Here is a 48,922-nt window from a genome sequence, read left to right as displayed (position 1 = left end):
CGCTTTAAGTACTCTGGCGGCATCGCCAGAGAGTATTACTGAAAAAGTATAAGTATCGTAATTCCAACGAGTTACGATACTTTTGTTTTATAGACCTCTACCTCTTCAGAGTAGTTACAGAGATAGCCGAAACGCCCAAAATACTCTCCAATGGCTACAATCTGGCTACACTTTTTTCTCGCAAAAAATAATTGTAGCCAAGAGTACGTAGAGAGTCTGTTTAGAGTACTTGTACATTGCTGTAGTTCAAACAATTATGTGCAACTTTGTAGGCGAGTTGTAGAGAGTTATAGCACCATAAATGTGTAGCTTTTCTGGTCGCAAACTTTCTATGCTTGGCTACAATAAAAACAGACAATGTATGCAATCAATTTTCAGAACAGCATTCTACCTTCGTAGCAACTATGTGAACAAGGAAGGAAAAACGCCAGTCATGCTACGCATCTATCTCAACAATGAGCGGATGTCACTAGGCTCCACTGGCATCACCATCGTGCAGTCCCAATGGGATCGCGAAAAAGAGCGAGTAAAAGGGCGTCACACCGAAGCTCTGAATACGAACTTGCAATTGGATAACATCCAAAGTGGTTTACAAGCCATCTTTCGCAAGTTAGAAATGACTGATGAGCTCTCGTTAGAGCGTATCAAGTCAGAACATCTTGGCAAAAAACAAGATATAGATACCATCATGCAACTCTTCGACAAACACAATGAAGATGTTGCAGCTCGAGTTGGCATCTCAGTCTCTGCGCCCACTCTTCAAAAGTATAAGGTCTGCAAAAGACGCTTTTCTGAGTTCCTAAAAGATAAACTCAGACGTAGAGACCTCAAGCTCACGGAGCTAACCTATATGATTATACATGATTTTGACCTATACCTACGCACAGTGGTGGGGCAAAATCCTAATACAGCCACTAAGACGATGAAGACCTTCAAGACTGTAGTCATTTTGGGGCAAAAGTTAGGCGTACTACATCACGACCCTTTTGTCAACTTCCGATTTCACTTAGAGCCAGTGAATAGAGGGTTCTTGACTGATGAAGAGGTCTTACAGATTGTCAACAAGGAGTTGAATATCCAGAGATTGGAGCTGGTACGAGACATCTTCATCTTTTCCTGCTTTACAGGTTTAGCCTACATTGATGTGGCTAATCTTACACCCGACAATATCGTGATGCTTGGTGGCAAAGAGTGGATTATGACTAAGCGACAGAAGACAAGCGTGGAGACCAATGTGCTGCTCCTTGATATCCCTAAGCGCATCATCAGTAAATATAGCCACCAAACTTATCGTGATGGCAAGCTCTTCCCTATCCTCAGCAATCAGAAGACCAATTCATACCTCAAAGAGATTGCAGATATATGTGGTATCAAGAAGAACTTGACTTTCCACCTAGCTCGACATACCTTTGCGACAATGTCACTGAGCAAGGGAGTTCCGATAGAGAGTGTCTCTAAAATGCTGGGTCATACCAATATCCGAACAACGCAAATCTATGCCCGTATCACCAATAAGAAGATTGAACATGACATGGAGCAGTTTGCTGACAAGCTAGGCAAGTTCAATACGGCAATGGGTATCGGGGAGAATAGCTGGCAATAAGTGCAACCATTAAAACCAAATAAGAAGATGAAGACAACGAATAAGAAAGAACTATCCTACTTCCGCTTAAAGCTAGAGAGCTACCTTAGTGAGCATTTCCCTGAAAAGGTGGAAGACAAGCCATTTATCAAGGCACGAGCTGATGAAGCTCTTACTACCTACTGTGATGCTGTGGAAGAAGGATTCTCGTATCCCGAAGCAGAGAGTATGGCGAGTGAAGTACTATATCGTGACCTGCATTTCTCCAAATACGACACGCTTGTGTCCGTCTTGGAGAATGAGTTTGAAAAGGAGCTCCCCTCCCCACTCCCCGAACGACTCTCTCGGATACTTCTCGGGAACAAGGCGATACAGAACCTATTTGACAAGTATAACCTTACGGATGAATTTGTTGCAACACCTGAGTATGATACGCTCTACACAGAACTGACAGGAACAGTTGTACTTCTTATCGAAGCTAATCAACTTCCCGCGGTAGGCAATGTGAGTGCATTAGAGTCGACAATGTAGATTATCCCTATCTCGTGCGCCTTTTGAGCTTCAAGAGCCAAGATAGTCTCTCTGCGCCATACGTCAAGAGCATATTCTATCTCTTGTCTTTATGTCGCATAGTCTCTTGGCTCTGCTCTTGAAAACTCTAAAAGACTCCGAATATGAATAGATCTCTCGTGAACAAAGACCTGCACAGTCCAGCCTTCATACGGGCAAGTGTTCCTGCAGATAAAGAGGAACCATTACAAGTTGCGTCCAAAACAACTCCAAGCAACGAGATCAAATGGTCTCGCATCATCCGACTTACCTTACTTATAGGTATCCTATCGGGTGGAGTGTACTTACTCTCTAAGTTAGTCACAGCACAGATCGTAACAGCTCTATTGATACTGATTGGTTTTGTGGTACTACGATTCATCGTTCGTACCGTTCTGCAAATCACATTTACGCTTTTACGCTACCTCTTTTGGATTGTTGTACTAGCCGTAATACTACTTTGCGTGCTATGATATAGCACCTCTCTCTCTTCAGAGAAACAACTCTTTGGGTGACTGGCTCTCTTTCGAGTCTAGTCACCCTTTTTGCTTCTTGTGTTTAGGCATTGCACTTCTGCTTCTCAGTCATAGTTCCCCAGTTATGCAGTGGTCAAATCGGAAGCTGATTCTTTTTCATCGCAAAGGTAGTACGGGGCTTAAAGACTTTCCCAAGGTCAGGCCATTCGGTTTGTCTGGAAAATCTCCACACCTATGCTGTTCGCTTCGGGTAGTATTTTCCGCCAAAACCTTGTGTAAGTCTTGCCCCGCTACCTTGTTTTTGCTTGAAAAAAGGAATCAGCATACTCCGATCTTTGAACGCATAAAAAAAAGGTCTCTTATGAATAAGCAGAAAGTAAATATGACATCATCAACGAAAGAAAAAGGATATAGCTCCTCCTCTCATTACCGCATAAGTTCTGAGTTTGAACAAAGTGAGCAGGCGTTGGCTACCAAGTTCGTCCATTGGAACGTACCCCCATTGAAAAGCCTTTGTGACAGCTCTGTATATCTCCTGAGAGCAAAGCTTAATCGTGGCGAGCGAATGAGCCGTGAGGATAAGGATTGGCTCTGTGAAGCGGTGAATAACAATACCTACTTCCGCTCTGCCGTACCGCTACAAGGATGGCGATTTGACTTCATTGATGTATTGAAGAAGTACCTCGTCAATCAATATGGACAGTGGGCAGAGTACTATGCTCCCGACCGCACCAGCCTACGCAACTACCTCTATGGACCTATCAACCAAATCGTAGAGATACCCAAGCAGTAACAGCACTAATACCGATAAGACAATGAAAGGAACAGAACAATTTACCCGAACGATAGCCGAGTATCTTAATGAACGTGCGATGACAGACCCTTTGTTTGCGCCCAATCTACAGAAGCCCCATAAGAACATAGAGGAGTGCATTCTCTATATCTTGAGTGAGGTGCAAAGAAGTGGTTGTAATGGCTTTGCCGATGAGGAGATATACTCAATGGCAGTTCACTACTATGATGAAGATGATATAGAGGTGGATAAAGTCTCTGGTTGCAATGTTGTGGTCAATCACGTTGTAGAGCTCTCCGAAGAAGAGAAAAAGCAAGCACGGCAGGAAGCTATCAAGCAATACCAACAAGAGGAACTTGTCAAATTGCAGAAGCGAAATGAGCGACCCAAGAGAACTGAAAGAACAGAGACAACATCTTCTATACAACCGCAACCCACACTATTTGACACCCTTGCCTTATGAAACCTAGAAACAAGTTTGAGAAAGCCGTCTTGGCACGGAGTACGAGACTATGCCCGATAACAAAAGCACAGCATCAGTGGGCATTCCGAGAGTGCATAGACCACTTTGCCTTCCGCTTACCTAAAGGTCGTACGACTTGTATGGATTGTGGTTATAGTTGGACTTTAGAGCAGCCTATAGATACTTGCACTTGCCCTCAATGTAGGGCAAGGTTGCAAGTCAAGACAACAAGAGCGCGTAAGTTACAACAGAAGCAGTACTTCACGCTACTAACCACTTGTGGTGAGTATCAAGTGTTGCGGATGTTCCTCCTCGTGGCTGAAATGGAGAAAGGTTGCAGAGCACAGAGCTCTGTCATTGAGATTGGGCATTATTGGTGGAACGATGCAGGGAGACAAGCATTAGTAGCCATACAGCGAACTTTTGGACACTATATTGATAGCTTTTCTTTTTGCTCTCCGATGGCTATCCGTAACGATAGCGAAGCTTACCGATATGTAGCCTATTCGCAGATATATCCGAAGCTAAAGGTCACGAATACGCTTTATAGGAATGGCTTCAACGGAGAGTTTCACGGCATAGCACCTACTCAACTCATCCCAGCTCTACTTACTGATAGTCGTGCAGAAACAATGATGAAAGCAGGACGATACAAGGATTTAAGACACTTCCTATCAAGGGGCAAAGGGCTTGACATCTATTGGAACTCATACAAGTTGACACTGCGTCACCACTACATAATAAGCGACATTGTCTTATGGTGTGACTATGTAGATATGCTCAAACGATTGGGTAAGGACATCCACAGTCCGAAATATATCTGCCCCTCCGACCTCAGAGGGGAGCATGACAAACGAGAAGCGGAGCTCCGCAGACAGCGTGAGCGGGAGGCGATGGAGCGAAAGCGGGAAAAGGCAATGGCGGACGAGGAGCGTTTTCGTGAACTCAAGTCAAAGTTCTTCGGCATCCGTTTCACGGACGGCACAATCCAAGTACACGTCCTGGAGAGCGTGCAGGAGTATATAGACGAAGGAGCTGAATTGCATCACTGCCTATTTTCAAATGAGTACTATCTCAAAGAGAACTCGCTCATTCTGTCGGCTACCATTGAGGGCAAACGAATAGAGACGATAGAGGTCTCTCTGGACACACTCCAAGTGACACAGAGCCGTGGTGTGTGCAACCAAAACACCCCATACCACGACCAAATTGTGAGCCTTGTCAATGCCCATAGCCAACTGATACGGGAAGTTGTACGATGAAGTTCGGTAAAGGAGCTGTCGGCTCTTTTCCACTAAGTTTATTTCAAGAGTTTGATATGCTTCTTTATTTTCTTCATCGCCCAATCGTAGTGACTTGCCGTTACCGAGACACAATATGCTCCCAGTATAGATGTCCCAGTCCAAGGCAATGAGCCGTTGGCAAAAAGTTCATCATTGGAATAATTTTCTATCAAAACCATTACAGCATTATGAGACGCTTTCAAGTTTTCCTTTGCTTCCTCCAACGATGTGCTTTGGTGCTTCTTCCAAAACTCAACATTCAGTGCAGGGTAGGTTCTCCAATTGTAAGGTTCGGGAAGAAAAGGCTTAGGCACCCCATTGCTATTGGCTTGGACCCAATTCAATAGCAGATTATGCCACTCGTACAGATGTACAAGTACATCCCTCAAGTTCTTGTCTCTTCTCCAATGTGTTTCCTTACCGCTTGTAGTCATTTCCACAGCAAAAGGTGTCGCTTGTTGCTCCTCACTCATACTGTCGATGAGCTCCCACATCTTCACAAATTGTTGATTAGCAGATGTCATCAAATCCGCCTTTGTTGTAGCTCTTGCCATATCTCTTTATTCTCTGTTTGTCTCAAAGGTAAGTAAAAGGATGAAGATTCGGAACCTTGTTCGTAGATTCAATAACAAAAGCCCCCAAAAGGGTGCCGACAGACGGCAACACTTTCGGGGGCTTCTTTTCTTTGTCTTTGAGTACGAGCAGGCGACCAAAGCAAAGAAGCAAAAGAAAGTCGCAATCAAAGAAGATTACACTTCTTCCTAAGTTGGCTGTATTTCTATTGATGATTTTGGTTTATCCTCCCTTTCATTGTTGAAGTTGAAAGTCCGTTGCTGAAGCTGTCCGAAGTTATCCTCCACGTAGATGTCAATTGTTTGGCGGTCGGTAGAGCGTGAAGTGTAATAGAGCCGGAAGGCGTCTCTCGTGAGCGGATATCGGTCATTCGGTTTGAATACAGTGCCATCATCCATCTTCAAGCAGCCCTTGCCATCCGGCTGGAAGTAACGGATCGTGTATTGCGTATTGGCAAAGCGACCACTTCTTTTGAGGCTACAGCGTATTTCAGCCGTTTCCCCCTTAGCTATGGAGTTCTGCACAGGCATCACTTCGAGCGAGAAGTCATAAGCCTGCTGCACATCCAGCTCACGAGTACAAGCAGATAGACAAAAGAGGGCGAGGGCAATCGCTCCCACAGCCCATATCGTATTCACTAGGAACTTTTTCATTGTTGTTGGTAGTTAGATATTGAACTTGAGTCCTGCTGAGATAGCAGGACGAAAACGATGCAGGTCAGAGCCGAAGAGCAGTCGCCCTTGAGCTTCGAGGACGAAGAGCAGATTGTCTGTTAGGAACAGTTCCACCAAGCTATGTATCGCTCCACCATAAATAAAGCGAGACCGATCCAGGAGTGTAGCCCCATCGGGAAGCAACCGTTTATCCTCGTTCAGCTCTTCATAACCGCAGAGAGCGGATAGTCCCAAATAGCCAAAGACATTCTTCCCCCAATCCGAGAGTATCGGGTGCATATAGCCGAAATGCAGTAGCACATCACGCAGTGGAACATTGTAAGAGCGATAAGTCAACCCTTGCTGCTCATACTCCGCCAAGAGAAAAGCGTAGTTTGCCCGCTTGAAGTAGTGTGCGAATGCAAGACCTACCCCAAAGCTCTCCTTTGCGAATAGTTTCTCCCCCTTGATAATCGGCATAGAGCCGACCAGCTCAACGCTATTTTGCCTAGGGATTAGTCGCTGTGCGTACGATGGCATAGCAGCAACCATAGCCACCATCACGCAGACCATCATGGATAACCATCTCTTCATCACCACTTCAGTTTAAGGTTATCAATCTTCTTAGTGAGCAAAAGGTCTTCAGGCTCCACATAGAAAGTGAGCGTGCGACTGCCGTTTCGCTCGTAGAGCGTCACTTCAAGTTGCTTATCCTCCGATAGTGTGAACTGCTCCAAGGCAAAGACTATTCTCTCAGAGCGTCCCGCCCCAATCCACATCACCTGATGAAAGGCACGTAGTGGTTGTAGTATTCGCTCCTGTATAGCTGTATGCTTCGCCACCTTCTTGTCCACCACCTTGAACGTAATGAAGTCCACCGCATACGGCATATTAGACTCATTATCCATACGGACGTGGAAGTAAAGCAACCCATTGTGGGCATATAATCCACGAAGTAAGAAGCGCATCCCGAATTGCTTTGCTCCAACATGCTTGATGGTTCGCTTATCATTTTGGTAGATGCTCTTCATAATCAGCTTAACCAATATGGGCGACTCACTTCCCAGCTCTTTGAAGTAGATGTCCGCACGATTGCTCGGCAGTCTTCCCTCCGTAGGAGATAGAAAGTCCTTCATCTCGATGCTGAGCTTCTCTGGTTCATCCGCATACTTCACATGTAGGCTCGGCAATGGGCGCCTTGCCACCTTTCGGTGGTAGGTTTCCCATGGCCTGCCCCCGAACCGTACGTGCAAGTCTCCCTGCATACGGCTCTCCACTGGTAATATCAGTTTATTTGTCATGGGCATGAATTTTTGCATTACAATGTTTGCATACAGCCAATGTCTTACGCCACTTCTTAATCATCAGTCGGTGCCATTCAGTATCGGTATTTATACCTCTGAGCTTACGGACTTGATACATTATGGTCTTGACATTAGTTGCTCCACACAATTCACATTTGCGCTCCATAAGTCTCTCCGCAAGAGTAGGGAAAGGAAGTACAAATGTGTTAGGTAGATTATCGCAGGTTGCGTCTTTGTCCGGCTCTTGCCTCGCAAAGCCATCATTATAGAATATTCGGAACTTGGTTTCTCCTTTCTTTGCTTGATAGGGTATCGCCAAGTCATGGTCTCTTCTGTACTTTCGTATAACCTTGGCAGTTGATGAATTTAGTTTCTTTGCCAAAGTTTTGCAGAAACTATATCGCATTATGTAACCGAATTTACTTCCTGCATAAGAGATGTTGTCCGCAATCCTATAATATTGGTACAAACCTCTGATTTCAGTTGTATAGCGTGCGCAGATTGTGGCAGGGTCTTCTTTGGTCAGGTAATTGCGTGGCATGGCATACCAAATTTCCTTTCCATTGATTACCCTAAGTTCCATTGCTTTCAGTTCCAATAATTTCTTTTGGACTGTGGCAATAGGCAGAGTCAGCATTATGCGTCCGCTGAACGGTCTCTTCAACCATCCCAGCTTATTTCGCTTCATGGCCTCGGATTTTCTGATAGAGATTTCATACCCAAGAAACTTTGCAGAATCCTGTGCATTAGTGATTAAGGTCTTTTCTTCGGATAATTCAAGTTTTAGCTTGTCTCTCATGAAGTTTGTAAAGTCCTCTTTCATTCTTGCGCAATCTGCTTTACTACCAATTACACCGATTAGAAAGTCATCGGCATATCTGATATATTTAAGTCTCTTGTAGTTACTATCCATTGCCATAGATGCCGGCACTCTCCGTGTCTTTGCTTCCATCTCTTTCAGTTGTGTCAGCAATTCACGTTTCGTGTCTTCATCAGTGGCGTTTCGGATAGCCTTGCGTAATCTTACAGCCTTTCGACTATAACTTGCGTGGAGTGGGTTTTCCCGCCTTTTCTTACCCTTGTCAAAAGATTCCGCATATTCACGCATGTATTTGTCGAACTTATCAAGGTATATATTAGCCAAGATAGGACTTATTATCCCTCCTTGAGGAGTTCCCGAATACGTCTTGTGAAATGTAAAATCTTCGATATAGCCTGCCTTTAGGAATTTCCATATCAGTCGAAGAAATCTTTCATCTGATATGCGCTCACGAAGAGTTTCAATCAGGATATGGTGGTCAATATTGTCGAAGAATCCTTTGATGTCACCTTCGATAAACCAATTCGCACCAGTGAAAAGAGTTTGGATGGAACGCAAAGCCGTATGACAGCTTCTTCTTGGTCTGAATCCATGCGAGGTGTTCTCAAAATGCCCCTCATAGACAGCTTCAAGAATAAGTCTAACGACCTCTTGCACCATCTTGTCTTCAATTGATGGGATGCCCAATGGTCTTTTCTTCCCATTCTTTTTAGGTATATAGACTCTTCGGGCAGGCGTTGGCATGTAACTTTCATCCTTTAGCGCAGCTATCAGATGTCCTATTCTATCAACACTCATTCCGTCAATGGTTTTGCCGTCTGAACCAGGTGTCATGTTGCCCGGTTTCGCATAAATGCGCTGGTAGGCTACATAAAACATCTGTTCATTGAATAGGATGCGGTACAACCTTTCGTACTTGTAATGCACATCTTTGCTATGTGCAGATAAACTGTTTAATATGGTCTCTGGATTTCTCATACGTCTCACACGTTATCGTTTGACAATATTAAAATTACCGAGCTGTTCCCCTTTGCCATGTACGTGGCTTTCCCACGCTCAGACTACTACGGGAACTCCGTTGCCATGCGGAGTTTTCAGAGCCTATGCTCATAGCCTTTCGGCATCTCCGTGTAGGCAATCCCCATTTAGTGGCCTTGATAACTTGGCTTGACAGACTGTCGGATGCAACGTACATCCTTTTCCGTTCTCTGACGGATATGTCGCAGTAAATTCCTTGCCCATCACTCCATTCAATAAGCGTGGGTACTGCGAGGCAACGTATGTAACTGCTTTCCGTTGCCACCTCTACATTAGTCATAGGACTATTGTTCAACCAATCAGGCTTCATCCTTGTGTCTGTCTTTTCCCATAGCAATTCAGTCGCAGTTTAGCAATTAACTGACTTATCGCGTTACCGACATGCTTCACTCCCCGTTTGGTTTCCCATTCGGATAAGTCGGTATGGGATAGGTTTATAAATTGGAATACTAACCTAATCACTTGCCAAAGTGATAATTATCAAGCCCCTATTATGGGCGCACTGTATGCGTAGAATGAGCCATCCTCGCAGATGACGCTCATATTGGTCTCCGTCTCAAACTCACGGACGGCAGCCTTTACACGCAGCACATTCTCCGCATCGTCAGCTTTTCCAGCAATAATGTTTTGCGACCCGAGATCTACATAGCGTATAGCTGCAGGAAAGATGAGATGCACCGTCTTTTCAAACGTAACCTCCAGCCCGTAGGGCAATACGACCCGTCCATTCGGTATCGATCGGCTCATCCCTTGGTAAAGGTCTCCGCTACTCAGTAATTGATTGTTTCCCTCCACTTGTTGTGCCATAGCAGGGAGCGTTATCGTAGCACAAACTACGATAGATAAAATCCATTTCTTCATAAGTATATCAGTTGTTATTGTTAGAGTTCTAAAAGCTTACTTCGTCTGTACAAGGAATAGTCTATATCCTCCTTTGAGCGTCACCTTAATCGTGCGGAGCTTCTTCTGTAGTAGTTGTCCAGCTCCCTGCATCACCCCTCTAGTCACCTCGGAGATGATTTGGTCTTTAGCCGATGAGGAAAAGGTGAAAGAGGTACCCATCGATCCCCCGACATTTGCCCCCATCTCCTTGAGTGCTGACACCTCTTCAGAGCCAGGGATATAGACTCCCATCTGTCCGTCTGTATCATAGGCAGATAGTTTGACCGGCAGAATGCGACCATTCACCTCTATGCTCTTAATCAGCAACTGCATTCGGTTGCCATCGATCTTAGCTTGAGCCATTAAGATACTATGCTTTGGGATTGAAGTTTGCTGTACACGAGCGGTCTCCACCAGGCGAAGAGCAACGTAATCACCCTCTTTGAGGGTCGTTGTTTTGTCCACCACTACGCAAAGGGTATTGCGCTCGCCAGAGATTGCGGAGCTATTAGAGAGCGAATGAAAGCTCATGTTCCGCTCCTTGGCTCCGTACATCTCCATAAACTCCTTGTCGCTCATTGGCTGGTCCAGTGCTGAGACCAACGGCTTGCGGTCAGCTATTATCTCCATTGGAGCCTCGTCCTTGGCAGCTCCACCGCTAGGCGGAGATACCATCTGAGCCTGCTCACTCATAGGCATAGCTCCATGGGCGGGAGAGGCTCCAGCTGCGGGCAAGTACTTAGCCGCCATTTGGTAGCTCTTCTCCATAAGAGCTAGTTGCTTAGCTTCCTCGTCATCGGCTTGTTGGCTAAGCTCGTGCAGTTCACGTCTGAGGTCATCAATCTCCTGTTGCATAGCTTCTCGCTCCTCCTCATAAGGGTCAGAGCCGTAGAAGTCCGCTAGCAGACGGTTGTTCTCCTCGTATCGTTGCATCGAAGACTCAATCTTATTACCAACGACCGCCTCCTGCGGGTCGCTCTCAGACGAGGTTCCCTCCTGCTGAAAGTACTCCGCCAGTCTCCCCACCTCCTCACGAGCTTGCTCCTCTTGAGTTGTATGGTCAACTAGTTCGTAGGCTTTGAGTTTATTCTCCGTTAGCTTTTCGGTCGTAGCTTGTGGTATGTTGTCATTCAACCCCTCACCAGCGTCCGGTTGCTCCTTAGTGGCGGGTGCAAATATAAACCACATAGCAAGGGCAAAGATAATCCCTAGCCCTGCGAAGACTAACACCTTCTTCAATTGTTCTTTCTGTTTATGCTCCATAGTTACTAATCGCTAAATGTTCCATTCTCTTGATGTAGGTTGTATCCCTCTGTATCGGGCTGTCCACCAGCTCCCCCATAGGGATAGGTGGCATCTCCTCACGGTGCGGGAGGAAGAACTGTGCCACCATCCAGATTGAGCAGACTAGGTAGACGAGACTCAGTCCGTAGACAATAATCTGTCGCTGTCTGTTCGTTAGCATATTGCATCGCTCTCTTAGCCGTACCTGCCCCCTCAAATAGCTTCTTCTGAGGGTAGGTCTACTTTTCCGCTTCATAGTCTTATCGCTTGTAAGTTTGGATGTCACGATTCTCTCGTACGAGGAAGTGCTCCATCAAAAAACCTTGCGGATTGTTGTCCGAGCGAACCGAGTTTTGTAGCGAGCAACTAGTCACCAAGCTTCGCTCCGTGACATTGCTCTGTCGGATAATAAACTGCCGAGCAAAGGTGGTTACTTCATAGGGGTATGAGTCAAAGTCACACCGTATGGAGTCAATCTCTATACGTTGGTTGACATTGCCCGAGATAGCTCGATTGTAGTACCCCTTCTCCGCTAGATCCTTGTAGTAGTTAAAAGCGGACTTGTCGCACAGTTGGAAAGCACGCTCCATATTCTTCTCGATGGCATCCTTGTCGGGCGCAATCGTGAAGAAAAGCTCGTGAAAGCGTCTTACATGCTCTCGAGCCTCCACCGGGCGGTTCATCGAAGCGTCTTGGCTCAGAGCCAGCATCAGAGACTTCCCTTGGTCCAGTACGTACACCTTTTCACGCTGCTTCTTAGCAAAGCTGTACGAAGCATAGACCGCATAGCTACTGACCGCTATGCAGACTATCGCAAAGATGATGGCGTAGAGCCTAATCTGCTTGAAAGAGGTCTCTATGTTTGTGAGTGATTTGAATTCCATATTCCATTATTCTAATTGTCTTATATCTAAAAACTTCTGAGGGGTAGTCTAGTGTCAAGGCGCCTTGGCACTCCAGTGCCATACGGGTGAAACTCTAGTGCCAACCCCACTTGGCACTGCAATTTGTCGGAATATGACGTCTCATTTGTCGGAATATGACGTCTCATTTTTCAGTCTTTCGTTTCATACGAAGGAAACTGCAGTTTCATAGGTAAGAAACTCTAGTTTCATAGGCAGGAAACTCCAGTGCCATGGGTAGGAAACTGTAGTGCCACACGGCAGGCACTACGCTTACCTCCCCCAGCTGCTATATTGACGCACATAGGAGGAGCTAATCCTACCCACCTGACCGTCATACGACCGTCACGTGGTCATCGCATCCTCATCAAGCGTGTCATAGCCACCCTTCGGCTGAAGGGGCGCTATTTGCCCTTGATAAGTGCCCCTTTGATACGTCCGCCTACGTTGCCAGCTATAGACCCCGTGGCACCAGCTACCGCCTTACCTCCCGTATAGGCACCCTGAGCTCCTCGTTGCGCCGTCTGATTGACATTGCGTCCGTACGCCCCGATACCACCACCAGCCTCTATAATCCAGCCCGCTACCGTAGGAACACAGAAGTACCCCACGATACCAATCAGAAAGAAGACAATGTAGTACCAGCTACCCGAATCGGGCAGATAGTTAGGGTCACTCAATGCTGCAATATCCTTCTGCACCATCAACACCTGTATCTTTGTGAGGAGCGCCGAGAGGACAGAGCTCACGGGTAACCACAGATAGACCGATATGTAGCGTGAGAACCAAGCCGTAAGCGACCCCGACAAGCCATCCCAAACGGCAATACCAAAGACGATTGGTCCCAGTATGCTCAGCACGATAAGAAAGAAGGTGCGGAGCGTATCAATAATCAGAGCAGCCGCATGGTATAGCAACTCTATGAGGTCATGGAGTTGCTTCATAAGCCACTGCTTTGTTTGGTAAGCAGCACGCTCGGCATACATCCCAGCGATGGTCACCGCATCGCTCGGCCCGATGATCCCCATCTCCTCTATCTTTTGGTCAAAAGCTTCATTGGAAACCAAGTAAGCCGTCTCGGGGTTACGGAGATAGGCAGCCTCTTGTAGTTTGTCTCGTTTAGCAACCAACTTGTCTAGTTGTACCGTCTGCTTATTGACCATTCGCTCTGTACCTTGTACCACAGGAGAGAGAATCGTATTCATCGTACCCAGTACAATCGTTGGGAAGAACATAATACAGAAGCCCAGCACAAAAGGTCGCAGTAAGGGGAAAAGGTCAATCGGCTCGGCACGAGACAACGAAGACCACACCCTTACGGCTACATAGAAGAGCGCTCCTAAACCCGCAATCCCCTTGGCAATGCCCGTCATCTCTCCACAGAGAGGCATCATCTCCTGATAGGTGGAGCGGAGTAATTCATGTAGTGATGCAAAGTCCATAGATCCTAACGGCTATCTTTACGTAGTCAGTCTTACCAATATCGGCTCTCTGGATTTCCATAAAGCGCTTTGACCGATGCTAGATCATTCTTCTCGTGAGCACGTACATAACTCACGGAGATATTCTTTCGGGTGTAGTAAGAAACAATCGATCGATACTCACGTAGTGTCGTATAGATGCGGTCTATCATCTGCATACGCTCGCTATCATTCATTGAGAACACCTTGCTCTTAGCTACAGACTTCAGCTCCTTGAGACTCTCGCCACTCAGTTCCAAGAGTTTGGCATAGCCAGCAGCCATAGCGGCTAGCTCTGTGGGGCGGAAGTTTGGGTCCGCTAGCATCTTCTTGTAGGAGGTCACATAGATCTCTGATATGTCTCCCACCATTAGGATGCACTCCTTCACCTTGTAGGCATCGCCTATAAGGTTGTTCACCTGCTTGAGTGCATCGTAGTACTTCTTGGTGTCGTTGTACAGTTTCTCCACCTCCTTAAAACCACTTAGCGTGTTTTTGACCGTCTTCGAGGCGGTAGCAATCTCCTTAATGGAGTTAGCTATGTTGCCCGCAAAGTTCCCAGGATCGGTAACCACCCACTGAGCGTGAGCTTGAGGGATAAATAGGCTCATTGCAAAGAGAGCCATCAGCAGATACTTTTTCATTGTCACTAGGTATTTGATTGTTACTATTATTGCTTATCTCTTTTCTCTATGGCGAGTTGTCGGATGGCCGACTCAATGTCTCCTCCCAGCTGCTCCGCACGTTGCATGACCTCCAGCTTCTCTCGCTCCTCTGTCGTATAGGTGAGATACTCCTCCATACTCACCTCTGTAGCATAGACGGCACTCTGCATACCTCCCAGCCCGACCCACACCTCTTTGTAGAGTCGGTGAGGATCGTTGTTCTGATTGATTGAGAGGATTTGGCTCTTCTCCTTTTCGGAGAGACCCAGCATCGACTGGATACCATCAAACTTGGTCATGTACTTACGCTGGTCTAATAGGATCTTGCAGTCAGAGTTGTTGATGATACTCTCCTTCACTACGGGTGAAGAGATGATGTCGTCTACCTCCTGCGTCACCACAATAGCCTCTCCGAAATACTTTCTGACCGTCTTGTAGAGATACTTAATGTAGTCCGCCATATTCTCCGAAGCAATCGCCTTCCAGGCCTCCTCGATGAGGATCATCTTGCGGATACCCTTCAGTCGGCGCATCTTATTGATAAAGGCTTCCATGATGATAATGGTCACCACGGGGAAGAGGTCTTTATTGTCCTTCACTTGGTCAATCTCGAAGACGATAAACCGCTTTGAGAGCAGGTCTATGTTCTTATCCGAGTTCAGTAGGAAGTCGTAACGCCCACCTTTGTAGTACTGCTTGAGCGTAGTCAGAAGGTTATTGATATTGAAGTCTGAGAGCGTCACCTTGATATCTCGCTGCTCCATATCCTTACGATAGACATCTCTAAGGTATTCGTAGAAGCTATTGAAGTTCGGGACAATACTAGCATCTGAGCAGATGAGTTCGATATAGGTATTGACAGCAGAGCCCAGCTCTCCAGCCTCAGTCTTGGTGACCCGCTCATCGGCACTCTTCCAAAGCGTCATCAGTAGGGTGCAGATACTCTCTCGCTTCTCAACATCAAAGAACTTGTCATCCGTATAAAAAGGGTTGAAGGAGATAGGATGGTCATGGGTGTAGGTGAAGTAGACTCCATCCTCCCCCTTTGTCTTACGATGGATTAGTTCGCACAACCCTTGATACGAGTTACCCGTATCGACCAAGAGGACATGCGCCCCCTGCTCGTAATATTGTCGTACCATATGGTTCGTAAAGAAACTCTTACCACTGCCGGAAGGTCCCAAGATAAACTTGTTGCGGTTGGTAATGATTCCTTGCTTCATCGGCAGATCAGATATGTCGAGATGTATCGGCTTACCTGATAATCTGTCTGCCATCTTAATCCCAAAGGGTGAGAGTGAGTCCTTGTAGTTGGTCTCTGCCGTGAAGAAACAGAGAGCTGGCTCAATGAAGGTGTAGAAAGACTCTTCTGCGGGAAAGTCACCTGCATTACCCGGGATAGCCGCCCAATAGAGGGTCGCTGTATCGATGGTGTTATGTCTAGGACGGCACTCCATCAAGGCAAGGGCAGAGCCCACATCATTCTTGACTTGTCGAAGTTCCTCTTCGTCGTCACTCCATGCCAAAACATTAAAGTGAGCTCTGATGGAGGTGAGTCCCTGAGAGTGTGCTGTGTTGAGATACTCCTGTATCCACTCTTCGTTGATTTGATTACTACGGCTGTAGCGCGCTAGAGAGTGCATATTCCTAGCCTGCTTCTCAAAACGCTGCAAGTTAGCCTCGCTATCTTCTATGAAGAGGTATTGATTGTAGATATGGTTGCAGGGGAGCATCAGCCCCACTGGAGAGGCAAAGGAGAGGCGGCAGTCCGAGCGGTCTGTTGATAATCGCTCATAGCGACCATCGGTACTGACAGTAGCGGGTAGATCATCCGTATCAGAGAGCGTATGCAGGCAAAGCATATTGTCTCCCACACGTACGAGGTCTGCCCCTAGACGTATATCCTCCAATGTGCCGTGTCTGCTATCTGATAGAGAGAAGTAGCGATCTAATAGAGCAGCTTGCTCCCTAGAGCCGACCAGCTCAGCCTCGCTCATTCGAGCCAGCTTTATCAATTCGGAGTCATTGATAATGCGTTCGAACTGATCCACCGACTCCATAAACTTCACCATCTCCTCTTCGTTGGTAATCTCTTTAGGGAGTAGATGACCTCTACAAAGCGTTGAGAAGCTACTCTGCTGTGCCATACGCTGTCGATTGCTTTTCGTGATAAAGAGGTAGACGGTATGGTTTAGATAGGGTCGCTCATTGAAGTGTCTCTCAGAGGCACGAGCGAGAAAGCTCAAAGGCTTTTCTTGACCACACTTGCAAGTCGTATGGTAGCACTCCTTGATGAACCAATCTTGCTTGTGAACGATCGTGAAGTTGGGTAGTACCTTGATGGCTTTATGCCAAGTAGAGTGCATCGTCTCATACTCTGCGGATGTGACTGTAAAAAGCTCGGGTAGCTCCACTCGAAAAGCAACCGTCACATCAGCATCCTTACTGACAATGCACCCATGCTCTACGCTCAGCAAGGGGAACTTTGACTCCAAGGTGGTTATCTTGCTTCTGTTTCTCATCATCTAGAGCTATTGAGTTGGTGAAAAAGCTGATAGACCGAACGGCGGTTCAAGAGATACCTGGGGTGTCTTCTTATAGCTCCTCGCTTCATCAATCCATATTGACCATAATTGCGATTCATGGCGAACGTTTGCCACACCACAACGGTGGCACCCACTACGCCTATGCCCAAGCAGATGATCTGACTGATGCCACAGAGATAGAGAACCACTACAAGGATGAAGATGCCCAGTAACCCTCCTGCAAATAAGAAGAGGTAGTGAGCCTTCAATCCCTTGAACTCGACCGTCCGACCGACTCCTTTATTTACTTCCCAACTAGCCATTAGAGGAAGAAGCTACGCAGGATGGTAGCAGCTACGATGAGGAAGATACAAGCTCCGAACCAGCTTGCAGCTGTCTTGCTCGTATCGGGGTCTCCTGAGCTAAACTTATTGTACACCTTGACACCGCCTATCAAGCCCACCACTGCCCCAATGGCATAGATGAGCTTGGTGGCTGGGTCAAAATAGGAAGTGACCATCTTGGTCGCTTCGTTGATGCCCGCCATACCATTGCCTTGGGCAAAAGCTGTCGCACCTGTCATCATCAGGGTCAGGGCAAGCATCGCTAGGCGTTCCTTGCTAATCATTCGTCTGTTCATTGTCTGTCGTTATATCAAGTTGTTAAAGAATAATCTTGCTGCTCTATTATTGGGTTACAAGTAGTAAGAGAGCGGTTTTTCTTCTTCTCCCGCTTCTGCCTCTACTTGGGAAGGTGCGGGTTCCTCTTCTAGCTCTTCAGCTTTCCGCAAGACTGCAAAGAGATTGCGGTGAGCTTCCTCCACTTGTAGCGTATACTCTTTGAGCCGATCCATAAGCTCCGTTCCTCGTAAGGTGCGGAGCGTCTGGCACACCTCCTCTTCATTTTCATTAGTCAGTGAATCCTCTTGCTTACTCCATTGGCTAATCCGAGATAAATCTCTTGCTAGGATGGCGGTCGGGGAGAGTTCGGGCATCGCCTCGCTGGCAATCTGTAACTCCTCCCGCAGGATACTCTCCTCATCTAGATCCTCCATCGTGTAGGCGACTTGAATCTCGTTTTCTGCCTCAGGGATAGTTTCGCTTTCCTCTTCTAAAGGATCTGTAGCGTCATCTCTTTGCGTTGACTTATCACGATCTAACTCTGCAAATGTAGCGGGATTATCGTCCGCTTTTTCAGACGAGGAACTCTTAGGAACCTTAGGGAAAGAAGAGGAAATAAAAGGCTTGCTCTTGCCGACTAATTCGTCTCTCACTAGCTCCTTACGCTCTTGATTGGAGTCTGCCCGTTCCGTCTTCTCTTTCTTGGCTGTAGCCTTTCTTGTAGGGTCTTGCTTAGAGCTGTTCAAGAGTCTCCGCCAATAGGTGATGCCAAAGATCACCCACACAATTCCTAATAAGAGCAGTAAGCATCTCAATGTCTCTTCAATCATAGGTCAATAGTCTTATCTCGTCTCCGCTGAGAGGCGATTTGGTTCAATAGCTCCTGGTGCGTTTTTAAGTGATCCAGTATGATGTTCTCAATATAGCTTGTGATGGAGGTCTCTACACGGAGATCACTCACCACATTTCGAAGTAGCTGTAGCACTTCGGTATGAATGCTGAAGCCAGACTTGTTGCGTCCGTCTCGTACAGATGTCAGGAAACGCTCTTCGTACGCTGCAAACTCTAGTGTCGATGAGCAACTCCTAGGAGTAGACTTCTTCTCCCCCTTGTCCGAAAGCTTTCTTTTAGAGCTGTGACGCTGAGATGCTTGAGAAGAGGTGGTCGGAGTAGAGGATGTTGTCTCCTCGGTCTCTGAGACGGCATTACACTCTTCTTCAAGCGTTGGATTCTCTTCAAGCGTTGGTTCTTCATCCAAATCTATCGGCTCATCAAAGTCTGGGATATTATCTGCGGTACGCTTGGTGACCCCTATATTTGCCATCTCTCTCATCTTTGCTTGGAGCAGTCGCTCTCGCTGTTCTTTAAGTGAGCTCATACGCTTGTACCTTTTTGTAGACCTAGTTTCTGCATCACCTCTTCTACCCATTCATCCACACCTGTCTGAGGGCGTAGCGTGGTAGCTGGAGGTAGGTAAGAGCAACGAAAGACTCCCTTGACACCCCCTTGAGCTAGCTCACGACTGAAGCGAACGGAATGGTAGATACGAGCATCTAGGATCTTCAAGCCCTGCTCTTGGGCATGCTGACTGAACAGGTCGATGACCATAGTGCTGGCACTGCGATTTACTTTGTTCCAAAGCAAAAAGAGATCTTGGATTTGAGACTCTGCAAAGCCTACACCTAGCTCTTGGATTGTCTTGGCATAAGCAAAGCTTGATGCCAACGATTGCGGGTCAGCCTCTATGGGGGAGATGATATAGTCCATCATAATGGATAGCTCCATCATAGCACTGGTAGCTACATGACCAGGGAAGTCGAATATGACGAGTTGGGGAGCTGTCGGTGCTTTACTCAAGTATTGCTCTGTATTGCTTATCGCCTGCTCTAGATTACTTCGGATAATCTGGTAAGACTTCTTCCCATATTGGGCAAGTCGCTCGTGGAGTGCCTTGCCTATATCTGGAGAGGTTCCAATAAGATCTCTGTCACGCTCTCTGAGCTTGAAAAATGACTCCTGCGTGCCATCGCAGTCCACTACGACAAGAGGAATGTCCTTCTCGTAGTATAAAATAGATGCTAGCACTTCGGCTAGCGTACTCTTACCGACTCCTCCCTTTTGTGAAGCGAAGCCTAAGTAAAGCGGGCGGCTGTTTGATCTGTCCATATCGTTCTTTGGTTACTACTTGTGTTATAAGCCTATGGGGCGATTATTTCTCTCTAAATCTGACTCAAGAGTTAGGTCTCAACTTTACTTTTGACTTAACTCAAGAGCTCGGTTTTGACTCAACTCAAAATTGACTTAGTTCAAGAGTTAGGTTTTGACTTAGCTCAAAATTGACTCAACTCAAGAGTTAGGTCTTGACTCAGCTCAAAATTGACTTAGCTCAAGAGTTAGGTCTTGACTCAGCTCAAAATTGACTCAGCTCAAGAGCTAGGTTTTGACTCAACTCAAAATTGACTCAGCTCAAGAGTTAGGTCTTGACTTAACTCAAGACTGAGTTTGGTTGCAAAATAACTAGCTCTTAACCTAAGTCTCAACCTCTAGTGAAGTATGAGGAAAAGGAGTGAAATCACAGGAATATCGTTTATAGTGAATTAGTTACAAGGTCGCTGTAACTTTGCAGGCAGATAGAAGTCGTGGAGCTTTTCTCCCCGAAGTAGACACCCCCGTGGGGTGGATACTTCATCGTATCACTTCTTGATATTGGCAAGGTGTGTCTTTGTAACACAAACCGCAGTTTGTACCACAAAGACCCTTGCCCCGAAGGGGAGATGAATTACTCCAAAGTCGTAATTAACAGAAGAAACAACAGATGAATGAGCAGACAGAAAGAGATCGTAAGCGAAAAGAGCTGAATAAACCTCGTTGGGACAACTGGCACGTACGCTTGCCCAACCCGAAAGACCAGCAACGGGCGATTGACTTGTTCTATAAATCAGGGGCGGAAACGAAGTCCGACTTCGTGCGAGCAAGGATATTGGGGGAGCATTTCAAGGTGATAACGGTAGATAAGTCTGCCGTGGAGTACTATCGTAAGCTCTCCGAGTTGACTGCCCAGATACATAAGATAGGCGTGCTGTATAACCAAGCTGTACGAGCCATCAACAGCTATCATAGCGTGAAGACTGCTCAGATACTGCTTGAGAAGCTGGAGCAACTATCAGCTCAGATCATTGCTTTGCAGGAGCAGGCTATCTCTCTGACCATTGATTACCGTAAGTAATGATTGCCAAGATTTCAGCAACGGAGAACCTCGGGGGTGCACTCGGCTACAACTTCAAGAAGGTGAATAAGAAGGAAGCGACACTTCTGCTGGCACATGGCTTGTACCAAAACAGAGCGGGCGAATATACGATGTCGGAGGTACTTGCAGATATGCAGGCATTGATACCTGAAAAGTGTAGAACAAAGAAAACTGTCTTCCATTGCTCGCTCAATCCCCATCCAGACGAGAAGCTGTCCGATGAAACGCTCTCGCAGATAGCTAAGGAGTATATGGAGGCTTTGGGCTATGGCAAGCAACCCTACATTGTGTTCAAGCACAATGATATTGCCCGTGAGCATATACACATCGTATCGCTAAGGGTAGATGGTGACGGTCGAAAGATCAATGACAAGTTTGAAGGCAGAAGAAGCAAGAAAATTACGGATGCGCTGGAGAAGAAGTACCATCTAATTCCCAGCACAGAGATTACAGATAAATCGCTACAAGAGCTCTCAAAGGTGGATATGGCAAAAGGAAATATCAAAGAGCAGGTAGCATCTATAGCTCGTTCTGTCCTGAAGCATTACCGCTTCTGTTCGCTGGGAGAACTCAATGCCATTCTTTCCCACTACAATCTTGCCGTGAAAGAAGTCAAGACAGAGTTTCGAGGGAAGAAGTACGATGGAGTGGTCTATGTACCGACTGATGATAAAGGCGATAAGGTAAGTACACCCATCCATGCCTCGGAGATCGGTCGTGGTGTGGGCTATACAGCCGTGCAGAATAGGATGCAACAATCTAAGCAAGCTATCAAGCCACTGATACCAGCCGTAAGGGAGAAAGTCTTACAAGTAATGCGTACTTCTCCCCAGACGGAGGAAGCACTGCGACATCGATTGGAAGAACAAGGCTTGCGAACGGTTATCCGAAAGAATGAGAGCGGGCGTATCTATGGTATTACGTTCATAGACGATGCGAATGGCATTGCACTCAATGGCTCCCGACTAGGCAAGGGGTACTCGGCCAATACATTTAATGCCTACCTCTCCAATCCGACCTACAATCCATTTATGGATGAAACATTGTATGGCATTTCTTCCTCTCAATTGAAAGAAGAAGTCCCAACTATTCAACCGTTACAGTCAGATGCGGACGAGGGAGACAACCTTGTCGATGAGCTGGTAGATGATATTGTCGGTGACCTTCCACTCGGTAGTAGCAATGATGATTGGAAAGAGGCGGCTTGGCAACGGAAACTTCGCAGGCAGAGCAAGGTTCATCTCAGACAAAGGAAGAGGTAAGTCAAGGCAGGGTATGATAAATAAGACGGCATCGCACTCTTCACGGAGAAAATCGGAAATAGAGACGGAGAAAAGAAGAAATCTCCACGGAAGGACAGAGTAATAGTTCGGAAGAATGAAATCAAACTTCGGAAGAATGGAATGAAACTTCCGAGGAAATAGATCGCCCCTCCGTGGAAAATAGAAAATGGTCACGTAAGTATCTACTGTTTTCTCTGTTGAAGATACAGTTCAGTGAAAAGAGAAAGCAGCGAAGCCTACGCATTTGACTTTGACGAAATAGTGATTAGACAACGATTAAACAACAGATAACTATGGCACAAGAAGATGATTTGAGAGCATTGGGCAAGATTATGGACTTTATGAGAGGGATCTCTGTACTATTCCTCCTCATTAACTGCTACTGGTTTTGCTATGAAGCATTCCACACTTGGGGCTTGACGCTCTCGGTACTAGATAAAATTCTGATGAACTTTCAACGTACAGCAGGGCTCTTCTCCTCGATTCTCTGGACGAAGCTCTTTTGTGTGCTGTTCCTTGCCCTTTCTTGCTTAGGAACTCGTGGTGTAAAGGAAGAGAAGATTACTTGGGCTAAGATTTGGACGGTTCTGACTATCGGCTTTGTGCTTTTCTTTCTCAATTGGTGGCTGCTGGCACTTCCGATTGGAGTCGTTGGTGCAGCTTCGCTCTACATCTTCACAGTCTCTGTGGGGTATATCTGCCTGCTGATGGCTGGCGTATGGATGAGTCGCCTGCTGAAAAACAACCTTATGGACGATGTGTTCAATACGGAGAATGAGAGTTTCATGCAGGAGACGAGACTGATGGAGAACGAGTACTCGGTCAATCTGCCGACACGCTTTTACTACAAGAAGAAATGGAACAATGGCTGGATCAATGTGGTCAATCCGTTTCGAGCCTCAATGGTACTCGGTACGCCGGGTTCGGGAAAGTCCTACGCCATTGTGAACAACTACATCAAACAACAGATTGAGAAAGGCTTTGCAATGTACATCTATGACTACAAGTTCCCAGACCTATCGGAGATTGCCTATAACCATTTACGTACCCATTTGGATGCTTATAAGGAACAACCACAGTTCTTTGTGATAAACTTTGATGACCCTCGTAAGTCGCACCGCTGTAATCCCATCAACCCAGCCTTTATGACGGATATATCAGATGCTTACGAGAGTGCCTACACCATCATGCTCAACCTGAACCGCTCGTGGATTCAGAAGCAGGGGGACTTCTTTGTGGAGTCGCCAATCATTCTGCTTGCAGCTATCATTTGGTTTTTGAAGATATACGAGGAGGGGAAGTATTGCACCTTTCCACATGCGATCGAGTTTCTGAATCGTCCCTATGCACAGATATTCCCGATACTCACTTCTTACGATGAGCTGGCGAACTACCTTTCTCCTTTTATGGACGCTTGGGAGGGAGGAGCGCAGGATCAGTTGCAGGGACAGATAGCATCAGCGAAGATCCCGCTTTCACGAATGATTTCACCAGCATTATACTGGGTGATGACGGGCGATGACTTCTCTCTAGACATCAACAATCCTAATGAGCCGAAAGTGCTTGTGGTAGGGAACAACCCCGATCGACAGAACATCTATTCGGCTGCGCTCGGACTCTACAATAGTCGCATTGTGAAGCTCATCAATAAGAAACATCAACTTAAAAGCTCGGTGATTATAGATGAGCTACCGACCATCTACTTTCGTGGTCTGGATAACCTGATCGCCACAGCTCGTAGTAACAAGGTCGCTGTGTGTCTAGGCTTTCAGGACTTCTCGCAGCTGACCCGAGATTATGGGGATAAGGAGAGTAAGGTGATACAGAACACCGTGGGTAATGTTTTTAGCGGACAGGTCGTTGGTGAAACAGCTAAGACGCTTTCCGAGCGTTTCGGCAAAGTGCTTCAGCAACGGCAGTCCATGACCATCAACCGTAACGACAAGTCCACATCTATATCTACGCAGATGGATAGCTTGATTCCTGCAAGTAAGATTAGTAACCTTACACAAGGTATGTTTGTTGGAGCTGTCTCAGACAATTTCGATGAGCGCATCGATCAGAAAATCTTCCACGCTGAGATCGTTGTGGATGTTGCCAAGGTCTCTGCTGAAACGAAAGCTTACCAGCCTATCCCCATCATAGCGGACTTCACAAACGAAAATGGCTCCGATAGTCTCAAAGAGACTATCGAAGCCAACTACAAGCGCGTAAAACGGGAGGTTATGTCATTGATAGAATTAGAAATAGAGCGCATCAAAACAAATCCATCTTTACGTTACCTCATAAAAGAATAGCATACATCTCAAGAATCAATTCTCTCGACTGAGATGTATATACCAACCATTTTTTATAGGACGATATAACTCTATATTTGCAGAATATCTTTGGGCAACTTGATCCAAATCTTCTTCCGTAATTCTTTCTACGATATACATTTCAGTGCTGGGATCTAAGGCAACCTCTTTATCGTAGTTCTTTATATGATCCTCAAGATTTGGAGTATAGACATACTCCTTGTACCCTCCGCTGATAGAAACACCCCATGTATGAAAGAGCAAGCATACTTCTGATATCCCATCATACTGTATACTAATAATATCCAGGCTCTTGATTAAAGAGTCCAATTCCTTTTTATCTTTAGATGAAATAACATAGGCTGTACTATCTGTTTCGTCATAAGGGGGATAATGAAATCCATCGTACTTAACAGAAATTTTTCTCAATCTCTCGAATTCAGACTCGTAGAGATTGAAATGCTCTAACATTTGATGATCTGACGACACATTATTTCTTGTACACCCAAAAAGCAAAAAAATGAATGTAACTAAAAAGAATATTAAGGATTTAGGCATTTCTTGATATTTACAGGTTTGTTTTCTTGATAAGATTTATAGATTTCTTCTATCTCTCCCTGCTCATTGTGCCTCTGACTTGGTGTCCACTCGTGCAGGGGCACGTTGCCGTTCCACAGCCAGCAGGTGATGCCAATGGCATCCTTGCTCAGTCTTCTTCCGAGTGCGTCATAGGTGAACAGGGCATCAAAGGCAAAATCTCCCCCTCCGGGAGGTCTGACCTCCTTCAGCGTTTCGTTCTGATTCCAGATATACCGCCAGCGTTCGGACTTGCTGTGTGTGATACGGACTTGGAGAGATGCATTTAGGTGTTTTCTATCCGCACTTAGACCTAAATCCTTAAATTATTGCTCCTTGGAATAGCTCAAGTCCTACTTATGAAAGAGGAACTATTCAACTATGTCTATCTCAGCAAGAGCCTTTTGGATATAACTCTCAAGATTGGGTGCATATACAATCGGGCAATTACCTTCATCTGAGAATAAGAGAATCTCTCCAGATGGAGATAAGACGAAATAGCTTCCATCGTAATCCACTCCAATCACGATTCCTTGAGTATTAAACGTTTCTCGGAATTCTTGAGTTAGCTCAACTACATCATAGTCATCAAGCATAGTACTATTGTAACCTGAAATCCCAACGACTTCTATTGTGCCTATTACTGAGCCTCCAAACAAAGTTTGAAATAACTTGTACTGTTCATCTAGTTCTACACCCAGTGTTTGAGCCACTTCGTACAATTTTGAGGTGGGTGTTTCGATACCACGGGCAATAGGCTCCTCTAAAAAGAACTCCTCGAGCCTTTTAATTATATCCTTATCCATAATTACGTGTATGTTCCTTTCTTTTTTCTTGCTTCAAGCTCTACTGAGGCTCGATGCTTCCAATATTCTTTTCTCCAACTATTAAAATCTAGGCGAAGCTCTCCTCCACCAACTCCTTTGCCTTTTCTCCCTGCTCATTGCATATCTGCTTTGACATACCTCAATATGATATCTCATAATTTTGAAGATTCCATTTTTTATCTGTGAGAATATATTTTGCTGAAAGTTTAGTACCTTCTTCTACCGTCCATACTAAATCTTGAACTTTTTGCCCTTCCTCATTTTCAGAGAATAGTTTTTGTTTAGGATTTCCAAACAACTCCATTGCCCGCTCATAAGATACGGTTTCTATAATTGATAGTTTTAATTTGCCATCTTCAGCAGGTAACCAAAGATTTTCAATTAGGAATAAACGCATATCCTCGATTAAATCTTCTGCGACAGGCTTTAACGTAGGTAGTTTACTCTTATACTTTTTGATATTCTCTACAAAGAACGGAAAAAAATGCTTGCCCATAATTAGACGTTGCATAGATACATTGGTCTTATATGAATTGAACTCATTCAATGCTATTATGAGATCCATGCCTAGCCATCGATCTTCTTTATAGAATCTGACTTTTGACCTAATCCCCCGTGTAGTGTACAATGCCCTAAAGCAGAAACCAAAATCAAAATCTATTTGATTATATTTAGTTTCTATTATTGAAGAAAATTTCAAAAGTTCTTCGCTAATCTCGGAACACTTTACATAGCCGGGTGAATCAATTTGAATACTTATTCTTTCCATGTTTAATGATAGCATTTATTTCCAGCTGGTTTATAACCAAACTGCTTTTCAAATTTCTTGCCACCGGGGAGCATGCGCTCCAGCTCAAAGCTAAGGCTGTCATACTCGTGCCTGCTCTCAAAGCGACCGAGGGCTTCCGCCTGTCCTGCCGAGAAGCAGGTCAGTTCCCCGAACTCATTGTGTTCGTAGGCAAGGTCGGCGCCAAGGGAACTCGTAAGCGTGGCTATCTGTCCTGCCTTGTCATAGGTGCGCCTGATAACGTGTTCATTACTCCGCTCCTCCACGGGCAAGCTTGCAGAGCAAATAATTAGTCCTTTTATAAGGAGTAAGGAAAAGAGAAGAAGATTCTGAGATACAAGTCTCATTATCCAAAATAACTTTCTAATTTATGTTTTATTTCTTCTATTCTACTTGAGGAATTGTCATACATTCTTTTTTGTTTAGCTTTCTTTATAGTGTATTCAATCAATTCTGGTTTATTATTCAAATAACAAACTGCTAAAATATAAGCCATTGGATAGCCATAATTATCAGGATACTCGATGATATCATCAATTAAATCAATGGAATGTGATATGAAATTTTGAACTTTAGATGAATATAATGCATTTACCTTTTCAGCAATTTCCATGCACTTGCCTTCAATATTATCTTTTTCTTTAAAACTTGCAGTCCCTTGTAAATAAAATTTATGAGATTGATAATATAGTGAGGTAAAACCAAAGTAACAATTAGGCAATTTTGCCCCTGCTTTATACGATAAATTAAGATTATCTACAAGTCTTGTTATTGCTAACGAATTCTTCATTTCTTGTCCGAAACGGCAAGAAATATACATTCCCAATTGAGACCCAAACTCTGCAAATTTACTAGAAACAAACGTATATCCTAAATATCCAATTTCACTTTTTTGCGATATGAAGAATATAGAATCGTTTTTATATCTTGTTTCTATGTCATAAAAATGCATTTTCATACTATGCAATTTTAATGCCGCTTGAATCTGTTTTTTTAAACTGCCCATTTCAATTTAATTATATTTTAGAACATAAAAAGTAGTATCGTATATACTTCCTTTTCCTCCTAATTCTCTGCCAGGAGCTCCATTTGTATCAATAGTAAATGTCCCTGTTCTTCCTTTTGATATTTGGATTGTTCCACCACCTAGGTGAGTTGATTTGCCGGAACCCTTGTATTTCTCTACGAGCTGTCCGTCCCTGTCATAGACAAAGCGCCATTCCCCCGACTGCTCCAGCTTTCCTCCTCGGAGGTACTTGCGCAGCTTTCTGTTAGGGTCGTCAAAGAGGTTGCCCGCCTTGTCCGAAAGACGGTACTCCTCCCTGCCATCGGCATAGACCGCCTTTTGCAGATGCCCGGAGGGGCTGTACTCATAGGTGGTGCCAAAGCGGTTGTCCTCCGTCTTGAGCAGCCTGTCGGCTTTACCCCAATGGTATTTGCGTTCTCTGCACACCTTGGATGACTGGCGGGTCTTACTGTCGATGAGCCTGCCGATGTCGTCATAGGCAAAGCTCTGCGTTACGCCACCGGGGAGTATGCGCTCCAGCTCAAAGCCAAGGCTGTCATACTCGTGCCTGCTCTCAAAGCGACTAGGGGCTTCCGCCTGTCCTGCAGAAAAGCAGGTCAGTTCCCCGAACTCATTGCGTTCGTAGGCAAGGTCGGCGCCAAGAGAGCTCGTAAGCGTGGCTATCTGTCCAGACTTGTCATAGGTACGTTTGATAACGTGTTCATTGCTCCGCTCCTCCACGGGCAACCCCATGTTGTCGTAGCGGAAACTGACTATAGCGTGTTCATTCCTGGCTTCCGCCAGCCGTCCGGAGGCATAGTAGTCGTAAGTCTGCTCTTCCGCCTTGTCGTAATCGTGGGTAACGCGCGTAACCCGTCCGCACCTGTCGTACTCGTACTCCTTGAACTTGCCGCTGGGAAGCGTTTCCTTGATGACACGACCCGCACGGTCACGGACATATTTCCTCACGCCACCGTCGAACCCCTCCTCCTGCAGTACGTTTCCCGCGGCGTCCATGGCAAAGGCATAGTGCTCGCCCTTCTCGTTGATAATTTCGAGCAGCCTCTCCTCACGGTCATGCAGGAAACAGATGACGCCACGGGCATCCTTCCGGCGCGTGAGCTTCCACATCCCCTCATAGCCGTATTCCACCTCCTGATGGTCGTCCTTGTAGGTGAGGAGATTGTCGATGCCGTCGTAGGGCAGTACCATCCTTACATAGTAGGAATCAATGGCCTCTTTGATCAAAACGATTCCCCCAAAAACACAACCTTCATTACATAGGACGTAAATTCGAGTAAAATGTGCAAAAGCAGTCAGAGACAACATGTAAACCTTCTGGAAAATCATACTCTGTTTCAAAGAATAAAATTTTGCCCGAAAATAAATCAACCCAATATTGATTTCCTGCCGCATCATTTCCTATCGGTATATGTCTTGTTGTAAAGTCATCTGGTAGGTCAGGGTTTTTCTTTGCAATATCCCAATAACGTTCAAGCCTACCATTGACGTCGTATAAGGTTTCAACTTCCAACTCGACATCTAAATCACTTTTAAGGATTAACCCATCTGGGAAAAATAATCCATTAAATTGTAATAAAAACTCCATGTATTCATCTTTTCCCGGGAATTCCCATTCGCAAAAAAACAGAACAATGTTCTCATGCGATATTTTTTCCCCGATCACCTTCTTATTGGTAATTTTATCTATAAATGAATTATTTAGCATAACTATTTTGTTTGTATTTTTTCAGTTTACTCTTTATAATCTTTAACACATCCTCTATGTGATAATTTCTGATGGCTTTCGCTTCGAACAAGTTGCATTTCCATTGAATTTGTGTCAGGATCGTAACTAATATGATGTGCAATGTAATCTGGACTAAAAGGTTCTGATAACCCTGCTTTTGCGTACAACGCAACTTTATCATCATGATAATTTCCACTTGCAGGAATTCTATATATTCCTCCTGGATTTTTTGCAGAGATTGTTCCTGGATGAAGTTCCGACGGTAAGAAAGAAGTATTTCCAGCTCGTAAGCCAAATGTATCAGTCCAAGTATTAGAATCCTCAACATAGCTATGTAGAGCCGTTGCTCCGCTGGCGAAGCGTATAGGATCTTCCGAGATATACCTTCCAAGTTCAGGGTCATAGTATCTGAACCTGTTGTACGCCAGTTTGACTTCCCCGTCATAGTACTGTCCTTGGAAAAGGAACGGTATCTTGATGTATTCCTTGTAGGAAGTATAGAGCATGGACCGCTCCTCGATGACCTTCCCGTTCATGTCAAGCCTGCGGTACCACTCTTCTTCGCCCTGCTCGTTGTACGCCTCCACGGGCGTGCCAAGGTGGTCGGTCACGATGGAGTATGCCTTGCCGTCCTGGAACAGAGCCCAGGGCACGAAACTCTCCTCCTCAAAGAGCCATGTCCTGAGGTCTTTTTGGTTTTCTTCTATCTCCCCCTGCTCATTGCGCTCGTAGGTAAGGTTGGCGCCAAGGGAGCTCGTAAGCGTGGCTATCTGTCCAGACTTGTCATAGGTACGTTTGATAACGTGTTCATTGCTCCGCTCCTCCACGGGCAACCCCATGTTGTCGTAGCGGAAACTGACTATAGCGTGTTCATTCCTGGCTTCCGCCAGTGCCATGCCCGCCTTCATGCCCGTATCCACGGCGCTCACGTCCGCAGAGATGTCCTGTGAGGCGTTGGCGGAGGAATTGCCAGCAACACCCTCAAACGAGGAGCCCACACTCAGGGACAACTGGGTGCTGACGCTTTCAAAGTAACCGTGGGAGGTGGAAGACGAAGACATAGGCGGATTATTTATAAAGAATATTCATTTTACCTTTAAAATCAGATCTCCCTCTTGAAGTCTTATACTGCCCCCTTCCACTGTAGTTTCTATCCAAAGTGACATACTTTCGGTATCAAAGTCATCCATAAGCCTGATCTCAGAACTGCTGGTAACTGTTTTATCAATATGATAAAACTTGGCAGTTAGTATTTCTAGATGCTTACCCATTTGTTCCAAAATCAAACTATTTGCTCGTTATAAGATACTAAGAATAATTTTACTCCCATCTTTTATTCCATAAAAAATGCAACCCATTATAATTATCTAATTCATCAATCTGATATTTTTTTCTTTTGAAGATGTCTGGGTGCTCAGTTTTGTAGATATTGATGTGTTTATCTTTTTTCTTATCCCTAAAGCCATTGGCTACATAACAAAATGCACAATTAGCTTTATAGATATTTACGCTTTCTAAGTCAAGATATAGTCCATCGTAAAATATGGGTTCTTTCAACACCTCTTGTAAAAGCACCTCTGCATCAATAGGAATAAGGTTGTCTGAAAACGCAACTCTTAAAAGTTCAGGGTAATAGAAATCAAGACCTACATCCTTACAGAATTGGCATCTTAGTTCCGGATTAGGCTTCTTCTTTGATCTGCCAGCCTGATAATCTTGCAGTTCCTGCATGTATTCCGACTGGTCGAAGTATTTCATGAACTCCTCCTTACTCTTGTCCGTAGTTCCCACAAAAGTGGAGAACTCCATTCCCGCAGTAGAGAATCTGCTTTCTATCTCTCTGGTAGAATACTCGTGGATACCTATGTAGGCAACACTGGACACACTTGAAGCCTGCTCCTCTGTGATGCCCGCTCTTCGCTTATAGCATATAAGGCTGTTTGCTTTAGTCAGCCCCTTTTCCTGACATTCAGACAGAAACAGGTCCGTCTTGATAGGGACGAATTTTGCAAACTCCTCCAAATCGTCTGATTTATCAAGGTACTTTAGAATACTGAAATCCAAGTCAAAATCACCTCCATTCAGTTCATTGTAAAAGGAGGGAGCAGAAGTTGGCGTATCATACTCATCTTGTAGGTATGTGCCTTGTTCTGCAAAATCATTAAAATCTTTTTTTGTGGGAAACCAGCCCACCCAACACATCATCTTTGCCATAACTTTTATTTATTATTTTTATATCCAACTACATGTTTTTGATGTAAGTTATCAATATTTCGTGAAGATGAAGGTATATTATAGTTCCTCAGTATATGTCCTGCCTTGTCATAGGTGCGCCTGATAACATGTTCATTGCTCCGCTCCTCCACGGGCAACCCCATGTTGTCGTAGCGGAAACTGACTATAGCGTGTTCATTCCTGGCTTCCGCCAGTGCCATGCCCGCCTTCATGCCCGTATCCACGGCGCTCACGCCCGCAGAGATGCCCTGTGAGGCGTTGGCGGAGAAATTGCCGGCAACACCCTCAAACGAGGAGCCCACACTCAGGGACAACTGGGTGCTGACGCTTTCAAAGTAACCGTGGGAGGTGGAAGGCGAAGACATAGGCGGATTATTTATAATGGTAGTACAGGTAAACTAAGGTAAGAAGCAGGAGGACGGCGAGGACACCCTTCACGAACCGGACGGCATTCCTGCCAAACAGGTCAATCCACATTTGCGTAAAGTCGCTGTTCCCGCTCGGCAGCAGCGTCCATTTCCAGTCAAAAATCAACCCTATGAGATACAGGATTACAAGAAGGATTGCCACGAGAAGCCCGTATTGCGGATGTTCCCGGAGGTAGGCAAACAACTTGCCGAAAAAATCATTCAATTGTTCCATAATCTGACGGGATTTGTGGAGGGGTTTTCATTTGTTGCTGGTACATTGTCGTTCCCTGAAAATGGTTGACTTATTTTTTTTGCTGAAACTGATTTCGGTTGACATCGTTTTCGTCGTCATACTAGAATGAGTTGTCTTGACTTTTCAAAGATACTGATTTTAGTTGACTCTGGCAATGTGAGGTAGTTTGTCGGGCGAGCTCCACTCCAAATTGCAATTTGGAGCGGAAAATACGATTTTCTTTTTCATCACTTCCTTTCCTTATAATTCCCTGAGACTTAGGAGAGGTCATTTTAGCTTATATATTTGCTGTCTGAAAGGTATTATTCAAATCAAACAGAGTGATATATGGAAGCAAATAGCAATGACAACTATGTGCTGGTCTTAGAGGATCGCACCGAGGTAAAGAACCAGCAAGAAGCGGGAAAACTCACCATCGTTTCGGGCATTGATGATAAGGGCAAGCTCAAAACGACTGAGCCACTTGAAGCTAATCAGGCGGCATTTCTAAAGTTCAATAGCAAAGATGGACTGCTGAAGAACTTCATGACCAACTTTCTCAAGCAGTTCAACAACCCCTCCCACTTTGGGCTATACAAGGTGGTGGCGAACAATGTGGAGCAAGGTGTAGATAACCTGCGTACTCTGCTCCAAAACCGAGAGACTCCTGAAAGCAGACAGCAGTTGGCAAAGGTCGGTGTACCCTTTGAAGACTATCTGCCACAGCAGAAGAAGAGCACAGCCATTGATGCAGACAAGGTAGACTGGAAGATGCTCGACAGTCTCGGACTCTCCCGTGAGCGGTTAGAGCAGAGTGGTGAGCTAGAGAAGATGCTCAACTGGCAGAAGAGTAACCTCGTGACCATAGCTATCCCCATAGGAGATACGACTATCTACACAGAGGCTCGCCTTGCCTTCCGCACAGATAATGAAGGCAATATCGGGTTAGCCATACACGCTATGCGTAAAGAGCCACAGCTCGACTATCCCTATATGGGCTACAAGTTCTCCCCCGAAGAGAAAGAGCAACTGCTCACGACAGGCAATCTCGGTAAAACTATCGAAGTAACACCCAAGAGCGGAGAACCTTTTGCAGCCTATGTCTCCATCGACCCTCAGACCAATGAGATTATCGCCTTGCGTGCCGACCGTGTAAGCATTCCTCAAGAGATCAAAGGCGTCACGCTCTCTGACCAACAATACAAAGACCTTGTGGAAGGCAAAGCGGTGAAAGTAGAAGGTATGACCGCTAAGAGTGGCAAATCCTTTGATGCTATGCTTCAGGTCAATGCAGAGAAGAAAGGTATTGAGTTCATCTTCGGAGAGAACAAGAGCCTTAAAGAGCGTCAGGAACAGCGACAAGATCGTCAACAAAGCAAAGCACCTCGCAAGCTTTGTGGTCTAGAGCTGTCAGAGAAGCAACGAGAAGCATTAGACAACGGTCGCACACTTTATCTCAAAAACATGATCGATAAAGAGGGGCAACCCTTCAATGCCTATGTCCGTATGGACAAAGAGCAAAACCGCCCACGCTTCTACAAGTGGAACCCTGACAAGAAGCAAGGGATGGGAAAGGTCGAAGCCGTGGCGGAAGAGCACAAGACGCAAGTAGCCGTAAATAATCACGGCAAAACCAACGAAGCTACCAAACAGGTGAAAGAGCCACTGAAAAAGGGGCAAACAGAGCCCACTGCTGAACAAAAGCAGAAGCAGGACGAGAACAAGCAGAAGAAGTCCCGAGGACGTAAGATGTAACCCATAATCCTTTCAAAGACTATGACAACATGTATTATTGCTGAGAAGCCCTCGGTAGCACGAGATATAGCCCGAATCGTTGGAGCGACAACAAAGCAAGACGGTTATTTAGCAGGAAACGGTTACCTCGTCACGTGGGCTATGGGACACCTCATTACACTTGCCATGCCAGAAGCTTACGGCTATTCTAACTACAAAGCAGAAGAGTTGCCCATTTGCCCCAATCCCTTCCAGCTCATTGTCCGACAAGTGCGTAAGGACAAAGAGTACCACGAAGACCCTGCAGCACTCAAGCAGCTCAAGGCAATAAGCTCCTGCTTTAATCAGGCAGATCGTATTATTGTGGCAACAGATGCCGGAAGAGAGGGCGAGCTCATCTTTCGCTGGATTTACCGACACTTAAACAGTCACAAGCCCTTTGATCGCCTATGGATCTCCTCTCTCACTGACAAAGCTATCCGAGAGGGTCTAGCGAATATCAAGCCCGGGAGTCATTATGACCATCTCTATTACGCAGCCCAAGCACGAGCAGAAGCTGACTGGTTGATGGGAATCAATGCCAGCCGAGCTCTCTCCATTGCTTACCGTGGAGGCTACTCACTAGGACGAGTGCAGACTCCAACTTTGGCAATGGTGTGTCATCGCTATATGGAGCATAGAGACGTTACCTCTGTTCCTTATTGGAAACTCACTGCGACGATAGAGGACGAGGGCTTATCCATCAAAGCCGTGAGCCTACAGAACTTTGATAATGAAGCTGCTGCCCAAACTGCTCTCACTTCATTACGCAGTATCGGCTCGCTTACGGTCACAGAGGTCACAAGAAAGGTAACGCATACAGCTCCACCCCTCTTGTATGACCTGACCGCTCTGCAAAAGGAGGCTAATGTACGTTACGGCTTCTCAGCAGATAAGACCCTCACCCTCGCACAGTCGCTTTATGAGAAGAAGTTCACCACCTATCCCCGTACGGGTAGCCGATATATCAGTGAAGATGTTTTTGAGGAAGTTCCCGACCTCCTTCGCAAGATTGGCACACCATTACCCCAAGAGCTGAATCGCCACTCCGTAGATGACAGCAAAGTTACCGACCACCATGCCATTATCCCCACAGGAGAAACCGCATCGGTATTGTCGGTAGATGAGACCACGCTTTATCAAATGGTCGTTACCCGCTTCGCAGAAGCCTTCTCGGCAAACTCAGAAGAGGAGCGTATGCAGGTAGTACTCAAGGACGAGACCAACAGCTATGTTTGGAAAGCGTGCCGTCAAGTCTCTTTGGGTTGGAAATCTGTACAGAGTGCCACTCCTCAAGAGCATAAAGAGAGCGAGGAGGACGAGCCACTTGTGTCCTCTTTGCCCAACTTGACCGAGGGGCGAACTTTACCCCTGCAACAAGCAGACATAATCGAGCAAAAGAGCAAACCTAAGCCACTCTATACAGAAGCAACTCTGCTCTCTGCTATGGAGCATGCAGGCAAGGAGGTAGAGGATGTTGCAAGTAAAAAGGCTTTGGCAGAGTGTGGCATAGGCACACCTGCCACACGAGCCAACATCATTGAGACACTCATCCTGCGTGACTATATCCGTAGGGAGAAGAAGAGCATAGTCCCAACGGAGAAAGGATTAGCCGTCTATGAAATCGTTAAAGACAAACGCATTGCCAATGCTGAGATGACAGGAGCATGGGAGGTGGCGTTAGCAGCAATCGAGGCAGGAAGTATGGATGCTGGTAAGTTTGCACAAGGCATCAACTCCTACGTCTCCACCATTTGCGAGGAGTTGCTCTCCCTCGCCCCTGCATCTAGACAGCAAAGCTACCCCACATATCACTGCCCTAAGTGTGGTCGTGAGAGTGTGGGGATCTATGCCAAGGTGGCGAGATGCAAGAATGATGATTGTGATTTCCACATATTCCGTGAAGTATGCGGTACGTATCTCTCCGAAGAGAATATCCTAGACCTCATAACCAAGGGACGTACCCCCATCTTGAAAGGTTTGACGAGCAAGGCTGGTAAGAAGTTCAATGCCCGATTGGTTCTACAAGAGGATAGTTCTACCAAATTTGAATTCGAGCAAAAGAGAAAGAAGTGATAGTCCGCACAAGCGACCTAGCTCAGGGCCACAACTATCTCTCACGACACTCCCCACATGTTCTATCGTAGTTAATAGGAAGCCATTTGGATAGCCTTTGTAGTTTCTTAGCGGATAGAGGCAGTGCCAATACGCTTTGGCACTACAGTTTCATACGTAGGAAACTCTAGTTTCATCTAGGAGAAACTGCAGTTTCATGGGGAAGAAACTCCCGTGCCAAGCCTATGGGAAACTTTTCCCATACGGATGAAACTGTGGAGTGACGGGGGGCAACATTTCCACTCAGACGAGACTCCACCAATTCACGTGAAGAACAAAGACATCAAGTAATCGTATTTCCATTCTTGTGGAAGGTATCTCAATCCATTTCGTGGGATTGATTTCCTCCCAGCATGGCTGACAACTTATTATCAACAAACAGAGTACCTCTATGGCATACAACAAGAAAGCAGTTTTGGCAGCGAATGCAGAAGCAATCCGTGTGGTGCTACGACTAGAAAAAGAGCATCGTCTGGCTACCGAAGCAGAGAAACGCATCTTGCGTGGCTACCAAGGTTTCGGAGGTCTGAAGTGCGTGTTGAACCGCACAGACACACCAGCGGACATCCGCTATTGGAGTAAGTCGGAGCAAGAACTCTTTGCTCCGACACAGCAGCTCAAGCAGATGATCTATCGGGAAGCGGTCGATGCTCACACCGCTAAGCGGTATTGGGAGAGCATCAAGGCGAGTGTGCTCACCTCATTTTATACAGATAGACGTATCGTCTCTGCTATTTCAGATGCTCTCGCAACAAGTGGTGCAACGCTCAAACGGTGCCTTGACCCCTCCTCGGGGATGGGGGCTTTTGCCGAAACATTTGCCAAGCAGACGGGCATTGTTGATGCCTTGGAGAAAGATCTGCTCACGGCTCGCATCAGTCAAGCGTTGCACCCTTATGGCGAGGGCAACATCTTCGTGCGAAATGAACCCTTTGAAGCGATAGCACCCCTAGAAGAGACGGAGAAGTATGACCTTGTAACCAGCAACATCCCCTTTGGAGACTTTATGGTCTATGACCGTGAGTATAGTAGGGGGAATGATCTTTTCAAAAAGGAGTCAACACGAGCCATTCATAATTACTTCTTCGTAAAGGGCTTGGACTGTACTAGAGAGGGTGGTCTCATTGCATTTATCACTTCACAAGGCGTACTCGATGCAGCTCTAAATGAGCCAATCAGACGCTATCTGATGCAAAACAGCCGACTCATCTCTGCTATCCGTCTGCCATCAGGTATGTTTAACGAGCAAGCAGGAACTGAAGTCGGAAGCGACTTGATTGTCTTGCAAAAGCAGTCAGGCAAAGAGATTGGCGAGGGCCTGGAGAAGCAGTTTATTCAGACAGTCGCCGTACCCAAGGGGGATGGTTTTACTATGGCATTCAACCACAACTCACTTTTCGAAGGCTCGTGGGATGATGTGGCACCTCGCACCATAGCTACCAGTCGTGAGCTGGGTAGAGACCCTTACGGCAAGCCAGCTTGGAAATATCGCTTTGAGGGAACTATGGAGGATATGGCTGAGAGTCTCCGAATACAGCTCACACAAGATGTGACAGCACGTTTTGACCGCAAGCTCTATGAGACGGGAATAGCGATGAGCGAGGAGGAGCGACAGAATGAAGCCGAGAAGCAATTGCGTAAGCTGGGCGTAACGGTCGGATTGCCTGGGGTGGAGCCTAAAGTAGACGAGGAGCAAGAAACAGACAACGCTTATGCTCTAATGCCTGATAGCATCAAGGGACAACTCCCCAAACTATATGACACCGAGAAGCAACTTATTGGCGATCGTATAGCTTATGTCCGATACTTCTTCCCGCTGGGTGCCTATACAGCCTACCTCTTAGAGTACAATCCAGAAGAACGTCTTGGGTTCGGAGCAGTTACAATGGGTTACGGTTGGGAGCTCGGTTATATCTCCTTGGACGAAATGAAAGAGGTTAAGATACATGGCTTGGGGATTGAGCGTGACCTTCACTTTTCACCTACAGCATTGCATAAGATAGCCGAGCTAGAGGAGCTTGTCCAAGGACGGTATAGCAAAGAGGTGGTACAAACAGAAACCCAAACGGAAGAGGTCGTGGATAAGTCCCCTTCAGAGGGAACTTCCGTCAACTCCATCGAAAAGAGTGAATTGGTAGAACCCACCCAGCAGGAGCAAGTCTCTTCAATGTTAGAACCAGCACCCAAAGGTGTGCCAGCTCTAACGCTACAGCATCAATACGAAGCGGATATACGTACAGACCTAGAAGCCCCACGAGAGATGGGCGGACAGATGGTCTACTTTGATGACGACCATCATCCCGTGATGGATACTACAGATGTCGGTCTGGAACAAGCGGGTTATTTATTTGCTCCCGAAGAGTACGAACTTTGGACGCAGGAGGTCGCTCGTGTTAACAAGGAGATCAAAGAGGTCAATAAGCAACAGACAGTTTCTAAGCCCAAGCAAAGCTCAGTAAAGCGTCCAAGAGCAAGAATAAGTACTAAGCTCTCCTCAATCGAGCAGCCATCTCTATTTGACTTTGCAGAAGTGGAGAGAGAAGTACAGCCAGTTACAGAGGTTAAGAAGTCGTTTGATGCTTCACCTCGTCCATTCCTCTCTTTGCCCGACTCGCATCTACGAGATGGGTCGATCGTGCTGCAAAATGGACAAGTGGGGTATCTCTCGAATCTGAAGCGACAGCCTACCTTTCATCCGATGGACTTGCCCTATGAGCGCCTAACCAAGCTCAAAGCGTACATCGAGATACGAGAAAGTTACCATCGGCTATACGACTACGAAGCGAACAATAGATGTGAGGATAGCGAGGAGCGTATAAAACTCAATCGGCTCTATGACGACTTCGTCAGTCGCTGGGGGTATCTCAATCAGAAGAGCAATACAGACCTCATCAAGATGGACGCAACTGGGGTCGAGATACTCTTCTTAGAGCGATCCGATAAGGGGGAATACATCAAGGCAGACATATTTGACCATCCTACCGTCTTTGCCACTACAGAGGTGACAGTAGCTGCCGACCCCACGGAAGCTCTCGTCTCTTCTCTGAATAAGTATGGCTCTGTGGAGCTAGACTATATGAGTTCGCTCCTCCCTGAGATGGAGGAGAGTGACATTATCTCAGCTCTAGAGGGACGTATCTACTACAATCCAGAAGTAGATGGCTACGAAGTGGCAGACAAGTTTATCTCAGGCAATGTAATAGAGAAGAGCGAGCAGATTGAGTCGTGGCTACTAGAACATCCCGATCATGAAGAAGCACAGCAAAGCTTAGCTGCCCTACGGGCTGCCACACCTACACCGATACCCTTTGCTGATCTTGACTTCAATCTTGGGGAGCGGTGGATACCGGCTAAAGTCTATAGCGCCTTTGCCTCAGAGTTCTTTGAGACAGAGATCACCGTCTCCTATCAGAGTACGATGGATGAATATGTTTTGCAATGTGATAGACGCAATGGCAACATTTGGCATAAGTATGCTGTGCAGGGAGAGTTCAGACGCTATGATGGACTTAATCTCTTAAAGCATGCGCTACACAATACCATCCCCGATATCAATAAAAACAAAGAGGTACGAGATCTAGAGACAGGCGAAACGAAAACTATCAAAGTACGTGATGGACATGCGATACAGATGGCTAATGCTAAGATAGAGGAGATACGTCAGGGCTTTGTGGATTGGCTAGGCAGAACGCCAGAGAGCTTTAAGCAACAACTATCCGACAGATATAATAAGCTATTTAACTGCTTCGTGCGCCCCAACTTTGACGGTGCGCATCAATCCTTTCCCGACCTAAATCTGAAAGGACTAGGTATCTCTGACCTCTATAAGAGTCAGAAGGATGCCGTATGGATGCTCAAAACCAATGGCGGGGGTATTTGTGACCATGAAGTAGGGGCTGGTAAGACCCTCATCATGTGTGCAGCAGCCTATGAGATGAAGCGCTTGGGCTTAGCAAACAAGCCGATGATTATCGGACTAAAAGCAAATGTCTTTGATATTGCCGACACTTTTAGAAAGGCTTATCCCAATGCTAGAGTTCTTTATCCAGGCAAGAACGACTTCAATAAGCAAAACCGCCAACGCATCTTTAACGACATCAAGAACAACGATTGGGATTGCATCATATTGACCCATGAGCAGTTTGGGATGATACCTCAAGCTCTAGAGATACAAGAGGTAATCTTGCAAAAGGAGAAAGACTCTATAGAGGAAAACCTAGAAGTCCTTCGTCAGCAAGGGGCAGACATTTCCCGAGCGATGCTCAAGGGATTGGAGAAGCGAAAGCAGACCCTCGAAGCCAAACTACAAGGCATTCAAGATAGCATTGCTGAGCGTAAGGATGATGCAGTGGACTTCAAAATGATGGGTATCGATCACCTCTTTGTGGACGAGAGTCATCAGTTTAAGAACTTGATGTTCAACACCCGTCACGACCGAGTCTCTGGCTTAGGTAATCCAGAAGGGTCACAGCGTGCACTCAATATGCTTTTTGCCATACGTACCATTCAGGAGCGGTCGGGTAAAGACTTAGGAGCTACTTTTCTCAGTGGCACGACCATCAGCAACTCACTCACAGAGCTCTATCTGCTCTTCAAGTACCTACGTCCTCAAGCACTCGAAAAGCAAGGCATCAATAGCTTTGATGCTTGGGCTGCTGTCTTTGCGAAGAAGTCTACCGATTACGAGTTCTCCATCACCAATGACATCATACAGAAGGAACGCTTCAGAACCTTCATCAAGGTTCCAGAGCTGGCAGCCTTCTATGCGGAGATTTGTGACTATCGTACCGCTAAGGATATCGGCATCGACCGTCCAGAGAAGAACGAGATATTGCATAACATACCGCCCACGCCCGAGCAGGAAGAGTTTATCGGCAAGTTGATGGAGTTCGCCAAGACAGGGGATGCAACCCTTTTAGGACGAGATGAGCTATCGGAAAAGGAAGAGAAAGCCAAGATGCTAATCGCAACGGACTATGCCCGGAAGATGAGCTTGGATATGCGAATGATAGACCTAGAAAAGTATTCGGACCATATAGACAACAAAGCCAGCCACTGTGCCAAGCTCCTCAATAACTACTATCAGAAGTATAACGAGCAGAAAGGAACACAGTTTGTCTTCAGTGACTTGGGTACTTACAAGCTAGGCGAGTGGAATGTTTACTCGGAGATTAAGCGTAAGTTGGTAGAGGAGTATCACATCCCATCTCACGAGATTCGCTTCATTCAAGAGTGCAAGAATGAGAAAGCGAAGAAAGCGATGGTGGAAGCGATGAATAGGGGCGATATACGTATCATCTTCGGCTCTACATCTATGTTGGGCACGGGTGTCAATGCCCAGCAACGAGCTGTGGCTATACATCATCTTGACACCCCTTGGAGACCGTCAGACTTAGAGCAACGCAACGGACGAGCTATCCGAAAGGGCAATTTGGTTGCCAAGGAGTTTGCCGACAACAAGGTCGATGTGATTATATATGCAGTGGAGCGTTCGTTGGACAGCTATAAGTTCAACCTGCTACACAACAAGCAGCTTTTCATCAATCAGTTGAAGAGCAATCAACTCGGTATGCGTACCATCGATGAAGGTTCAATGGATGAAGATAGTGGTATGAACTTCTCAGAGTATGTGGCTGTGCTGTCGGGCAATACAGACCTTTTGGAAAAGGCAAAGCTAGACAAGAAGATTACCGCATTAGAATCAGAACGTAAGAACTTTCTTCGTGAGCGAAATGGAGCTGTAGGTAAGTTGGCTGAGATTGATCATTCGCTCTCTTATCACACAGGCAAGATACAAGAGGCGAAGAAAGACTTAGCTTGCTTTGAGCAACGAGTGGAACGAGATGCTGAAGGCAACCCACTCAATCGACTTTCAATTAAAGGCGTAGAGGATTGTTCTGACATCAAAGAGATTGCTCATCGTCTTCAAGAGATAGAAGAAAAGGCTCGTACCAATGGTGAGTACAACAAGATTGGAGAGCTTTATGGCTTCTCTGTTATGGTCAAGACGGAAAGTTCCTCTCAGAACTTATTTGACCTATCGGTGAACCGCTTCTTCGTAAAGGGCGAGGGGAGTATTTACTACACCTACAATAACGGCAAATTGGCAAATGATCCTAAGTTGGCTTGTCTGAACTTCTTCAATGCTTTAGAGCGCATTCCCAAGGTGATTGAATCTCACGAGAAGGAGATAGCAAAGGTTTCAGCAAATAAGGAGGTCTACACCGCCATTGCCAATAACTCGTGGAAGAAGGAGGAGGATTTGCGTTCTCTCAAAGCCCAAGCTGCCGAGCTGGATAGAAAGATTGCCCTTACTATTGCTCCACCTTCTGAGTCCGAAGAAGCATATGAACAGCGACAGTCTAACCAAGCCAGTGAAGAACCTTCGCAGTCGCTCCGAGTTTCTGAGCAAGCAACCATAAAGCCACAAGAGAGTCAATCTCAAAATCCCGACAACGACTCTCCCAAGAACGGCTATCGCCCTAAGTGGAGATAAAATGAATTGGCTATCACTACTTCACCTTGGACATTTTGCAAATATTTCCAAGGTCGCATCAAGGCGATTTCTGCATTTTTGTGATGTTCATATTAATAATGTCAAGTAAGATCTGGTCTATACTTGACATTATTGATATACCTGTCTTGATCATTAAGATTTTTTGAGGATGCTCAGTTCTTATTCGCTCTACTCACTTAGATAGGTGTTTCCTGGATGGTTCAAAGTGATTTCTAAGTTTATCAATGCCCGCTTGAAACTTCTTGGGGTTTAGTTGTTTGAGTTTTCTAATGTTTAATAGTTTCCACTGAACCGATGGATAAGTGCTTAGATTACCTGCACAGCAAAGAGACCAATTGGGTGATCCTTGCTCAAATGACAGCAGAAACTCCTTGTCTATTTCAGTCAAACAGTTATTGACCTTACCAATTATCTCTGTACGAGCTTTTTGGTAATCTGTATAGGTAAATTCTATATCGGTCATCCCATTGAACTGATTATCTAATGCATCTTCTTGATCAATAGGATTAGGAGCAAGGGACTCTACAAAAGGCTTATCACTTCCCAATAAACACAAGAAGAATCCATCCTTTATTTGTTCGATGCTTTGCATCTCCATGTATTTACAATCGAATAGATCTCTTGGATGCTGTCTACTCAATGCTGCCGTTATCTTACCTCCATATAGCTGAGAATAAGGTACTATGCGTGCTTTACAATAAGCTTGAAATTCTTCTTGTGCTTTGGTGCAAAGCTCGACGATTTCCACCTCTCCCAATACTCCTCGCTTAGTGCCGTTAACCTCAATCTTTACCATAGCACCATTGAGGCTACATTGTAGTTTCCATACATCAGGTTTGTGTGTTACCCTAATGCCTGGTATTGCTCGCTCTATATTGACTTTTAGCGTTTTCAAGTGCTCATTGATGTGTTTGAGACTCTCTTCTCGAGACTCAATCGGGATATAGGTCAAGTCAATATCCACAGAATAGCGTGGCATATTCTTGTGAAAGAGATTGATTGCCGTGCCGCCATGTACCGCAAATTGTTCAATGCGATAAACCAACGGCATTATTCGGACAAGTAGTGCTACTTGACTCTTATAGGTTTCATTATTCATACGAATTCAATTCTTTTGGCACAGTAATTAAATATTTACTGATGTAAACTCCCGATTTTACTAACTGCAACTTATGTGTCCCTATGTCGACTTTAGAAAGATCTAAGTCTTCAAACCAATAGTGTCCTGCCTTTTCTGCCATATATAGGAATACTCTTTTTACTCTGTAATTCTGAGTCGTTTCAATAAGATTTTGCACAACTTTGGGGCGCAGGGTGGTCAATTGTTCCATGATATAAAATAGGTCCATATAATCATATCGTTTTGGAGCAAGTAAAAGACATTCCATAAAAGCTTGTTCAGGGGCAGAAATGAGTAGCTCCCAATCTAAATGCTTTATAGTGGCAACCTCGGGTGAGCTAAATGCTGTTGTTGAGAAAGTCTCAAACTCTTTGTCAAACAGATCAAACTTGAGCCATTGAGGTAACTTCTCTTTATCGGTCACCATCAAACGAGGTTTCCCCATAGGAACGTAATGATTAAACCCATATATTTCTAGCGCAGAGTGAGCTGCTATTCGCATTTCCTTATGCAGTTGTTCATTATAGGACTGTAATGCACCAAAAGCGGATAATTCTTCTCCAGTTCGATACATTACTCCATTGCAAAGCGATGTTAGCCATCCTGAAGAACGATATTTATTTAGTAATTGCCTAGAATATCCTTGCTCAGATAACCACCTAGAAAAGAATAGCCCGTTTTTAGTAGCTCCTTGTAGAAGCAAGTTTATTTTATTCTCCATAAGTCTACTATCAGTTTACATTTAGAGTAAATATCCAACTGCAAAGATAGAGTAAGTTCTTGTTATCTCAAAGGAGTAGTTGAATTATCACTTAGAAATGTAAACCGATAGTAGACATTTTGGTTTTAATTCAAACTCACGTGCAGATTTTCCGAAGAAAACGATGCCGTTCATTCTGAAAGCTGATCACTCTTCTTCTTTTCTGCGAAGCATTTCAACTATTTCATCTCGGAGGAAGAGAACGTACATTCCACCCACTAATGCAATTTCTCAAGAATGATGCTGTGTACCTCATTGTATTTCTTGCTCTTGTCAAACAACTTTATCAATTCCTCCTTCAAGTCAGCTTGACGATTCACTGACTCATTCTTTCGCCCTGATTTCTGTTAATGCGTAAACCTAACATCTACCACTCCTCTCTTCTTTTTAGCATCTCATCAATTTCCTCACGAAGGAACAATAGGCGACCATTAGCTTTGAGGTAGGGAATCTTACCCGCCCATACCCAATTGTAGATGGTCTTTTGCTCAACCTTTAGCAATCTAGACACATCAATGATGTCAAGATACTCAGGCTTGAGCGGTGGCTGTACAGCAGCGTCTATGGCTTGCTCTCGTAATACCAGCAACTGGTCTAGTTTTTCTTCCACATTCGCTAGCTTATCAAACAGTCGTTTTTGCCAAGGATCTTCTGTAAGATAGTCTAAGTATGACATAGTTCCCCTTTTTGATAATTCCCTGCAGTATCTTGAGACAAGATACGTTGCTCTCTCATATAGGATATATACTTCTTTGCTGTGCGCTCTTTGACTCCCAGCTCTCGCATTAAAACATCGCACAACTCTTGGTAAGAGAGACGGCGGTTGCTTTGAAAGATCTCCGTAACAATTGAGATCAATTCGTCTGTTTTTCGCTTCTCCTTATCCTCCTTAGACTTTTCACCACGATAGACATGCATCCCCAGCTCTTTATCCCATCCAAAGAGCATCATAGGAACATCTAAAGGGCTCCCATCTCTCACTTTCAAAGCCTTGACTACAGAGTATTCAGGATTGTCATCCTTTTCAATCGAAAGAATTCCTGCTGACTTACGTTGTAATTCTGAGCCTATGTGCCCACGAAGCTTGATCCCGTTTGGCACAAAGTGTAATACACAAATGATGCAGGTGTTATAAATCCCCGCTAGCCTGTAAAGCTCATCTACGACAGCGATACTCTCGGTCTCATCATTTGCAGAGCGCACTAAGTCTGCAATCCCATCAATAACTACTAAGTGTATCCCTCCATGTTTATGACGAAACAAGTCCATGCTTTCACGAATGAGTTTCAAACGATCCTTACGAGAAAGTGAGGCTAGATATAGAGAATGGTAAAAGTCAGGAACAGTCTCTACATCGGCTCTCCGTAATGTCTTTCCCAAATTCTTGTATAGTTGAGCCTCAGACTGCTCTGTGTCATAGTGCAAAACAGCCAAGGCTTTTGGATTGGGAGTTATTTCTAATCCTAGTGTTCGCTCTGAATCTAACCTTTCAGCACATAATGTGCCTGCAAGGATAGAACCAATGTAATTACTCTTGCCCGTACCCTCTCCACCTGTAATGCAGAAAAGATTGTCCTGAGAGCCAAGAGGGACTCCATTGACTGAGACAACCGACTTAGAAACATCTGGAGGATTGTCGTAATCAATCTCACAAGATTGCAATATCATCATTGTTTCGCTGTATAGGCTGGAAAACATTCGAGCGAGAAGATCTCTTAAATCCTGCTGACTATGGCCTAGGGCAAAGTAGTCAGAGATGTCTTTCTCCGTTTTGATACCGCTCAAAGGTAGTTGTAGTCTAAGTACTCCAAATTCAGAAAGCGCTTCCACCTGTTTCTGTGCCTCTCTGACCCCTGTTTCATCAGAGTCGTATAAAATGATGAGGTGTAAGAAGCGAAGTGAAAGACTTTCGATAATACCTCTTGGTATTTGTGCAGTCTCGCTATTGAAGCAAATAGCATTGAAATGGTGTGCAGAAAGGGAGAGGACATCTTTTTCTCCTCCCGTAATAAATAGGATATCTCCTTTATTAGGCAGTCGTGCTAGCCCAAATACATACTCTTCCGATTTTTCTCCACCATATAGAAACCTCAGTTTACTATTCGGGCGATATATTTTGACGAAATCGTTGTGAGCGTAACAGAAAATGGGTTCTTCGGAAGATGAGGTGAGCTTAAAAGGTTTTCCCTCTCTACTCACCGATTCGTAGCAAGACAACGATTTGACGTGGTATTGCTCCAATGTTTCCAAGGAGATCCCATATTGCTCCCAAAAAGCAAGTTCCTTTTGCGTAAAGGGGCGCTCATAAACTCGGAACGATTTTTTGTTTGCTATGTATTCTACTTTATCCATCGACCCTGTACACCTCTTTTGACTCTGTTCAACGGCTTGCCTAGGATAGGTGGAACGGGCTGCTTTCATGTTTGTGTCTCCTCTGTATTCAATAGAAATCTTTAGATTTAGATCCTGGATAATAGTCACTAGAACCTTCTTGAATTCAGATCGGACGTCAAGCCCCAAAATTGTTGCAGCAAACCAGAAGCAATCACCTGAGTATGCTTCATTTCCAAAGTCTTTCATTCGATATGAGTCTGACTTAGGATCAAAATAGATATTACAAGATGCTCGTTTGTCATCATAGAGAGGATTGCGAAAGTTCCGCTTGGGAACAAAGTCAATTGGCATATAGAAGTAGAAAACCTCTAATCCTCGATTGGTCAACTGCAAGACCTCTTCTTTTAGTGTCATAGCTCTTCAAAAAGATTTTGTGCATCTTCCCCCAAATAGCCTTTCAGTATACCATCCTTGTAAGCATTCAACCGTTGCAATGCTTCTATGCGTCTAAACCCTTTGAACGTCGCACGGCCTGATTTTACAGCTATATATAGACCCTTAAAAGGATAAAGGACGTGATTGCAGGATACATAGCGGTATGGGACAGCATTGGCATCTCGCCATCGAGCAAGAGAAGCTTTTGATATTCCTAATAGACGCATAACGTCTGATGAATTTAGCTCGATCTTTTCCTCAAGGACGCTATACTCTCTTTTGAGTTCTTTGATGAAGTCTGCAACTTGGCGTACTTCCTCTCGAAGTCCTTGAATTTCATCAAGAAGTGTGCTAGGGTTGTACGTTTCCATAGGATTCTGCCAATGTTTGAAAGGTTTCAGCTAGAAGTGGAAGTAGCTTCTTCAGTAGCTCATGTTCGGTTTCTTTCAGGAAGATCTCAATGAGACGTTCAATATTGGATAATGTGTCATCTATTTCAAGCGGGTGAAAATGGCGAAGAATACGTAGTAGGTCCTCTTTCTGCACTATAAGACATTGATTACCATGATGAGTTTGCACAGAGGCGAAAGATTCAACCGCGCCTAACGGCAAATGCAGAATGAGCGTATCCATACCAAAAGCTTCAGCACATCTTTGATAAGTACTGAGGCGAATGTCTCTTTGGAACTTGCAAGTCTTTACAAAGTTCGAGTAGTCTAATCCGCTATCATATGCTATTTGCTTGACATTGTCACACGAAGCCAACATCATATCTAGTGTTGGGCAAATGACATACAATCGTCTATCTCTTGCGGGCTTAACGGGTCGATTTTTGTTCATGTTTCTTCTACTGTTGAATTATCACCTGCAAAGATCCTATTCAAAGCCCTTTATAGACGAATATCTAAACACCATTCATTGGTAATATTCTACCAGTGTGTGCATCAACACACTTCTCTGCATAGCGATAGCACTTCATAGATCTTTTGGTTATAACCCTCATTGTTTTAGGGAACGTCATAATGAGATAAGCTGAAGTGAGTAGCATCTCATATAATGACCGCCAGTGCACGGTGCAAGCCTTATCTATATATAAGGGCTTGCACCGTGCACTGGAATTGTAGCCAAGAAAATTAGAGTAATTTTATTCTCAGATATTTGGAGGTTGTTCTACTTATTCGTACCTTTGAACCCGAGAAATGCAAGCGAGCAAATCTCACAGCAATAGCTATGAGTATTCTCAAAATACTCTCCTATGGCTACAATTTGGCTACAATTAAATCTTAGAGGAATATAAACAACTACGATATAAGGAGTTAGAAGGCTTGGTTTACAACCCTCCCTCT

Annotated in this window: 47 protein-coding genes and 2 pseudogenes; 12 read left to right on the top strand and 37 right to left on the bottom strand. The window is 45.3% G+C overall.

Annotation, left to right across the window (positions count from 1 at the left end; genetic code table 11):
* Positions 1 to 361 precede the first annotated feature (361 nt).
* From ACLWMH_RS05570 to ACLWMH_RS05545, 6 genes are all read left to right on the top strand, one after another.
* On the top strand, positions 362 to 1,603 hold the full coding sequence (locus tag ACLWMH_RS05570) for a site-specific integrase (protein ID WP_308555888.1): 1,242 nt from the start codon (positions 362 to 364) through the stop codon (positions 1,601 to 1,603).
* A 27-nt stretch (positions 1,604 to 1,630) separates the two neighbouring features.
* Complete coding sequence (locus ACLWMH_RS05565) at positions 1,631 to 2,113, top strand: DUF1896 domain-containing protein (RefSeq protein WP_411915624.1); 483 nt, start codon at positions 1,631 to 1,633, stop codon at positions 2,111 to 2,113.
* A 143-nt stretch (positions 2,114 to 2,256) separates the two neighbouring features.
* On the top strand, positions 2,257 to 2,604 hold the full coding sequence (locus ACLWMH_RS05560) for a hypothetical protein (RefSeq protein WP_411915623.1): 348 nt from the start codon (positions 2,257 to 2,259) through the stop codon (positions 2,602 to 2,604).
* A 127-nt stretch (positions 2,605 to 2,731) separates the two neighbouring features.
* Entirely contained in the window at positions 2,732 to 3,400 is a 669-nt protein-coding gene (locus tag ACLWMH_RS05555; RefSeq protein WP_411915622.1) for a hypothetical protein, read from the top strand.
* 22 nt (positions 3,401 to 3,422) lie between these two features.
* A complete protein-coding gene (locus tag ACLWMH_RS05550; protein ID WP_411915621.1) occupies positions 3,423 to 3,863 on the top strand; it encodes a PcfK-like family protein in 441 nt (146 codons plus the stop codon).
* A complete protein-coding gene (locus ACLWMH_RS05545; RefSeq protein ID WP_411915620.1) occupies positions 3,860 to 5,125 on the top strand; it encodes a PcfJ domain-containing protein in 1,266 nt (421 codons plus the stop codon). Before ACLWMH_RS05550 ends, ACLWMH_RS05545 begins: the two co-directional genes overlap by 4 nt.
* Positions 5,126 to 5,163: 38 nt before the next feature.
* Here ACLWMH_RS05545 and ACLWMH_RS05540 read toward each other — a convergent pair whose 3' ends face one another.
* The 19 genes and pseudogenes from ACLWMH_RS05540 to ACLWMH_RS05450 form a co-directional block, all read right to left on the bottom strand.
* Positions 5,164 to 5,700: a ClbS/DfsB family four-helix bundle protein gene (locus ACLWMH_RS05540; protein ID WP_411915619.1), complete on the bottom strand. Its 537-nt coding sequence runs from the start codon at positions 5,698 to 5,700 to the stop codon at positions 5,164 to 5,166.
* A gap of 207 nt (positions 5,701 to 5,907) precedes the next feature.
* Positions 5,908 to 6,372, bottom strand: coding sequence for a DUF3872 domain-containing protein (locus tag ACLWMH_RS05535; protein ID WP_411915618.1), 465 nt, complete (start codon positions 6,370 to 6,372; stop codon positions 5,908 to 5,910).
* Between the two features lie 12 nt (positions 6,373 to 6,384).
* On the bottom strand, positions 6,385 to 6,966 hold the full coding sequence (locus tag ACLWMH_RS05530) for a conjugal transfer protein TraO (RefSeq protein WP_411915617.1): 582 nt from the start codon (positions 6,964 to 6,966) through the stop codon (positions 6,385 to 6,387).
* Positions 6,966 to 7,556, bottom strand: a pseudogene (gene traN, locus ACLWMH_RS05525) (conjugative transposon protein TraN); the annotation flags it as partial. The gene ACLWMH_RS05530 and the pseudogene traN, both read right to left, overlap by 1 nt.
* Before the next feature lie 106 nt (positions 7,557 to 7,662).
* Complete coding sequence (locus ACLWMH_RS05520; protein ID WP_070463969.1) at positions 7,663 to 9,474, bottom strand: reverse transcriptase/maturase family protein; 1,812 nt, start codon at positions 9,472 to 9,474, stop codon at positions 7,663 to 7,665.
* Between the two features lie 34 nt (positions 9,475 to 9,508).
* Positions 9,509 to 9,844 carry a hypothetical protein gene (locus ACLWMH_RS05515; protein WP_240049939.1) on the bottom strand — a complete coding sequence of 112 codons (336 nt, stop codon included), beginning with the start codon at positions 9,842 to 9,844 and terminating at the stop codon, positions 9,509 to 9,511.
* A gap of 191 nt (positions 9,845 to 10,035) precedes the next feature.
* Positions 10,036 to 10,341: pseudogene (locus ACLWMH_RS05510) on the bottom strand (DUF4138 domain-containing protein); the annotation flags it as partial.
* Between the two features lie 90 nt (positions 10,342 to 10,431).
* A complete protein-coding gene (traM, locus tag ACLWMH_RS05505; protein ID WP_411915616.1) occupies positions 10,432 to 11,679 on the bottom strand; it encodes a conjugative transposon protein TraM in 1,248 nt (415 codons plus the stop codon).
* Complete coding sequence (locus tag ACLWMH_RS05500) at positions 11,669 to 11,956, bottom strand: hypothetical protein (RefSeq protein ID WP_411915615.1); 288 nt, start codon at positions 11,954 to 11,956, stop codon at positions 11,669 to 11,671. The genes traM and ACLWMH_RS05500 overlap by 11 nt, the downstream gene beginning before the upstream one ends.
* Positions 11,957 to 11,960: 4 nt before the next feature.
* Positions 11,961 to 12,584, bottom strand: coding sequence for a conjugative transposon protein TraK (gene traK / locus ACLWMH_RS05495; RefSeq protein ID WP_004330615.1), 624 nt, complete (start codon positions 12,582 to 12,584; stop codon positions 11,961 to 11,963).
* Positions 12,585 to 12,811: 227 nt separating this feature from the next.
* Entirely contained in the window at positions 12,812 to 12,940 is a 129-nt protein-coding gene (locus tag ACLWMH_RS05490) for a hypothetical protein (protein WP_411915614.1), read from the bottom strand.
* 66 nt (positions 12,941 to 13,006) lie between these two features.
* A complete protein-coding gene (gene traJ, locus ACLWMH_RS05485; RefSeq protein ID WP_298542975.1) occupies positions 13,007 to 14,044 on the bottom strand; it encodes a conjugative transposon protein TraJ in 1,038 nt (345 codons plus the stop codon).
* Positions 14,045 to 14,076: 32 nt separating this feature from the next.
* Positions 14,077 to 14,706 carry a DUF4141 domain-containing protein gene (locus ACLWMH_RS05480; protein ID WP_004330928.1) on the bottom strand — a complete coding sequence of 210 codons (630 nt, stop codon included), beginning with the start codon at positions 14,704 to 14,706 and terminating at the stop codon, positions 14,077 to 14,079.
* Between the two features lie 26 nt (positions 14,707 to 14,732).
* Entirely contained in the window at positions 14,733 to 17,249 is a 2,517-nt protein-coding gene (locus tag ACLWMH_RS05475; RefSeq protein WP_411915734.1) for a TraG family conjugative transposon ATPase, read from the bottom strand.
* Positions 17,249 to 17,575 (bottom strand): DUF4133 domain-containing protein, encoded by a 327-nt coding sequence (locus ACLWMH_RS05470; RefSeq protein ID WP_411915733.1) that lies wholly within the window; start codon positions 17,573 to 17,575, stop codon positions 17,249 to 17,251. The genes ACLWMH_RS05475 and ACLWMH_RS05470 overlap by 1 nt, the downstream gene beginning before the upstream one ends.
* Positions 17,575 to 17,880 carry a DUF4134 domain-containing protein gene (locus tag ACLWMH_RS05465; RefSeq protein WP_004330933.1) on the bottom strand — a complete coding sequence of 102 codons (306 nt, stop codon included), beginning with the start codon at positions 17,878 to 17,880 and terminating at the stop codon, positions 17,575 to 17,577. The genes ACLWMH_RS05470 and ACLWMH_RS05465 overlap by 1 nt, the downstream gene beginning before the upstream one ends.
* A 66-nt stretch (positions 17,881 to 17,946) precedes the next feature.
* The gene (locus tag ACLWMH_RS05460; protein ID WP_411915732.1) at positions 17,947 to 18,702 is read right to left on the bottom strand and encodes a hypothetical protein; all 756 of its coding nucleotides are present in this window, start codon (positions 18,700 to 18,702) and stop codon (positions 17,947 to 17,949) included.
* Positions 18,699 to 19,250 carry a DUF3408 domain-containing protein gene (locus ACLWMH_RS05455; protein ID WP_411915731.1) on the bottom strand — a complete coding sequence of 184 codons (552 nt, stop codon included), beginning with the start codon at positions 19,248 to 19,250 and terminating at the stop codon, positions 18,699 to 18,701. The genes ACLWMH_RS05460 and ACLWMH_RS05455 overlap by 4 nt, the downstream gene beginning before the upstream one ends.
* Positions 19,247 to 20,038 (bottom strand): ParA family protein, encoded by a 792-nt coding sequence (locus ACLWMH_RS05450; protein WP_411915730.1) that lies wholly within the window; start codon positions 20,036 to 20,038, stop codon positions 19,247 to 19,249. Before ACLWMH_RS05450 ends, ACLWMH_RS05455 begins: the two co-directional genes overlap by 4 nt.
* Positions 20,039 to 20,687: 649 nt before the next feature.
* Between ACLWMH_RS05450 and ACLWMH_RS05445 the strand changes: the two genes are divergently transcribed.
* The 3 genes from ACLWMH_RS05445 (at position 20,688) to mobC (ending at position 24,699) form a co-directional block, all read left to right on the top strand.
* Positions 20,688 to 21,098, top strand: a complete 411-nt coding sequence (locus ACLWMH_RS05445; RefSeq protein ID WP_411915729.1) for a plasmid mobilization protein — start codon at positions 20,688 to 20,690, stop codon at positions 21,096 to 21,098.
* Entirely contained in the window at positions 21,098 to 22,381 is a 1,284-nt protein-coding gene (gene mobB / locus ACLWMH_RS05440) for a conjugal transfer protein MobB (protein ID WP_411915728.1), read from the top strand. The genes ACLWMH_RS05445 and mobB overlap by 1 nt, the downstream gene beginning before the upstream one ends.
* Before the next feature lie 314 nt (positions 22,382 to 22,695).
* Positions 22,696 to 24,699 (top strand): conjugal transfer protein MobC, encoded by a 2,004-nt coding sequence (gene mobC, locus ACLWMH_RS05435; protein ID WP_411915727.1) that lies wholly within the window; start codon positions 22,696 to 22,698, stop codon positions 24,697 to 24,699.
* Positions 24,700 to 24,714: 15 nt separating this feature from the next.
* Here mobC and ACLWMH_RS05430 read toward each other — a convergent pair whose 3' ends face one another.
* The 12 genes from ACLWMH_RS05430 to ACLWMH_RS05375 all read right to left on the bottom strand — a co-directional run bounded on the left by ACLWMH_RS05430 (position 24,715) and on the right by ACLWMH_RS05375 (position 32,522).
* On the bottom strand, positions 24,715 to 25,170 hold the full coding sequence (locus ACLWMH_RS05430; RefSeq protein ID WP_459349888.1) for a DUF4948 family protein: 456 nt from the start codon (positions 25,168 to 25,170) through the stop codon (positions 24,715 to 24,717).
* Positions 25,171 to 25,646: 476 nt separating this feature from the next.
* Positions 25,647 to 26,081: an SMI1/KNR4 family protein gene (locus ACLWMH_RS05425; RefSeq protein WP_411915725.1), complete on the bottom strand. Its 435-nt coding sequence runs from the start codon at positions 26,079 to 26,081 to the stop codon at positions 25,647 to 25,649.
* A 160-nt stretch (positions 26,082 to 26,241) separates the two neighbouring features.
* Positions 26,242 to 26,871, bottom strand: coding sequence for a hypothetical protein (locus ACLWMH_RS05420; RefSeq protein WP_411915724.1), 630 nt, complete (start codon positions 26,869 to 26,871; stop codon positions 26,242 to 26,244).
* A gap of 2 nt (positions 26,872 to 26,873) precedes the next feature.
* Positions 26,874 to 27,236, bottom strand: coding sequence for a hypothetical protein (locus ACLWMH_RS05415; protein ID WP_411915723.1), 363 nt, complete (start codon positions 27,234 to 27,236; stop codon positions 26,874 to 26,876).
* On the bottom strand, positions 27,236 to 27,895 hold the full coding sequence (locus tag ACLWMH_RS05410; RefSeq protein WP_411915722.1) for a hypothetical protein: 660 nt from the start codon (positions 27,893 to 27,895) through the stop codon (positions 27,236 to 27,238). The genes ACLWMH_RS05415 and ACLWMH_RS05410 overlap by 1 nt, the downstream gene beginning before the upstream one ends.
* A gap of 6 nt (positions 27,896 to 27,901) precedes the next feature.
* Positions 27,902 to 29,224 (bottom strand): RHS repeat domain-containing protein, encoded by a 1,323-nt coding sequence (locus tag ACLWMH_RS05405; RefSeq protein WP_411915721.1) that lies wholly within the window; start codon positions 29,222 to 29,224, stop codon positions 27,902 to 27,904.
* Positions 29,172 to 29,624, bottom strand: coding sequence for an SMI1/KNR4 family protein (locus ACLWMH_RS05400; protein WP_411915720.1), 453 nt, complete (start codon positions 29,622 to 29,624; stop codon positions 29,172 to 29,174). Before ACLWMH_RS05400 ends, ACLWMH_RS05405 begins: the two co-directional genes overlap by 53 nt.
* A gap of 26 nt (positions 29,625 to 29,650) precedes the next feature.
* Positions 29,651 to 30,643: an RHS repeat domain-containing protein gene (locus ACLWMH_RS05395; protein WP_411915719.1), complete on the bottom strand. Its 993-nt coding sequence runs from the start codon at positions 30,641 to 30,643 to the stop codon at positions 29,651 to 29,653.
* Positions 30,644 to 30,730: 87 nt separating this feature from the next.
* Positions 30,731 to 30,931: a hypothetical protein gene (locus ACLWMH_RS05390; protein ID WP_411915718.1), complete on the bottom strand. Its 201-nt coding sequence runs from the start codon at positions 30,929 to 30,931 to the stop codon at positions 30,731 to 30,733.
* 34 nt (positions 30,932 to 30,965) lie between these two features.
* Complete coding sequence (locus tag ACLWMH_RS05385; RefSeq protein ID WP_411915717.1) at positions 30,966 to 31,859, bottom strand: immunity 22 family protein; 894 nt, start codon at positions 31,857 to 31,859, stop codon at positions 30,966 to 30,968.
* Positions 31,860 to 31,864: 5 nt separating this feature from the next.
* The gene (locus tag ACLWMH_RS05380) at positions 31,865 to 32,182 is read right to left on the bottom strand and encodes a hypothetical protein (protein ID WP_411915716.1); all 318 of its coding nucleotides are present in this window, start codon (positions 32,180 to 32,182) and stop codon (positions 31,865 to 31,867) included.
* Between the two features lie 70 nt (positions 32,183 to 32,252).
* Positions 32,253 to 32,522 carry an immunity 17 family protein gene (locus ACLWMH_RS05375; RefSeq protein ID WP_018029229.1) on the bottom strand — a complete coding sequence of 90 codons (270 nt, stop codon included), beginning with the start codon at positions 32,520 to 32,522 and terminating at the stop codon, positions 32,253 to 32,255.
* 348 nt (positions 32,523 to 32,870) lie between these two features.
* Here ACLWMH_RS05375 and ACLWMH_RS05370 point away from each other — a divergent pair, with 348 nt between their 5' ends.
* The 3 genes from ACLWMH_RS05370 (at position 32,871) to ACLWMH_RS05360 (ending at position 42,906) form a co-directional block, all read left to right on the top strand.
* On the top strand, positions 32,871 to 34,277 hold the full coding sequence (locus tag ACLWMH_RS05370; protein ID WP_411915715.1) for a DUF4099 domain-containing protein: 1,407 nt from the start codon (positions 32,871 to 32,873) through the stop codon (positions 34,275 to 34,277).
* Positions 34,278 to 34,298: 21 nt separating this feature from the next.
* Positions 34,299 to 36,371 carry a type IA DNA topoisomerase gene (locus ACLWMH_RS05365; RefSeq protein ID WP_411915714.1) on the top strand — a complete coding sequence of 691 codons (2,073 nt, stop codon included), beginning with the start codon at positions 34,299 to 34,301 and terminating at the stop codon, positions 36,369 to 36,371.
* 430 nt (positions 36,372 to 36,801) lie between these two features.
* Positions 36,802 to 42,906, top strand: coding sequence for a helicase-related protein (locus ACLWMH_RS05360; protein ID WP_411915711.1), 6,105 nt, complete (start codon positions 36,802 to 36,804; stop codon positions 42,904 to 42,906).
* 193 nt (positions 42,907 to 43,099) lie between these two features.
* Here the strand turns inward: ACLWMH_RS05360 and ACLWMH_RS05355 are convergent, their stop codons facing one another.
* The 6 genes from ACLWMH_RS05355 to ACLWMH_RS05330 form a co-directional block, all read right to left on the bottom strand.
* Positions 43,100 to 44,026, bottom strand: a complete 927-nt coding sequence (locus ACLWMH_RS05355) for a nucleotidyl transferase AbiEii/AbiGii toxin family protein (RefSeq protein WP_244400370.1) — start codon at positions 44,024 to 44,026, stop codon at positions 43,100 to 43,102.
* A complete protein-coding gene (locus ACLWMH_RS05350) occupies positions 44,019 to 44,768 on the bottom strand; it encodes a type IV toxin-antitoxin system AbiEi family antitoxin (protein WP_244400371.1) in 750 nt (249 codons plus the stop codon). Before ACLWMH_RS05350 ends, ACLWMH_RS05355 begins: the two co-directional genes overlap by 8 nt.
* A 406-nt stretch (positions 44,769 to 45,174) precedes the next feature.
* Complete coding sequence (locus ACLWMH_RS05345; protein WP_244400372.1) at positions 45,175 to 45,483, bottom strand: helix-turn-helix domain-containing protein; 309 nt, start codon at positions 45,481 to 45,483, stop codon at positions 45,175 to 45,177.
* The gene (locus ACLWMH_RS05340; RefSeq protein WP_244400373.1) at positions 45,471 to 47,555 is read right to left on the bottom strand and encodes a bifunctional DNA primase/helicase; all 2,085 of its coding nucleotides are present in this window, start codon (positions 47,553 to 47,555) and stop codon (positions 45,471 to 45,473) included. The genes ACLWMH_RS05345 and ACLWMH_RS05340 overlap by 13 nt, the downstream gene beginning before the upstream one ends.
* Positions 47,552 to 47,947: a hypothetical protein gene (locus ACLWMH_RS05335; protein ID WP_025883864.1), complete on the bottom strand. Its 396-nt coding sequence runs from the start codon at positions 47,945 to 47,947 to the stop codon at positions 47,552 to 47,554. The genes ACLWMH_RS05340 and ACLWMH_RS05335 overlap by 4 nt, the downstream gene beginning before the upstream one ends.
* Positions 47,928 to 48,347 (bottom strand): P-loop NTPase family protein, encoded by a 420-nt coding sequence (locus ACLWMH_RS05330; protein WP_411914734.1) that lies wholly within the window; start codon positions 48,345 to 48,347, stop codon positions 47,928 to 47,930. The genes ACLWMH_RS05335 and ACLWMH_RS05330 overlap by 20 nt, the downstream gene beginning before the upstream one ends.
* Positions 48,348 to 48,922: the final 575 nt, after the last annotated feature.

Origin of the sequence: Porphyromonas miyakawae, assembly GCF_045865415.1 — a bacterium.
GTDB lineage: Bacteria > Bacteroidota > Bacteroidia > Bacteroidales > Porphyromonadaceae > Porphyromonas > Porphyromonas miyakawae.
Note: the sequence above shows the minus strand (reverse complement) of the source record. Positions and strands in the feature narration are given on the sequence as shown.

Coding starts and splice junctions, on each gene's coding strand:
- traM (WP_411915616.1), bottom strand. CDS start 11,679: ATGGAGCATAAACAGAAAGAACAATTGAAGAAGGTGTTAGTCTTCGCA.
- ACLWMH_RS05500 (WP_411915615.1), bottom strand. CDS start 11,956: ATGAAGCGGAAAAGTAGACCTACCCTCAGAAGAAGCTATTTGAGGGGG.
- ACLWMH_RS05445 (WP_411915729.1), top strand. CDS start 20,688: ATGAATGAGCAGACAGAAAGAGATCGTAAGCGAAAAGAGCTGAATAAA.
- ACLWMH_RS05420 (WP_411915724.1), bottom strand. CDS start 26,871: ATGGAAAGAATAAGTATTCAAATTGATTCACCCGGCTATGTAAAGTGT.
- ACLWMH_RS05345 (WP_244400372.1), bottom strand. CDS start 45,483: ATGTCATACTTAGACTATCTTACAGAAGATCCTTGGCAAAAACGACTG.
- ACLWMH_RS05385 (WP_411915717.1), bottom strand. CDS start 31,859: ATGGCAAAGATGATGTGTTGGGTGGGCTGGTTTCCCACAAAAAAAGAT.
- ACLWMH_RS05430 (WP_459349888.1), bottom strand. CDS start 25,170: ATGTTAGAGCATTTCAATCTCTACGAGTCTGAATTCGAGAGATTGAGA.
- ACLWMH_RS05410 (WP_411915722.1), bottom strand. CDS start 27,895: ATGGGCAGTTTAAAAAAACAGATTCAAGCGGCATTAAAATTGCATAGT.
- ACLWMH_RS05490 (WP_411915614.1), bottom strand. CDS start 12,940: ATGACGGTCAGGTGGGTAGGATTAGCTCCTCCTATGTGCGTCAATATA.
- ACLWMH_RS05355 (WP_244400370.1), bottom strand. CDS start 44,026: ATGAATAATGAAACCTATAAGAGTCAAGTAGCACTACTTGTCCGAATA.
- ACLWMH_RS05465 (WP_004330933.1), bottom strand. CDS start 17,880: ATGATTAGCAAGGAACGCCTAGCGATGCTTGCCCTGACCCTGATGATG.
- ACLWMH_RS05350 (WP_244400371.1), bottom strand. CDS start 44,768: ATGGAGAATAAAATAAACTTGCTTCTACAAGGAGCTACTAAAAACGGG.
- ACLWMH_RS05545 (WP_411915620.1), top strand. CDS start 3,860: ATGAAACCTAGAAACAAGTTTGAGAAAGCCGTCTTGGCACGGAGTACG.
- ACLWMH_RS05365 (WP_411915714.1), top strand. CDS start 34,299: ATGACAACATGTATTATTGCTGAGAAGCCCTCGGTAGCACGAGATATA.
- ACLWMH_RS05375 (WP_018029229.1), bottom strand. CDS start 32,522: ATGGAACAATTGAATGATTTTTTCGGCAAGTTGTTTGCCTACCTCCGG.
- ACLWMH_RS05480 (WP_004330928.1), bottom strand. CDS start 14,706: ATGAAAAAGTATCTGCTGATGGCTCTCTTTGCAATGAGCCTATTTATC.
- mobC (WP_411915727.1), top strand. CDS start 22,696: ATGGCACAAGAAGATGATTTGAGAGCATTGGGCAAGATTATGGACTTT.
- ACLWMH_RS05470 (WP_411915733.1), bottom strand. CDS start 17,575: ATGGCTAGTTGGGAAGTAAATAAAGGAGTCGGTCGGACGGTCGAGTTC.
- ACLWMH_RS05560 (WP_411915623.1), top strand. CDS start 2,257: ATGAATAGATCTCTCGTGAACAAAGACCTGCACAGTCCAGCCTTCATA.
- ACLWMH_RS05460 (WP_411915732.1), bottom strand. CDS start 18,702: ATGATTGAAGAGACATTGAGATGCTTACTGCTCTTATTAGGAATTGTG.
- ACLWMH_RS05400 (WP_411915720.1), bottom strand. CDS start 29,624: ATGCTAAATAATTCATTTATAGATAAAATTACCAATAAGAAGGTGATC.
- ACLWMH_RS05555 (WP_411915622.1), top strand. CDS start 2,732: ATGCAGTGGTCAAATCGGAAGCTGATTCTTTTTCATCGCAAAGGTAGT.
- ACLWMH_RS05515 (WP_240049939.1), bottom strand. CDS start 9,844: ATGAAGCCTGATTGGTTGAACAATAGTCCTATGACTAATGTAGAGGTG.
- ACLWMH_RS05425 (WP_411915725.1), bottom strand. CDS start 26,081: ATGGATAAGGATATAATTAAAAGGCTCGAGGAGTTCTTTTTAGAGGAG.
- ACLWMH_RS05330 (WP_411914734.1), bottom strand. CDS start 48,347: ATGATGTTGGCTTCGTGTGACAATGTCAAGCAAATAGCATATGATAGC.
- ACLWMH_RS05335 (WP_025883864.1), bottom strand. CDS start 47,947: ATGGAAACGTACAACCCTAGCACACTTCTTGATGAAATTCAAGGACTT.
- ACLWMH_RS05530 (WP_411915617.1), bottom strand. CDS start 6,966: ATGAAGAGATGGTTATCCATGATGGTCTGCGTGATGGTGGCTATGGTT.
- ACLWMH_RS05455 (WP_411915731.1), bottom strand. CDS start 19,250: ATGAGCTCACTTAAAGAACAGCGAGAGCGACTGCTCCAAGCAAAGATG.
- ACLWMH_RS05370 (WP_411915715.1), top strand. CDS start 32,871: ATGGAAGCAAATAGCAATGACAACTATGTGCTGGTCTTAGAGGATCGC.
- ACLWMH_RS05540 (WP_411915619.1), bottom strand. CDS start 5,700: ATGGCAAGAGCTACAACAAAGGCGGATTTGATGACATCTGCTAATCAA.
- ACLWMH_RS05570 (WP_308555888.1), top strand. CDS start 362: ATGCAATCAATTTTCAGAACAGCATTCTACCTTCGTAGCAACTATGTG.
- ACLWMH_RS05360 (WP_411915711.1), top strand. CDS start 36,802: ATGGCATACAACAAGAAAGCAGTTTTGGCAGCGAATGCAGAAGCAATC.
- traJ (WP_298542975.1), bottom strand. CDS start 14,044: ATGGACTTTGCATCACTACATGAATTACTCCGCTCCACCTATCAGGAG.
- ACLWMH_RS05450 (WP_411915730.1), bottom strand. CDS start 20,038: ATGGACAGATCAAACAGCCGCCCGCTTTACTTAGGCTTCGCTTCACAA.
- ACLWMH_RS05475 (WP_411915734.1), bottom strand. CDS start 17,249: ATGAGAAACAGAAGCAAGATAACCACCTTGGAGTCAAAGTTCCCCTTG.
- ACLWMH_RS05340 (WP_244400373.1), bottom strand. CDS start 47,555: ATGACACTAAAAGAAGAGGTCTTGCAGTTGACCAATCGAGGATTAGAG.
- ACLWMH_RS05565 (WP_411915624.1), top strand. CDS start 1,631: ATGAAGACAACGAATAAGAAAGAACTATCCTACTTCCGCTTAAAGCTA.
- mobB (WP_411915728.1), top strand. CDS start 21,098: ATGATTGCCAAGATTTCAGCAACGGAGAACCTCGGGGGTGCACTCGGC.
- ACLWMH_RS05550 (WP_411915621.1), top strand. CDS start 3,423: ATGAAAGGAACAGAACAATTTACCCGAACGATAGCCGAGTATCTTAAT.
- traK (WP_004330615.1), bottom strand. CDS start 12,584: ATGGAATTCAAATCACTCACAAACATAGAGACCTCTTTCAAGCAGATT.
- ACLWMH_RS05520 (WP_070463969.1), bottom strand. CDS start 9,474: ATGAGAAATCCAGAGACCATATTAAACAGTTTATCTGCACATAGCAAA.
- ACLWMH_RS05405 (WP_411915721.1), bottom strand. CDS start 29,224: ATGTTGTCTCTGACTGCTTTTGCACATTTTACTCGAATTTACGTCCTA.
- ACLWMH_RS05535 (WP_411915618.1), bottom strand. CDS start 6,372: ATGAAAAAGTTCCTAGTGAATACGATATGGGCTGTGGGAGCGATTGCC.
- ACLWMH_RS05415 (WP_411915723.1), bottom strand. CDS start 27,236: ATGAGACTTGTATCTCAGAATCTTCTTCTCTTTTCCTTACTCCTTATA.